Source organism: Vibrio eleionomae, from assembly GCF_009874545.1.
GTDB lineage: Bacteria > Pseudomonadota > Gammaproteobacteria > Enterobacterales > Vibrionaceae > Vibrio > Vibrio nitrifigilis.
Genome location: NZ_WEKT01000013.1, coordinates 57,672 through 106,123 on the forward strand (window position 1 = coordinate 57,672; position 48,452 = coordinate 106,123).

At 43.0% G+C, this 48,452-nt stretch carries 48 protein-coding genes and 1 tRNA gene (1 of these 49 only partly in view); 30 read left to right on the forward strand and 19 right to left on the reverse strand.

What is annotated here, in order from left to right; all coding sequences use genetic code 11:
* Positions 1-281, reverse strand: the 5' portion of a protein-coding gene (gene lpdD / locus F9817_RS09580) for a prenylated flavin chaperone LpdD (protein ID WP_161154867.1). It extends 82 nt beyond the left edge of the window; 281 of the gene's 363 nt are visible here — the first part of the coding sequence; its start codon is at positions 279-281; the stop codon falls past the left edge of the window.
* Positions 278-850, reverse strand: coding sequence for a UbiX family flavin prenyltransferase (locus F9817_RS09585; protein ID WP_161154869.1), 573 nt, complete (start codon positions 848-850; stop codon positions 278-280). Before F9817_RS09585 ends, lpdD begins: the two co-directional genes overlap by 4 nt.
* A gap of 99 nt (positions 851-949) precedes the next feature.
* Between F9817_RS09585 and F9817_RS09590 the strand changes: the two genes are divergently transcribed.
* Positions 950-1,879 (forward strand): LysR family transcriptional regulator, encoded by a 930-nt coding sequence (locus F9817_RS09590; protein ID WP_161154871.1) that lies wholly within the window; start codon positions 950-952, stop codon positions 1,877-1,879.
* A 39-nt stretch (positions 1,880-1,918) separates the two neighbouring features.
* On the opposite strand, the gene F9817_RS09595 is transcribed toward F9817_RS09590, so the two are convergent.
* Positions 1,919-3,697, reverse strand: coding sequence for a tannase/feruloyl esterase family alpha/beta hydrolase (locus F9817_RS09595; RefSeq protein WP_161154873.1), 1,779 nt, complete (start codon positions 3,695-3,697; stop codon positions 1,919-1,921).
* 105 nt (positions 3,698-3,802) lie between these two features.
* Here F9817_RS09595 and F9817_RS09600 point away from each other — a divergent pair, with 105 nt between their 5' ends.
* The gene (locus F9817_RS09600) at positions 3,803-4,606 is read left to right on the forward strand and encodes a MerR family transcriptional regulator (RefSeq protein WP_161154875.1); all 804 of its coding nucleotides are present in this window, start codon (positions 3,803-3,805) and stop codon (positions 4,604-4,606) included.
* Between the two features lie 153 nt (positions 4,607-4,759).
* Positions 4,760-5,617, forward strand: a complete 858-nt coding sequence (locus tag F9817_RS09605) for a recombinase family protein (protein ID WP_161154877.1) — start codon at positions 4,760-4,762, stop codon at positions 5,615-5,617.
* A 102-nt stretch (positions 5,618-5,719) separates the two neighbouring features.
* Here the strand turns inward: F9817_RS09605 and cobO are convergent, their stop codons facing one another.
* Entirely contained in the window at positions 5,720-6,325 is a 606-nt protein-coding gene (cobO, locus tag F9817_RS09610) for a cob(I)yrinic acid a,c-diamide adenosyltransferase (RefSeq protein ID WP_161154879.1), read from the reverse strand.
* A 378-nt stretch (positions 6,326-6,703) separates the two neighbouring features.
* On the opposite strand from cobO, the gene F9817_RS09615 reads away from it, so the two are divergent.
* Positions 6,704-7,849 carry a pectate lyase family protein gene (locus F9817_RS09615; RefSeq protein ID WP_161154881.1) on the forward strand — a complete coding sequence of 382 codons (1,146 nt, stop codon included), beginning with the start codon at positions 6,704-6,706 and terminating at the stop codon, positions 7,847-7,849.
* 116 nt (positions 7,850-7,965) lie between these two features.
* A complete protein-coding gene (locus tag F9817_RS09620) occupies positions 7,966-8,439 on the forward strand; it encodes a low molecular weight protein-tyrosine-phosphatase (RefSeq protein WP_161154883.1) in 474 nt (157 codons plus the stop codon).
* A gap of 637 nt (positions 8,440-9,076) precedes the next feature.
* Here F9817_RS09620 and F9817_RS09625 read toward each other — a convergent pair.
* Positions 9,077-10,351: an outer membrane protein transport protein gene (locus tag F9817_RS09625; RefSeq protein ID WP_161154885.1), complete on the reverse strand. Its 1,275-nt coding sequence runs from the start codon at positions 10,349-10,351 to the stop codon at positions 9,077-9,079.
* A gap of 884 nt (positions 10,352-11,235) precedes the next feature.
* Here F9817_RS09625 and fadI point away from each other — a divergent pair.
* The 3 genes from fadI (at position 11,236) to F9817_RS09640 (ending at position 15,525) form a co-directional block, all read left to right on the forward strand.
* The gene (fadI, locus tag F9817_RS09630; protein WP_161154887.1) at positions 11,236-12,543 is read left to right on the forward strand and encodes an acetyl-CoA C-acyltransferase FadI; all 1,308 of its coding nucleotides are present in this window, start codon (positions 11,236-11,238) and stop codon (positions 12,541-12,543) included.
* Positions 12,543-14,660, forward strand: a complete 2,118-nt coding sequence (gene fadJ / locus F9817_RS09635; protein ID WP_161154889.1) for a fatty acid oxidation complex subunit alpha FadJ — start codon at positions 12,543-12,545, stop codon at positions 14,658-14,660. The genes fadI and fadJ overlap by 1 nt, the downstream gene beginning before the upstream one ends.
* 316 nt (positions 14,661-14,976) lie before the next feature.
* Positions 14,977-15,525 (forward strand): NAD(P)H nitroreductase, encoded by a 549-nt coding sequence (locus F9817_RS09640; RefSeq protein ID WP_161154891.1) that lies wholly within the window; start codon positions 14,977-14,979, stop codon positions 15,523-15,525.
* 54 nt (positions 15,526-15,579) lie between these two features.
* Here the strand turns inward: F9817_RS09640 and F9817_RS09645 are convergent, their stop codons facing one another.
* Positions 15,580-16,455, reverse strand: coding sequence for a LysR family transcriptional regulator (locus F9817_RS09645; RefSeq protein WP_161154893.1), 876 nt, complete (start codon positions 16,453-16,455; stop codon positions 15,580-15,582).
* 241 nt (positions 16,456-16,696) lie between these two features.
* Between F9817_RS09645 and F9817_RS09650 the strand changes: the two genes are divergently transcribed.
* The 6 genes from F9817_RS09650 to recR all read left to right on the forward strand — a co-directional run bounded on the left by F9817_RS09650 (position 16,697) and on the right by recR (position 22,134).
* A complete protein-coding gene (locus F9817_RS09650; RefSeq protein WP_161154895.1) occupies positions 16,697-17,818 on the forward strand; it encodes a response regulator in 1,122 nt (373 codons plus the stop codon).
* Positions 17,819-17,907: 89 nt separating this feature from the next.
* Entirely contained in the window at positions 17,908-18,315 is a 408-nt protein-coding gene (locus F9817_RS09655; RefSeq protein WP_161154897.1) for a YbaN family protein, read from the forward strand.
* Positions 18,316-18,458: 143 nt separating this feature from the next.
* Entirely contained in the window at positions 18,459-19,004 is a 546-nt protein-coding gene (gene apt, locus F9817_RS09660) for an adenine phosphoribosyltransferase (RefSeq protein ID WP_161154899.1), read from the forward strand.
* A gap of 21 nt (positions 19,005-19,025) precedes the next feature.
* Positions 19,026-21,104, forward strand: coding sequence for a DNA polymerase III subunit gamma/tau (gene dnaX, locus F9817_RS09665; protein WP_161154901.1), 2,079 nt, complete (start codon positions 19,026-19,028; stop codon positions 21,102-21,104).
* 75 nt (positions 21,105-21,179) lie between these two features.
* Positions 21,180-21,512: a YbaB/EbfC family nucleoid-associated protein gene (locus tag F9817_RS09670; RefSeq protein ID WP_161154903.1), complete on the forward strand. Its 333-nt coding sequence runs from the start codon at positions 21,180-21,182 to the stop codon at positions 21,510-21,512.
* 19 nt (positions 21,513-21,531) lie between these two features.
* The gene (gene recR / locus F9817_RS09675; RefSeq protein ID WP_161154905.1) at positions 21,532-22,134 is read left to right on the forward strand and encodes a recombination mediator RecR; all 603 of its coding nucleotides are present in this window, start codon (positions 21,532-21,534) and stop codon (positions 22,132-22,134) included.
* A gap of 44 nt (positions 22,135-22,178) precedes the next feature.
* On the opposite strand, the gene F9817_RS09680 is transcribed toward recR, so the two are convergent.
* Entirely contained in the window at positions 22,179-22,427 is a 249-nt protein-coding gene (locus F9817_RS09680; RefSeq protein WP_161154907.1) for a YkgJ family cysteine cluster protein, read from the reverse strand.
* Between the two features lie 212 nt (positions 22,428-22,639).
* Here F9817_RS09680 and F9817_RS09685 point away from each other — a divergent pair, with 212 nt between their 5' ends.
* Positions 22,640-23,077 (forward strand): YcgN family cysteine cluster protein, encoded by a 438-nt coding sequence (locus tag F9817_RS09685; RefSeq protein WP_161154909.1) that lies wholly within the window; start codon positions 22,640-22,642, stop codon positions 23,075-23,077.
* Positions 23,078-23,172: 95 nt separating this feature from the next.
* Here the strand turns inward: F9817_RS09685 and F9817_RS09690 are convergent, their stop codons facing one another.
* From F9817_RS09690 to gap, 4 genes are all read right to left on the reverse strand, one after another.
* Positions 23,173-23,562 carry a hypothetical protein gene (locus F9817_RS09690; RefSeq protein WP_161154911.1) on the reverse strand — a complete coding sequence of 130 codons (390 nt, stop codon included), beginning with the start codon at positions 23,560-23,562 and terminating at the stop codon, positions 23,173-23,175.
* A gap of 293 nt (positions 23,563-23,855) precedes the next feature.
* Positions 23,856-24,677: a 23S rRNA (guanine(745)-N(1))-methyltransferase gene (gene rlmA, locus F9817_RS09695; protein ID WP_161154913.1), complete on the reverse strand. Its 822-nt coding sequence runs from the start codon at positions 24,675-24,677 to the stop codon at positions 23,856-23,858.
* Between the two features lie 102 nt (positions 24,678-24,779).
* Positions 24,780-25,664: a D-hexose-6-phosphate mutarotase gene (locus tag F9817_RS09700; RefSeq protein WP_161154915.1), complete on the reverse strand. Its 885-nt coding sequence runs from the start codon at positions 25,662-25,664 to the stop codon at positions 24,780-24,782.
* A 338-nt stretch (positions 25,665-26,002) separates the two neighbouring features.
* Positions 26,003-26,998 carry a type I glyceraldehyde-3-phosphate dehydrogenase gene (gap, locus tag F9817_RS09705; protein ID WP_161154917.1) on the reverse strand — a complete coding sequence of 332 codons (996 nt, stop codon included), beginning with the start codon at positions 26,996-26,998 and terminating at the stop codon, positions 26,003-26,005.
* A gap of 334 nt (positions 26,999-27,332) precedes the next feature.
* Here gap and msrB point away from each other — a divergent pair, with 334 nt between their 5' ends.
* Positions 27,333-27,740, forward strand: a complete 408-nt coding sequence (msrB, locus tag F9817_RS09710; protein WP_161154919.1) for a peptide-methionine (R)-S-oxide reductase MsrB — start codon at positions 27,333-27,335, stop codon at positions 27,738-27,740.
* Positions 27,741-27,832: 92 nt separating this feature from the next.
* Here the strand turns inward: msrB and F9817_RS09715 are convergent, their stop codons facing one another.
* On the reverse strand, positions 27,833-28,678 hold the full coding sequence (locus tag F9817_RS09715) for a DUF2989 domain-containing protein (RefSeq protein ID WP_161154921.1): 846 nt from the start codon (positions 28,676-28,678) through the stop codon (positions 27,833-27,835).
* Positions 28,679-28,801: 123 nt separating this feature from the next.
* Here F9817_RS09715 and F9817_RS09720 point away from each other — a divergent pair, with 123 nt between their 5' ends.
* Positions 28,802-29,083 carry a YeaC family protein gene (locus F9817_RS09720; RefSeq protein ID WP_161154923.1) on the forward strand — a complete coding sequence of 94 codons (282 nt, stop codon included), beginning with the start codon at positions 28,802-28,804 and terminating at the stop codon, positions 29,081-29,083.
* A gap of 91 nt (positions 29,084-29,174) precedes the next feature.
* Here F9817_RS09720 and ansA read toward each other — a convergent pair whose 3' ends face one another.
* The 3 genes from ansA to purU form a co-directional block, all read right to left on the reverse strand.
* Positions 29,175-30,188: an asparaginase gene (ansA, locus tag F9817_RS09725; RefSeq protein ID WP_161154925.1), complete on the reverse strand. Its 1,014-nt coding sequence runs from the start codon at positions 30,186-30,188 to the stop codon at positions 29,175-29,177.
* A 159-nt stretch (positions 30,189-30,347) separates the two neighbouring features.
* Positions 30,348-32,201: a signal peptide peptidase SppA gene (gene sppA, locus F9817_RS09730; protein WP_161154927.1), complete on the reverse strand. Its 1,854-nt coding sequence runs from the start codon at positions 32,199-32,201 to the stop codon at positions 30,348-30,350.
* 193 nt (positions 32,202-32,394) lie between these two features.
* Positions 32,395-33,216: a formyltetrahydrofolate deformylase gene (gene purU / locus F9817_RS09735; RefSeq protein WP_161154929.1), complete on the reverse strand. Its 822-nt coding sequence runs from the start codon at positions 33,214-33,216 to the stop codon at positions 32,395-32,397.
* A gap of 231 nt (positions 33,217-33,447) precedes the next feature.
* Between purU and F9817_RS09740 the strand changes: the two genes are divergently transcribed.
* The 9 genes from F9817_RS09740 to F9817_RS09780 all read left to right on the forward strand — a co-directional run bounded on the left by F9817_RS09740 (position 33,448) and on the right by F9817_RS09780 (position 43,325).
* A complete protein-coding gene (locus F9817_RS09740; protein ID WP_161154931.1) occupies positions 33,448-33,657 on the forward strand; it encodes a hypothetical protein in 210 nt (69 codons plus the stop codon).
* A 139-nt stretch (positions 33,658-33,796) separates the two neighbouring features.
* Positions 33,797-35,725 (forward strand): DNA repair helicase YoaA, encoded by a 1,929-nt coding sequence (gene yoaA / locus F9817_RS09745; RefSeq protein ID WP_161154933.1) that lies wholly within the window; start codon positions 33,797-33,799, stop codon positions 35,723-35,725.
* Positions 35,726-35,733: 8 nt separating this feature from the next.
* Entirely contained in the window at positions 35,734-36,435 is a 702-nt protein-coding gene (gene tsaB / locus F9817_RS09750) for a tRNA (adenosine(37)-N6)-threonylcarbamoyltransferase complex dimerization subunit type 1 TsaB (RefSeq protein WP_161154935.1), read from the forward strand.
* Positions 36,436-36,485: 50 nt separating this feature from the next.
* The gene (locus F9817_RS09755) at positions 36,486-36,785 is read left to right on the forward strand and encodes a chromosome partitioning protein ParA (protein ID WP_161154937.1); all 300 of its coding nucleotides are present in this window, start codon (positions 36,486-36,488) and stop codon (positions 36,783-36,785) included.
* Between the two features lie 29 nt (positions 36,786-36,814).
* Positions 36,815-37,372: a Slp family lipoprotein gene (locus tag F9817_RS09760; RefSeq protein ID WP_161154939.1), complete on the forward strand. Its 558-nt coding sequence runs from the start codon at positions 36,815-36,817 to the stop codon at positions 37,370-37,372.
* Entirely contained in the window at positions 37,372-38,283 is a 912-nt protein-coding gene (locus F9817_RS09765) for an alpha/beta fold hydrolase (RefSeq protein WP_161154941.1), read from the forward strand. Before F9817_RS09760 ends, F9817_RS09765 begins: the two co-directional genes overlap by 1 nt.
* A 144-nt stretch (positions 38,284-38,427) precedes the next feature.
* Positions 38,428-40,116: a long-chain-fatty-acid--CoA ligase FadD gene (gene fadD / locus F9817_RS09770; RefSeq protein ID WP_161154943.1), complete on the forward strand. Its 1,689-nt coding sequence runs from the start codon at positions 38,428-38,430 to the stop codon at positions 40,114-40,116.
* 155 nt (positions 40,117-40,271) lie between these two features.
* The gene (rnd, locus tag F9817_RS09775) at positions 40,272-41,396 is read left to right on the forward strand and encodes a ribonuclease D (protein ID WP_161154945.1); all 1,125 of its coding nucleotides are present in this window, start codon (positions 40,272-40,274) and stop codon (positions 41,394-41,396) included.
* An 81-nt stretch (positions 41,397-41,477) separates the two neighbouring features.
* Entirely contained in the window at positions 41,478-43,325 is a 1,848-nt protein-coding gene (locus F9817_RS09780; protein WP_161154947.1) for a M3 family metallopeptidase, read from the forward strand.
* 62 nt (positions 43,326-43,387) lie between these two features.
* Here F9817_RS09780 and minE read toward each other — a convergent pair whose 3' ends face one another.
* Genes minE through minC form a run of 3 tightly spaced genes read right to left on the reverse strand, consistent with a single transcriptional unit; the run spans position 43,388 to position 45,154 of the window.
* Entirely contained in the window at positions 43,388-43,651 is a 264-nt protein-coding gene (gene minE, locus F9817_RS09785; RefSeq protein WP_161154949.1) for a cell division topological specificity factor MinE, read from the reverse strand.
* A 6-nt stretch (positions 43,652-43,657) separates the two neighbouring features.
* Positions 43,658-44,470: a septum site-determining protein MinD gene (gene minD / locus F9817_RS09790; RefSeq protein ID WP_161154951.1), complete on the reverse strand. Its 813-nt coding sequence runs from the start codon at positions 44,468-44,470 to the stop codon at positions 43,658-43,660.
* A gap of 21 nt (positions 44,471-44,491) precedes the next feature.
* Positions 44,492-45,154 (reverse strand): septum site-determining protein MinC, encoded by a 663-nt coding sequence (gene minC, locus F9817_RS09795; protein ID WP_161154953.1) that lies wholly within the window; start codon positions 45,152-45,154, stop codon positions 44,492-44,494.
* A gap of 201 nt (positions 45,155-45,355) precedes the next feature.
* Between minC and F9817_RS09800 the strand changes: the two genes are divergently transcribed.
* Complete coding sequence (locus F9817_RS09800) at positions 45,356-45,658, forward strand: YcgL domain-containing protein (protein ID WP_161154955.1); 303 nt, start codon at positions 45,356-45,358, stop codon at positions 45,656-45,658.
* A gap of 24 nt (positions 45,659-45,682) precedes the next feature.
* Positions 45,683-46,654 carry a lytic murein transglycosylase gene (locus tag F9817_RS09805; protein ID WP_161154957.1) on the forward strand — a complete coding sequence of 324 codons (972 nt, stop codon included), beginning with the start codon at positions 45,683-45,685 and terminating at the stop codon, positions 46,652-46,654.
* Between the two features lie 75 nt (positions 46,655-46,729).
* Here F9817_RS09805 and folD read toward each other — a convergent pair whose 3' ends face one another.
* Positions 46,730-47,590, reverse strand: a complete 861-nt coding sequence (gene folD / locus F9817_RS09810) for a bifunctional methylenetetrahydrofolate dehydrogenase/methenyltetrahydrofolate cyclohydrolase FolD (RefSeq protein WP_161154959.1) — start codon at positions 47,588-47,590, stop codon at positions 46,730-46,732.
* A 202-nt stretch (positions 47,591-47,792) separates the two neighbouring features.
* Between folD and F9817_RS09815 the strand changes: the two genes are divergently transcribed.
* Both F9817_RS09815 and F9817_RS09820 read left to right on the forward strand, forming a co-directional pair.
* Positions 47,793-47,869, forward strand: a tRNA-Arg gene (locus F9817_RS09815).
* A 294-nt stretch (positions 47,870-48,163) separates the two neighbouring features.
* The gene (locus tag F9817_RS09820; RefSeq protein WP_161154961.1) at positions 48,164-48,346 is read left to right on the forward strand and encodes a DUF2986 domain-containing protein; all 183 of its coding nucleotides are present in this window, start codon (positions 48,164-48,166) and stop codon (positions 48,344-48,346) included.
* Positions 48,347-48,452: the final 106 nt, after the last annotated feature.

Genomic DNA, 48,452 nt, shown 5'->3' on the forward strand with positions numbered 1-48,452 from the left:
TGAATACCACACGTCACACACACGACTGCGTTAAGGCGTGAGGCCAACCGCAGCGCGATAGAATGCGCAAGTAAATCTTCTTTATGTCCCATCACTGTGAGAACAGAGACAGAAGCACTTGTTTGAGTTGAATCTTGTAAGCTCGGTCTTGGTTGTCCCATCGCCACCGCACCAATATGAGGGCATTCACCCCCATAAATCACCACACAATAATCAGGGCCAGCCTCGATAAGTTGTAAAGTGACGGTAATGTCAGTCAGCGTTTCAGTGAGGGTGATCATTTGTCTTCACACCAGCGTTTGTAGTGAGTCGCTTCAATATCGAACTCATGTAAAATCTTGCCGACGATATGGGTTTCCATATCTTCAATCGTTTCAGGATGGTTATAGTAAGTGAGCATTGGTGGCATGATGATTGCGCCATATTCGGTCGCAGTCAGCATATTCTTGAGGTGCAATCGGCTGAGAGGCGTCTCGCGAGTCACGAGCACTAATTTACGGCGCTCTTTGATATTCACATCAGCCGCACGAAGCAATAAGTTATCAGAATAACCGTGAGCGATTCCTGCGAGGGTTTTCATGCTACATGGCACAACAATCATACCGTCGACACGGAAGGTACCGCTAGCAATGCTCGCACCGATATTCTCATTGTCGTGTAGGACATCGGCTAGGCAGTGTAGCTCGAGAAGGTCATAGTCGGTTTCCATTTCAATGGTTCGCTCAGTACCACCAGATACTACGAGGTGTGTTTCTATTTCAGAATGATTTCTTAATTCTTTCAGTAAGTTGAACGCAAGTGGGACACCACTGGCTCCACTCACTCCAACAACGATTCTGCGTGTAGTCATGTATTTCCCCTTTAATTACTAAGGTTTCTAGTATAGAGATTGTTGTGATCATGGCTATAACGTAATATGAATATCAAATATCACGTTTTGGAATGTTAAATGAAGTCAGTCAAACCACTTAATAACATCAATATGAATTTGTTAGTGCCATTAAATGCATTGTTAGAATATCGCAGCGTGACAGCCGCAGCTGACCATCTCGGTATTGCTCAGCCAACCATGAGTAAGCACTTGGCTCAACTTCGTAAGATATTGAATGATAAACTGTTGGTGCGTGTAGGAAGTCATATGCAGTTAACCCCAACTGCGCACAATATCCAAGCGACCTTGAGTGGCGTTCTTTCTGGATTAAACGATATATTTGCTGCCAGTTATGACCCTTTGAAAGACAAGCGTGAGTTTATTATTGCTTGTCCTGATTATGTTAGCGTGTACATCATGCCAGACGTTATCAAACCCTATTTACACGATGAATCGCAGCTCTCTTTTCACATTATCAACTGGGATGTTCAGGCACGTAGTTTACTGCTGGAAGGATTGATCGATTTCGTGATCACCATTGATGAAGATTTTGCACCGAACTTTATCCGTAAGGTCATTGATAAAGACGATTGGGTTATGGTGATGAGTGAAAAACACCCGCTAGCGAATAAAGAAACCATCACTATGGAAGAGTTTTTGGCTCAGCCTCACGCTCAAACCATTACTGGAGGGGGGAGTTCTAAACAGATCGATCGGTATTTAAAAAATCATCAGCTTAAGCGTAACGTTCGATTGATTACCCAAGGGTACATTCAGATGTATGTAGCCATTCGTGATAGTGAATTAATTTCAGTTGTCCCTAAACATCAGGCGGCCAATATGGCAAAAGATTTTGGACTGACATACCGCTCACTCCCTTTCGATGTTGCACAGTCACAGCATTCCGTGTACTGGCATGAAAAATTTAATAACGACAGCTCTCACCAATGGTTTCGCGATCATATTATTAATGAAATCGTCAATCACCCGTGTCATCGAGTGGATTAAAAAGGATAGGGCCAATAGCCCTATCCAGACACATAATGTTTACTCAATGATTTCTTTTCGGGTTGTACATTGCAGCTGATTATTGACCGGTTGACAGTTTAACTGTTTGTTAGTGTCATAATATTCTGCACCTGCCCAAGAATAAGTAGCCGGTCCTTCAGTCCCCATCGCTTTATGGAAATTGACGGCTTGATTTACATCGCCACTCCCGTTATATACCGCGACATAAGGGAATGGGTAAACTGGGCGAGTACGTAGCACTTTGCCCTGTTTAGCATGTCCAGGTTTGCCTTTACGTTGCGCTTTTTTCTTTGCGAGTTTTTCAGGCGCGCCTGCACCATCCCATTTCGGTTTTGATGTTTGAGTGGTTAAGATGCCATCAGGCTTCTGACCTTGTTCTACCCATTTAGTTAGTGGCGTCAACAAATCAAACGAACTTGGACCATCCCCACCAAAGCAGTGGTGCATACCAGGAATCAAATAGAAGTTCATAAACTCGCTTTGTTCTTTTGCTCCCATGTAATTCTTCACAGCTTCGTAGTAAGCAATACTATTGATCGGTGAAATGTGCTGATCAGACCAACCATGCCATAAGATTAATTTACCGCCATAGGCTTTGAACGCTTTTAAATCAGGATCCACGGCGCTATACATGCCGTATAGAGGACGCAATTTATCAAAGGTTGCGAGATTAAATTTTAAATCGCTTAAACTGAAGTGCTGCGGATTGTGTTCAAATAGCACTTTTTGTAACGCACTTTCAGCAATCATGGTGCTGAAAATTTGGCTAGAATTTTTGCGCGGAACAAATACCCCTGGCCATGCTAACTCAGAGCCAGGAAGTGGGGCTCCTAAGGTAAGTGCTATTCCTGTTTTGGGATCATGAGGGCCCGCATAGATGCGCTTCAATGCTGTGATTTGATCCTGAGTTAGACACTGTTCGGTCTGGCCCTTTTTACACGACAGAACTTGAGGATTAAAGTGACATTGGCGTGGGTCGCTCAACAAGCCATCTTTAAGGCCGTCTAATGCGTCGCATTGATCAAGCACTGCTTGATGGATAAGAGGCACGTCATCGGCAGTAATTAGCGGTTGACCATCTTTACCTGTATTCACAGTGGCTAACCAACCGTGATGCATGGAGTTTTGTACCGAAAAGTTCATTGCAGGTGCTCCCGCAATAATCCCGTTAAAATCTTTAGGGAAGCGTTGGGCTTCCATCAAGGCTTCTCGCCCGCCATCTGAACACCCGTTAAAATAGGAGTACCGGGCATTTTGGCCGTAATAGTGACGGATTAATGTCTTGGCGGCCAACGACGTGATGTGCACTGAACGATAGGCAAAATCAATTCGTTTTTGAGCGTTATCGCCAAAATCACTACTTGGACCATCATGTCCCATATCTGTCGCGGCTAACACCATATTTGAACCGAGTACCAGTGGGCATTGGTCTGCTGCACCGACACGTAAGTCGACACGGCCACATAAGCCACCACAACCTAACTGCATATAGCGTTGGCTCCAGCCTTGCTTAGGAAGTTGTACTGTAAAACTGATGGTCGGAGCCAGTGTCCCTTTCACCTGACAGACCACGTGTCCTTGTTGATCTTTGGTCTCTTTTGCACTGAGCACTTGACTGCCTTTGCCCCCTAAAGCGACCAGGTCAACTTGGCTCAGTGAAGCGCAATCGGCGACAGGAGACACTTCCGTTAAGGTGTCCGTTGTGGTGGCGTGATTTTGTGTCGCCTTGTGCTGGTGACTGCACCCCACTAACACCATGAGCGCAATAGCAGCGCTGAGCAATATTTTTATTTTCATTAATCACCTCAATCGATTATTGAACATATCTAATAGTGAAAAGTGTAAAGGTTAGAGTTACTCTAAGGTAAAGAGCTATTTTGCAAATTAGTGAGGTTGTCACACTTGGGTATCAGACTGTTTTCTATTCAAGAATTTTCTCGAATAACGGATATTTCACCTCATACACTGCGTTTCTTTGACAAAATTAATTTGTTAACGCCTTTGCGCCAGCCCAATGGGTATCGGCAATATACAGTGAAACAAATTGCTCAGGCTGAAGTGATTACACTGTTACAAAAGGCAAAAATGTCAAATACGACGATTGCCTCGTTACTACAAGGCGGCATGACCAAAGATATGATCGCACAATTCAAAGAGAGTCATCTCGCTTTGAGAGAGGAAATGCGTCAGTTGGAAATAGCGCATAATCAGCTTGGCGAGGCTATCCATCGCCTCGAAGAGATGGCCTTTGTCAAAGATAATCTTAATCAGCCATTTTGTGTATATCGGGATGCCACGACGCTTGGTTATGTAGAGAGTGGAACGGAACCAACTCATATAGTGGATTTGTTTGCCACAATTCACCGCATTATTGGTGAACCTTCATGGGCGTATTTAAAAACTCACGGTGTGATCACCGCCAGTAGTGCCGTTAATGGCAACGCCTACCCATTATTAGCGATGTATGTTGATGATGCTCGCTTGATGAAGCACCGTACCATGATGATGCCTGCTGGGCGGTATTGGTCGGTATACAGTGCGGGAAGCATGGAGAACAACCCGGCGGTAGGGGAATTAATTCAATTAGTGCATCAGTCTGGTCATTCGATCCCAGAAACAATTTACATCCAGCAAGTGAGTGGGCCGATGATGGAACAGAATAAACAAAAATTCATTGTGCAAATTTTGCTTCATATCGGTAAATAATTCATATAAATCATATTAATAGTGGATTTATAACCCCATTCTCTTTTTTTGATTTTGCTTAGTCACTGCATTTTTGGTTCATTAGGTTGACTGGTCCATAAATAGGTTCTAATATGAACCACATGATAAAATGAACCAAAAAAGGAAGAAACTATGAGTCATTGTTATGGTTACATTCGTGTATCACCAAAAATTAAAGATATTGATTCTCGTATCGAAGCATTGAAAACCCAGTATCAAGACATTGAATTATTTGTAGAGACTGGCATAAAAGGGGGCGTTCCTCTCAGTGAGCGACCTAAGTTCCAAGAGCTTGATGCCAAATTAGAAAACGGTGATGAGCTTGTTGTTTGGTGGATTGATGAATTAGGTAAAGAGTTTTCACATTGCCTAAACAATATCAAGACGCTGATTGATAAAGGCATTACGATCAAATCGAATGTGGAATCACTAGAATTTAAGCTAAACGATAACATCAGTGATGCGTTGATTAAAATGCTAAAAGGTTATGCTGAATCTGAAAAACATCGCCGCTTGTTTGCTGCAGAACTCGGTCGTCGCGCTCTAAAACAAGAGCCGGGTCACTGGAAGGAAAAGTTCCGTGGTCGCCAGAAAAACGAAGGTCAGCATCAAGAAATCGCTCAAGCCTTGTTTGAAGGTAAAACGTTGCAAGCCGTCGCTGATGAAACTGGTGCAAGTTTATCTACAGTTAAACGTGTTAAAGCGAAAATTAAGCAGCAAGATGAATTAGGCACTTTGCGCGGTCGTGGGCATGGTGGCAGAGGTCATGGTGGTAAAGGCCACGGTGGTAGAGGTCATGGTAGTCGAGGTGATGGTAGTCGAGGTGATGGTAGTCGAGGTGATGGTAGTCGAGGTGATGGTAGTCGCGATCACGGTAAAGGCATGGGACACGAAAAAGGTCGAGGCCACAAAATGTACGGTGAAGGGAAAGGTCGCCGTCGTGGTCAGGGCAAGATTGTTCCAGAAACTGAGAGTACAGAAAGCGAATAAGTCTTACATAGCCTTGAATAGGCATCGCTGAAAATGAAAGTGTCGGTTCTGCGGAGGGTGAAGAATTGACACTTACCTTTTAGAGAGTAAGTGTCTAATTAATTACCAATCGACGCCTTGCAAGGCTTTTACACCGGACTCAAAAGCATGCTTGATATTTTTCACTTCGGAAACAGTATCGGCAATCTCTATCAATTGGCGGTGTGCGGCTCGGCCTGTAATGATGACCGATTGCATTGCTGGGCGATGGGTTAACGCTTCAATGACTTCATCTAAATCGATATAACCGTAATTCACCATGTAAGTGAGTTCATCAAATAGTACGACATCGAGCGTCTCATCTTTTAGCATACGCTGACACTCTTGCCATACCACCTGAGCCGCTGCGGTATCCGTTTCTTTATTTTGAGTTTCCCAAGTAAAACCAGTGGCCATGACTTGGAACTCAACCCCTAGTTTTTCTAGTAGGTTACGCTCACCATTATCCCATGTTCCTTTGATAAACTGTGCAACAGCACATCGTTTACCGTGCCCTAACGCACGAGCGACGGTACCGAATCCTGAAGTCGATTTCCCTTTTCCATTACCCGTGATAATCAGCAGTAATCCTTTGACTTCTTGAGCTGAGGCGATTTTTGCATCTACTTTATCTTTTACTTTTTGTTGTCGAGCTTTGTGGCGCTCTTGTTTTGTCTTGTCCTCAGACATAATCCATCCTCATCGTTCGTATTTAAGAATAATAACCCAATATGGTCACTACAAAAAACCATGAAGAACCAAAGGGCAACTGCTCAGTATTTATGAACAGATCATTGTTCATAATTAACCGTTTACTGTTCTGTAAGTTGATGAATTGTATTCTTTTTTTGTTATCGTATTTGATAGGTTTATAGCAAGATCTGTGTGATATTTAGCCGTGCTATGGAATTAGTTGGAACCCAATTCATTCTTTTTAAATAACAATTTTATTTTCTTGTAAGAAAGTATTACTCAACTAAATACACATAAACTAAGTGCTCATTTGTGTGTATGGGTGTGACTAAGGGAAACCTTAACACGAATTGTGTGATACACGGGAGACGTTCAATGAATGTCCAAGCGTTAAAAAAGAGCGCTGTTGCGTTGTGTTTTCTTTCCAGTTTATCTTTGGGAGTAGCGCAAGCAGCGGATACAGGTGGCTATGCCACTACAACGGGTGGTGATAGCTATACGTCTACAACAGTAACGACACTAGCAGAACTTAAAGCCGCGATTGCTAATGGTTCTCACCACATTATAGTTAAAGGTACGATTTATGGCGGTAGTTCTCTAACTACCCTTACCTTTGCCACAACTGACTGGAACAACACCACGATTGAAGGCGCTTCAGGTGGTAATGCTGCTCTAGAAAACATCCAACTGAAGTTTGATGGGGAGCAACTGAGTACCGGTACCAATATTGAAAATATCAAAATTTCCAACCTTTCTTTCTACGGCAATATCTCTGATTTACAAAATCTACCAACACAGATTTATGGTACTGATGACAACGTTGGGATTAACTACGAAGGCGTTTCATTGCGCCGTATTACCAACGCCTACATTACGCATTGTAACTTCTTTGATACCAGTGATGATTTAATGAGTGTGACGCTTTCATCTGACGATGTCACTATTTCCTATAATCATTTCTATTTTACGGACGATTGGGCAAATATGAGTCCTGACCCTCTCTGGAATTGGGTGGGATCGTATACGGATTTAGCTGGTGAGCGTCTGGCGATGGTTATCGGTGCAAATTATTCTGACTCTTATGTAGCAACTGGATATTTACATGTGACGGTCCATCATAACTGGTTTGGACCTAATATGCGTGGACGTCCTTTGTATCGTGGATGGGTTCATCAATATAGTAATTTATTTGATAACCATCCGGCGTTAACTGGCACGGTCACGGCTGAAGATGGTAATGAGTACACGCAGAAACAATACGAGGCCGATCAGATTGTAAGTGGTGGCGTGCTGTATTCTGAATCGAATTATTTCTATTACACCAATAATACTAATACGATCTCAGAGGACTCCAGCGGTTATGACTATAAGTTCTACGAGAAGAACAATACGTACAGTAACACGACGGGTACCTCAAGTACTGGGGACAGTTTCTCTTCCTTCCCTGGTGATTACAGTTATACGGTGACGTCTGCGAGCAATGTACCGAGTGTGGTTGAAGCGAGTGCCGGGCCACAATAATAGAACGTAATCAAGAACACTTTTCCTTTATTGGTAGAGACTGCTATTTTGATTACGCTGCATAAGCAGTCACTTTCGGTAATGGGAAAGTGTTTACGTGTGATGAGGAGTCGTTAATGGTAGATAAACCCGTGTCTATTTTAGTTGTTTGTATGGGGAACATTTGTCGTTCGCCAACTGCTGAAGCTGTGTTTAGAGTCAAAGCGGAGCAATTAGGTATAAAGGTAGATATTGATTCTGCAGGAACGATTGCCTATCACCAAGGCGAGTCCCCAGATCCACGGGCACAAGCAGCAGGTCAAGCTAGAGGTTATTCGTTTAAAGGCATCCGGTCGCGGCAAATACAGAAGCAAGATTTCGTCGATTTTGACTATATTTTTGCTGCTGATGAACAAAATAAGCGTGACTTATTGCATGATTGCCCAAAGGAATTTCAACACAAGATTTCATTATTATTGAGTCACATAGCGTCAGATTATCATGAAATTCCCGATCCCTATTATGGGGGAGATAAAGGGTTCGATTTAGTGTTAGATTTATTGGAACTATCGGCCGAAGCAATTTTAAGAAAGGTGTGCGAATGTCACTAGCTATGAATAGATATGTAAAATTTAGGTAAAAATCTATTTGATTTTTGTGTCGATCCAGACAACACTAGTACAATATGAAAAAATGTTAATATAACACTTACTAATTAATATACTACTAAAGTGGTGTGGTATTTCCATTGAACGTGTGTAACTATCTGATTGTAAAACAACTAAGTTGTAAATAGATGATACTAATCACGCTTTTGGGGATGCAGGGTAATGATATCCGTTATTAAATAATGTGTTTTATGTGAGCTGCTAAAGCGATCTCTTATGAGTAATTAGCGTAAGCTAGTGAGTAAGGTGATAGGGTGTTAGCCATTAGGTTGCGGCTAAACACAATAAGTATTTTGATCACCTGAGGTTTTTTCTCGGGTAGGTAAGAAAGAATATTGCTCAGGTCGTGCAAGCGAACAGTGAACAGCGTAGGCGAAGACAAAATTTTAAGGCCTTTTGATTTTCGTGATCTCACGGTGTTTTCTGCCATTGGGGAGGTGGCTGAGCAATCCCTCATCGTTGGAGTGTCATCCTGTGTCGCTCCAATCATCTCAACTTTTTCTTGTCATTTAATGAGAGAGTTTTCTTTTAGTACAGAGTAAAAAGGCCGCTTAGCGACCTTTTTACTAACTGGAAGAGCTTAGAAAGTACGGCTGTATTGCAATCCCATCAAAACAGCATCAGCACGAGTTGTTGCTGTTAGGGTTGTACCTGCAGACGTTTCTTTAACATCGACATCTTTACCTAGTAGGTAAGTGACCCCGAAGTCAACATTTGACTGATCGTCAATCGTGTAGGTTAGGCCAGTTGAGAACCATTGGCGATCTGAATCTGGTACTGAAATCGAAGTAACGGAATCTTGAGCGCTGGTATCGTACATATAGCCTGCACGTAGAGTCCAAGTCTTATTCACGTAGAAAGTACCACCAATCGCATAGTGCCAGCCATCTTGCCAGTCATACTGTTTTTCGTATGTTTCGCCAGCTGATGTCATAGCAACAATAGGTGAACGGCTTGAATCTAGGTTATCAAAGTCGATATTGTCAAATGAACTCCAACCGATCCATTGAACGCTGTAGTGCACGGCAAAACGAGTGTCTTTAATACGGTGGTAGCCAGAGAATTCTGCGATGTCTGGTAGTGGTAGAGTGATCTCTTGGCCATAATCGTCTTTCGCTTTGAATTCAGGGCTGTAGTGGTAAGCAAAGCCAAAACGGTTATTTTCATCCATTTCGTACACTGTACCAAGGTTAAAACCGACAGCCCAACCATCCGCTTTGTCTACGTTTACTAGCGCAGTACCGGCAGTAAGAGACGTACCTAATTTGTAGTTTGTTGCTGCTGCAAGTGTCGCACTTGCTTTGCGCTTCATCGTGCCTTGACCATAGATAATGTCTAAGCCTGCACCAAAGCTCCATTCTTTGCTTAAACGGTATGAGCCAGCAAGGCAAAAGTTAAAGCTTTTAAGGTCAGTCAAACCACCGTATTCAGAGGCGGTGTAATCACTAGAGAATTCTGTTTTTGTACCGAAGTTTGAATAAGCATCGATACCCCAAGCAAATTTATCATTCACTGGTACGATCAAATGAATGTTAGGGGCTACGGAGGTGCCACCAACGTCGTCCGTATCATCAATCGATGTCGTCCCATTATAGGTGGCATCTTTAACATCGATCATGGTCGTGATCGTTTCAAAACCCAAAGAAAAAGAGGTTTTGTCAAATAGCGCCATTGTTGCAGGGTTACGAGCCATTGATGCAGCGTTATCTGCAATGACCGCGTCACCAGCAAAAGCACGGCCAAGGCCTGTTGCTGATTGGGCATTAAGTTGGAACCCGGCAGCAGCAGCTTGCTGAGTCGCTAGACATATGGTCGAAGCAATCAGTGTTTTGGTAAACAGACGCGTCTTTTTCATGTGTATTTCCTATAAAACTCCGCCTCTTTTGGGCGTTATTTCGAGCAATTGCTCAAGAAGGTGCAGATACTAGTCGTTAGTGTAAAGGATACATATCCGACCATTGGCTAATTTGGCGATAAATTTGCCAAACTGACGGCTAAATGAGGTAAATAGGCTATGAAACTGAATGAAATAGAGTTTATGCTCTAATGGGGTTTCCCCAGTTTTTGACGTGCTGCTTGCGGTTTAAAATAGGAGTATATGCACCACGCTAACGAGAAAAGAGAGATTTTCTGGTAAAACGTCATTTTGAGGTGAAAAAATAGATTTTTAATATAAATATCCCCAAATGCCCTCAAGATGCAGAAGTCAGAGTTTTATCACGGTAGGAATGGTCATTCCCTTTACGCGCGGTAGCCTTGCTGGTAGTGAGTTGTAAAGAAAAATATGCACAGAGATTGTTTTGAATCAAGTTTCAATTTCATGCTGCTTATAAATCACCTTAAAATTGATCTAATTCAAATTTTGTTGTGTTGAAGCCGTTATAGTTGTTCATGTCATCTAGTTAGCCGTAAGGCTAGCGTGTTGAGCAAGATGACACTTCCTTTTGAAGGCTGACTTTACTTTCTCCTAATCAGGAAACTGATTATTTTCAATTGGCGTAAGTTAATTGCTTTATAATTCCGACCACACAAAGCATTGTGTGGTTTTTTTTTGCCTATTTTATGCTTGGCGGTCGCTTATTTGTCGAGCCTAGTTATATCTCACGTTTATTCTAGCCCGTATTTGCCAACCCTAACATTCTGATTACACTTTAAATCATAGAAATTGTGTATTGGTTTAGGAAGCGGCAGTAGGGTTTAAGCTGCATTTCGAAGTAATTTAACTACCTAGGAATGGATATGGCGCGTCAAAATGTTTCTACACGTTCTGGTTGTCGGGTTGCGATTGTAGCAGGACTACGAACGCCTTTTGCCCGACAAGGTACTGAATTTAAAAACCTAACTGCAATCGATCTCGGGCAAATGGTGGTAAGTGAATTAGTCCATCGATACGATCTTAACCCCATTCCTATTGATCAGGTCGTTTTCGGTCAAGTCGTACAGATGCCTCAGGCCCCAAATATTGCCAGAGAAATAGTGCTAGCATCACAATTGCCTGTTGCTACCGATGCGTTTAGTGTAAGCCGAGCGTGTGCAACGAGTTTTCAAGCCATCATTAACATTGCTGAAAGTATTATGGTAGGCAGTATTGAATCAGGCATAGCCGGTGGCGCTGATTCTTGTTCAAATTTGCCGATAGGCGTCACGCAAAACTGTGCTGCAACGTTACTCGCGATGTCAAAGCAAAAGACGTGGTTGGGTAAAGCTAAATTGTTGCGCCAATTGTCATTGAAAGATTTTCTTCCTGTTCCCCCTCCTATTGCAGAATATTCGACCGGCCTCTCAATGGGAGAGACCGCTGAGCAGATGGCGAAGACCTATCATATTAGCCGCCAAGAGCAAGATGAATTGGCGCATCGTTCACATCAACATGCCGAACAGGCTTGGCAAGAAAAACGCCTTGATCAGGAAGTGATGACGGCTTTTCCTCCTCCGTACCAACAAGTACTAGCGAAAGACAATACCATTCGAGCTCACTCTACATTGGAAGAACTCGCTTTGTTAAAGCCCGTTTTTGATCGCCGTTATGGGAGTGTGACCGCGGGTAATAGCACACCACTGACTGATGGGGCAGCTGCAATAGTGTTAATGGCTGAAGATAAAGCGCGAAGCCTAGAGTTACCTGTATTGGGCTATATTCGCTCTTACGCGTGGTCAGGGCTTGGTGTTGAAAAAGATATGTTATTAGGCCCTGCCTATGCGGTGCCGAATGCATTAGACAAAGCAGGGATTCAACTCAAGGATCTCACGCTGTTCGATATGCACGAAGCATTCGCTGCACAAGTGCTTGCTAACTTAAAACTATTTGCCAGTGAGCATTTTGCAACTCACCAACTGAGGCGTTCGAAGGCCATTGGTGAGGTAGATATGGATAAATTTAACGTTCTCGGAGGATCCATTGCATATGGACACCCATTTGCTGCGACAGGAGCACGTTTAATTACTCAAACGCTGAATGAACTACAGCGTCGTGGTGGAGGATTGGCCCTTACAACAGCATGTGCTGCTGGTGGACTTGGTGTTGCGATGGTATTGGAGAGTGAATAATGGCATCTGAAAATCGAGGCTTTAGTTTATCAATCGATAACCATTCAGTTGCGTGGTTACAAATCGATTTACCTAATGAAGCGGTCAATACCTTGCGTGCTGAGTCTGTGACTCGGATTAATGAAATACTTACTGAGTTACAAAATCAGCAACAACGCATCAAAGGATTAATCATTTACTCGGCAAAGCCGGATAACTTTATTGCCGGGGCTGATATTAACATGATCGACCGATGTCAATCTGTTGATGAGGCGCGTCAATTAGCTCACACCGGACAAGATGTCTTTAATCAGTTACAGAGCCTGACTTTTCCCGTCGTTGCGGCTATTCATGGTTCGTGTTTAGGAGGAGGATTAGAGTTAGCGTTGGCATGTGATTATCGTGTTGTTAGTGATGATGACAAAACACGGTTAGGCTTTCCTGAAGTTATGCTTGGACTACTACCTGGCGCAGGTGGAACCCAACGATTGCCAAGGTTGGTTGGTTTGATTCCCGCATTAGATCTCATACTGACTGGGCGTTTGTTGAGAGCTGGAAAGGCGAAAAAACTGGGGTTAGTCGACGATGTAGTCCCGCAAGATATTTTGTTAGAAGTCGCGCAAAGATGGCTAGAAAAAAAGCGGCCGAAGAAACCTCTGTCTTCCATGTTTGAACGTATGCTAACTCACTCTAATTTTTTACGGCGACTTGTGTTTGATAAAGCGGCGGCAAAAGCCTTTGAAAAAAGTCGCGGCAACTATCCAGCGATTGACGCGATTTTTCAGGTCATGCGGGTCGGTATGCAGCAAGGAATGAAAAAAGGTTTGCACGAAGAAGCGAAGCAATTTGCTGATTTGGTTATGACCAAGCAGTCGCGCGCTCTTAGGCATCTGTATTTTGCCAATAATATTCTCAAGAAACACTATCCGAGTGATGGCTTAGTTCCGATTGAAAAAGTGCAAGTTGTTGGTGGTGGTTTAATGGGGTCTGGGATTGCCTACGTGACTGCCACCAAAGCACAAGTGATGACTCGCATTCAAGACGTGAGTGAACAAGGCGTGCTATCGGCGTTACAATACAGTTATACTCGGCTTCAAGATAAACGTACTAAACGTCATTTAACATCGCGGCAAGTAAAACAATCCTTGAGCCGTCTCTCTGGCGATCTCTCTAACGCGACTCTACCTCAGGCTGATTTAGTCGTAGAAGCTGTGTTTGAAGATTTAGCGCTTAAGCAGCATATTGTCAGCCAGTTCGATCAATTCGCGCCTCAACAAGCCATTTTTGCTACCAATACGTCCTCATTACCAATTAGCCAAATCGCTGAAAATTCATCTCGTAGTGAGAATGTGATTGGCTTACATTATTTTAGTCCAGTAGAAAAGATGCCGTTGGTTGAAGTCATACCGCATAAACATACTTCTTCTGAAACGGTTGCCAAAACCGTAAGTTTTGCTCGTCGCCAGGGGAAAACTCCGATTGTTGTCAAAGACAGTGCTGGATTTTTTGTAAATAGGATATTAGCGCCATATTTAAATGAAGCTGCGCAGTTAATGCTTGATAACCAACCGATAGAAGAGATAGATGCGGCATTGACCAACTTTGGATTTCCGGTTGGGCCGTTATGTTTGCTTGATGAAGTCGGTTTAGACATTGGTGCAAAAGTTAGCCCGATACTCGTACAAGAATTAGGGGATCGATTTAAAGGGCCAGATATTTTTTCGGTGATGCTTAATGACGGCAGAGTAGGGAAGAAGGTCAGAAAAGGGTTTTATCATTACCCAGTAGACAAACCTAAAGAGGTCGATCGTCAGGTCTATCGGTTGTTTGGTTTGTCGCCAGAAAGTTATTTAACGCCTAAAACAGTGGCTATGCGCTGTTTATTACCAATGCTCAATGAGGCTGTTCGATGTCTAGATGAGGGAGTGATAGCTGCGCCCGAAGATGGTGATATAGGTGCAGTTTATGGAGTCGGTTTTCCGCCATTCTTAGGTGGTCCATTCCATTACATGGATGGATTAGGGTTAGTTTGTATTTCTGAGTTAATGACTCGTTATGCTGATACTTATGGACCCAGGTTTTTTCCTTGTGAAGGCATTATCCAACGAGCAGAACAAGCGAAAGCATTTTATGACTAAATAATTACGCATCAAGGTGCTTATATGAGGTTGTTGCTCTTATCTTGAGAGCCAAGAAAAAGGCAACTTATGCCGTAATAGCATAAAAAGTTAGTTTTTTATTTTGAATGAGAATGTGAAATGTAAGTTTATAACTCGCTTTTAATGTTGCTAAATTGCTAAGCTATTGCGTTGAAAATTTAGCATAGCTAACAAGATATAGGTCACAGTTATCAGTGTATTTATAATTTAGAGTGATAACTCTATCAATGTAATAAGCTGTCTTTATCTGTACTTATTGAATTCTCCCCAATTCGCGCGTTGATAAGGAATCTGTATGGACGCATTAGATTTATTACTCTCACGTCGTTCTATGGCGAAGCTTACGTCACCAGCTCCTGAAGGTAAGATTCTCGAAAATATAATCCAAGCAGGCTTGAGAGCTCCTGATCATGGCAACCTAACGCCATGGCGTTTTGTTATTGCTCAGGGTAGTGGTCTACAAAAACTATCAGATATATTGGTGAAAGCGGCTGTTGCAGAGCAAAGTGATGAGTCGGTCGTTACTAAATTAAAAAATGCCCCATTTCGGGCTCCGATGGTTATTACTGTTATCGCTAAGGTCACGCCCCATGAGAAAGTGCCAGCTCTTGAACAGCACCTGTCGGCAGGATGTGCGGTTCAAGCAATGCAAATGGCTGCAGTGGCTCAGGGGTTTCAGGGGATTTGGCGTTCTGGTAATTGGATGTTCCATCCTGACGTTCATCATGCATTTAAGCTAGAAGGTGAGGATGAAATTGTCGGGTTTTTGTATTTAGGTACGCCTACCGGAAGCGCTATGGCTCCACCTAAAAGAGCATTGGGTGATTTTGTAGAATTTTTATAATTGAGTGACGGAGAGGGCCTTGGTATGTAAGGCCCTTTCGTTCTCTATTAGTATTTAGTGAATGTGGTAACTAATCACAAAGTCAATGAATAAGCGGACTTTTTCCGGTAGATGGTCTTTGTGGTTATATAACATATAAATATCACGAGGATTCGCGGACCAGTCGTTCAGTACGCGAACTAATTTGCCTGCTTGGATGTATTCATCCAGCATGACATCAGGCATTAATGTAATGCCTAACCCTTGTGTGCAAGCATGACGCACAACGTCAATAGTATTGGCCTGAAAACGGCCTTTATCTAAATTGACAACGGATTCGCCTTTATTGTTAGTTAATTGCCATTTAATCAGTGGGTAACCTTTCAATAAAGAATGTTGGGTGAGTTCTTCGGCGTGATTCGGTGTCGGGTTTTTTGCTAAATAGTCTGGACTTGCTACTAATATGTCTTTCACTTCACTAATTTTACGGGCAATCAAGCTTGAGTCCCGTTGAGGACCTACTCGGAAGATAACATCCCATTCAGTGGGGTCGAGGCGGTCTGCGTGATTACTTGTCGTCAATTCAATATTGATTTCTGGATATTCCTGCATGAAATCAATAAACATTGGCATCATTAATCGTTTAGTAAGGTTGGAAGGAGCAGAGATTTTTATTTTCCCTGACGCCCCACGGCACTCATCGGTGATTTCTTCTGCCATTGAGGCTAGCCGTTCTAGTAATGGAGAACATTCACCAAAGAAGCGTTCTCCTGCTTCGGTCAGTGATAGCTTGCGGGCATGGCGATTCAAAAGTCTAAGATTCAACGAATCTTCAAGCGCTTGAATGCGTCGGGTGATGGTTGCTACGGGGATCATAGTCTTACGTGAAGTTGCGGTGTAGCTGCCATTTTCGACAACCAGTCGAAAGAGGTTTAGGTCATCTAATTTCATAGTTCCTGACACATTATTTTATGAGTTGGAGTAATTTATACGCATATCGGATGTCAAAGTTTGAGACATATCAACGACTAGTATGATATGTCATATTCCATACATATAGTATGCAACTATGTGTAAAACCGGAATATTTGTATAAATGTTATTTCAAGACTACCTTAATAGGTAACGTATGAAACTATCCTATAACAATAAAAAAATTTGTGAACAGGAAGAGCATAGTGAGGTAGATGCTATGTACAAAACTAATGTTCAAAATGATGATGGAGCTGAGGGGCAGGTGAACCTGAACCAACAATCTAAAGTCATTATGCTTGTTGACGACGATCCGATCTTTCGTCGTATTACAGGCGCGTTTTTAGCGGCTCAAGGATATGAAGTCGTTGAGGCTGAGGATGGACTCGATGGATTACGTAAATTACAGGAGGCGCAGCCGGATCTCATTTTATGCGATCTCTCTATGCCCGTGCTAAACGGTATTGAGTTTGTTGAAGAAGTGAGCATGGAATATCCGTCCATGCCTCTCATTGTGGTATCGGCGACTCAAGATATGTCGGAAGTCGCGAAAGCGCTGCGTTTTGGCATTAAAGATTTTCTGCCTAAACCTATCAATGACCACCAACACTTGAGTTGCTCCATCGAAAGTACTTTAGAAGCGACAGAAAATGCTATGGCCAGCCATCGCGATTTTTCTAGTCAGTGGTTTCGTGTTGATGGTGAAGGTGAGTTACCTGAAGAGCGAGAGTTGCATTGGCACCTTGATTACTTACACAAGAATCCAAATGCAGCGAAAGAGTTACTTCATGCACTGTTACCTGACAATGATACGGCGCAAGGTGCCTGGCACTGCAGTTATCGCTTGCTGCAATCAACAGAAACGATGCCATTAGTGTTTGATTATGTATGGCTGTTAAACGGTCAAATGGCCTTTTACATTGTTGATTCCTCAAGTAACGATGAAAGCGGGGTAGGGACAACCTTACTTGTACGGGCCTTGTTCCATGATTACTTACGTAATTTACGACGTAATAGCGTTGATTTAAAAGACATGGCGGCCATATTAGAACGTGGAATTAAATGTTCAGAATGTGCTGGGCCGGTGACTGCCTTGTTTGGACTTGCTGATTTTAACGATGGCTCGCTATCGATCTTACCTGCAGGATTAGACAGCCAATGGTCAAATGAAGTTAAAAAGCATCATATTGCTGGTAATGTGTGTTTGGGTAACAATTGCTTGAAAAACTTTGTCACTAATGACTTGTCGATTACCAAAGGCTGCAAAGTGGCGATACATAACACCGGAGCTAGCAGTTTTACCTTCGATATTTATACTAACCAAGATCTATACGAAATATAACGTGTTATAACGATCGCGCTTATTAGGGGGAAAGACCAATAAGCGCGACCCATTTCTGTGTTCTCTACCTTCAGTCCCATGTTAAATATATGTCTCTGATTCGAAAATCTCTCACGCGTTTTGCGTGTCTTCTCTTAGGATGGATTGCACTCTTATTAGGTATTGTTGGCATTGTATTACCTGTTTTGCCAACCACTCCTTTTATTTTATTGGCTAGCTTCTGTTTTATAAGGTCTAGTCCACGTTACCATTCATGGCTACATCAACATCCTTGGTTTGGGCCGATATTAACCAATTGGGAGAAAAATCGATCTGTATCAAAAATAACCAAACGGCGCGGTTTGGTTGTTATTGTTCTAAGTTTCTGTTTTTCAATTTATATTGTTCGGTATTTATGGCTTAAAGTGCTATTATTTGTCGTTTTTGTCGTTCTTATAAGCTGGTTTATTAAGCTACCAGTGAACGAGCTAGTTGATAACAGGCGTGAAAATCACTAGCATTATGAAGAAGTGTGCCCACTCTTCGAGTGGGCGTTTGTTTTTTCAGCGCTTAGAAATTATTGTATTTCGGGCGAAGAACCATAAACAGCAATGCTGTGATTATTCACGGGAGCATTGTCTCAATCGAAGTTAATTTTATTATGACAACCGAAACTCTTTCACTTATTAAATCAAGCATTAAAAGCATTCCTGACTACCCAAAACCAGGCATTCTGTTTCGTGACGTAACCAGTTTGCTAGAAGATGCAAAAGCTTATCAAGCGACCATTCAACTTTTGGTAGATAAGTATAAAGCTCACGGTTTTACCAAGGTGGTAGGTACGGAAGCTCGTGGTTTCCTTTTTGGTGCCCCATTAGCGCTTGAATTAGGTGTGGGTTTTGTACCTGTACGTAAACCAGGCAAACTACCTCGTAAAACTATCGCACAAACCTATGATTTGGAATATGGTACAGATACCTTAGAAATTCATGTTGATGCGATTCAGCCTGGCGATAAAGTGCTTGTTGTTGATGACCTTCTGGCGACTGGTGGCACAATTGAAGCGACCACTAAACTGATTCGTCAATTAGGCGGCGAAGTGGAGCATGCTGCATTTGTCATCAACCTACCAGAGATCGGTGGTGACAAGCGCCTGGAAGGTTTAGGCTTGAACGTTTACAGTATCTGTGAATTTGACGGTCACTAAACACCCAAAACGGAAGTATTCATGAGTTATCTTGCTCTCGCGCGTAAATGGCGGCCTACTCAGTTTAAAGAAGTAGTTGGTCAAGCCCATGTTTTAACTGCATTAGAGAACGCTCTTGCACAAAATCGTCTTCATCATGCTTATCTGTTCAGCGGTACTCGCGGGGTAGGTAAAACATCTATCGCTCGTTTATTAGCGAAAGGGTTGAATTGTGAGACTGGCATTACAGCCACACCTTGTGGTGAATGTGCAACTTGTCGTGAAATCGATCAAGGTCGCTTTGTCGATCTACTCGAAATCGACGCAGCTTCTCGCACTAAAGTAGAAGATACGCGTGAGTTGCTGGATAATGTACAGTACAAGCCTGCTCGGGGCCGATTCAAAGTTTATTTGATCGATGAAGTACACATGCTCTCGCGCCATAGTTTCAATGCGTTACTTAAAACGCTTGAAGAGCCGCCAGAGTATGTGAAATTTCTTTTAGCAACAACGGATCCACAAAAACTTCCTGTGACGATTTTGTCTCGTTGTTTGCAGTTCCACCTGAAACCTATCAGTGTGGACGATATCCAGCATCAGCTTGCTCATATCATGCAGCAAGAGCAAATAAGTAGTGAAGCCAAGGCGCTGAATATGCTGGCTCATGCTGCCGATGGCAGTATGCGTGATGCGCTTAGTTTAACTGACCAAGCGATTGCGTTGGGGAACGGTAATATTCAAGCCGATATTGTTTCTCACATGCTTGGTACGTTAGATACAGACCAAGCACTGCACCTGTTGCAAGCCATTAGCTCTCAATCGCCTCAAATCGTTTTAGACAGTATTCAGTCACTGGCTGAAATGGGTGTTGAGTGGGATGGTCTATTGCAACAATTAGCAACGCAGTTGCATCGTGTTGCAATGTATCAAACTCTACCCGCTACACTCGATAAAGAACTCCCTGATGCCGATAAAATAATGCATCTAGCTCAGGTGTTAGCGCCACAAGATGTTCAACTTTATTACCAAATGGCACTGAAGGGACGGCAAGATCTACCGCTATCGCCTACCGGACGCGTGGGTATTGAGATGATTGTCTTGAGAATGATGGCCTTTAAACCCTCTCAAGTTGCTGTCGCGCAGTCTTTGACCACTCAACCAGCGGTAAGTCAGCCTGCGCTAGCTAACGATGTGATGCCACCTCAGCGAAACAAAGCACCAGCATCTGAACCGTTGCGTGCGCAACATAGCCCGATGAATACGGTGGCGAATCATGCGCCAGACGCTACGCCGCTAAGTCCATCCGTGCCAGAGGCTGCACCGCAAAATGACTTACAAGTTGTACCTCAACAACCATCCGCATCTACGCCAGAGCCGACACCGAGTGTATCTCACTCACCGGTAGGTGGTTTACGTCATCAATTACGTTCACAGCGTAAAGGGTTAAATCAACCGAAAGAAGGACCTGGCGTAAAAAAGGCCCAAGCGGTATCTGAAAAGCCTGTTTCTGTACTAGAACGGGTAGCCCAACGAGGTCATCAGAATGGCCACCAGATGCCGCACAATGCTCATGCTAATGAAGCTACTATTGAACCTGAAGTGGTTGATGAAAGTAACTATCAATGGCGTCCATCTCAACCACAGCAGCAAGTTCAACCAAAAAAAGAACTGACACCAACACAGTTAAAACGTGCATTGGAGCATGAGAAAACGCCAGCGATGGCAGAGCGTCTGATCGCAGAAGCTTCGCAGCAAGATGAATGGGCGGCGCTCATTCAGCGTCTTGATACGGCAAAGTTGGTGGAGCAAATCGCATTAAACTCTACATTTCATAAAAACGGTTCACTCATAGAGTTGGTGTTGCGACCGACTCATGCGCACCTCAACACAGACAAAGCTCAGAGTGAACTTCTCGAAGCGATTAATGCCCAATTAGGTGAAGATTGTCAACTGACGGTTACGATTGGAGAGTCTGGCGAAACACCTCTAGAATTACGTGAAAGGTTGTATCAAAGCAAACTTTCACAAGCGATGGAAAGCCTTGCTTGCGATCCTAATGTACAATTTATTGAGCGCCGCTTTAATGCGGAGTTAGATAAAGATAGTGTAAGACCGATTTAATTGTGTGGGGTTGAATCTACAGCAATACGACCCCACAATATGTGAAACAATTCAAGACGAACCAGAGAGAATAAGATGTTTGGTGGAAAAGGTGGAATGGGCAACCTAATGAAGCAAGCCCAGCAAATGCAAGAGCGTATGCAACAGCTTCAAGAAGAAATTGCAAACATGGAAGTCACCGGTGAATCTGGTGCTGGTCTTGTTAAAGTTACCATCACTGGTAGTCACAACACTCGTCGTGTTGAAATTGACGAGAGCTTGATGGAAGACGATAAAGAAATGCTAGAAGACTTGATCGCAGCTGCATTTAACGATGCTGCTCGTCGTGTCGAAGAAACTCAAAAAGAGAAAATGGCGTCTGTCACTGGCGGTATGCAATTACCACCAGGCATGAAAATGCCGTTCTAAATCTTAGAGAAGGTTAATAATGCGAACCAGTCCTATGCTGGAGCATTTGATGGAGGCCTTACGTTGTCTGCCTGGGGTTGGCCCCAAATCAGCGCAACGTATGGCCTTTCATTTGTTACAGCGCGACAGAAAAGGCGGCTTACAACTGGCGGATGCTTTGAGTAAAGCAATGACAGAAATTGGCCATTGTAAGGAGTGCCGTACTTTCACCGAAGAAGACGTATGTAACATCTGTAATAATCCGAAGCGATGTGAAAATGGTCTGCTTTGTGTGGTTGAAAGCCCCGCAGATATTGCTGCTTTGGAAGCCACTGGTCAATATTCAGGACGTTATTTTGTCTTAATGGGGCATCTCTCACCACTCGATGGTATTGGTCCTAGTGATATTGGCTTAGATGTGTTGGATTTTCGTCTACAACGAGGGGATGTAACAGAAGTGATTCTGGCCACTAACCCAACTGTTGAAGGGGAGGCCACGGCACATTACATCGGTGAACTATGTCGAGAGCATGGTGTAAGCGCGAGTCGCATTGCCCATGGTGTTCCTATGGGTGGTGAACTAGAACTTGTCGATGGTACAACTTTGTCTCATTCGCTGTTAGGTCGTCAAAAACTCTCTTAATAAAAGGCCGCATTTCAATGCGGCCTTCCTGTCTTCATCTGTGGTTAGGTTATTGCTTCTAACTCAGTAATTATAGTAATTGCCTGATGTGACGTGTCACCACAAATGTCTGAACTGGCTTTGAATTGATGGCACACCTTAGGGCGCTCAGGCTTACCGAATAAACGACATAAATTTTCTTCGTTAAGCTGGATACAACGCACGCCAGCGGGCTTACCCTTTGGCATCCCTGGAATGGGAGAAGAAATACTGGGTGCTATACAGCATGCACCACATCCAAGACGACATTCCATCATGCACCTATAATGAATATGACTACAACTAATACGCCGTTAAACCAATCTTTAGCAGCGCAGACAATTTTAAAGAGCGCGCATCCTATCAGAGTTTTAAAAGGGAATCGACAGAAACCTGTCTGGTCATTTCTTGCCTGATAGTTGCACTTTCACGACAACACAGGTATAAATGCCCCCCATTTATTAATATCTAGTAAAGAGACTAACGTATGACCACACCATTCTGGCAGACCAAATCATTAGCACAGATGACAGAGGATGAGTGGGAATCATTATGCGACGGTTGTGGCAAATGCTGCCTACATAAATTGCTTGATGATGATACGGAAGAGGTCTATTACACCAACGTTGCATGCAGTCTTTTAAATGATAAAACGTGCAGTTGTAAAGATTATCCAAATCGTTTTGCGTCAGGGGAAGAATGCTTAAAATTGACGCGAGATAAAATCAGTGAATTTAACTGGCTACCTGATACATGCGCCTATCGATTACTTGCTGATGAGCAGCCATTACCACAATGGCACCCACTGATCACAGGTTCAAAAGCGCAAATGCACGCTTGTGGTGAAAGTGTACGTAATAAAGTGGTTTATGAGATAGATGTGATTGATTGGGAAGACCACATCATTAACCACCCTCATAAATAATGCTTGTTTAGCAACGAAAAAAAGGCACTGAGAAGTGCCTTTTTCGACTGAGCTTAAAAGAAAAAAGAGAGAAGTTAGGTTTCGTTCAGCCGTTATTACACGACAGCAAGCAGAATACCACCAATGGTTGCTGCTGCTTTGAGGTAGGTCCCCGCTGAATATGAGCCGTCTTTCTCCGCTTCTTCGCCTTTTTTATCAGGGTTTTCCAACCCCAATGCTCCGTATGTAAAGGATTCAACCTTGTCACCTAAGCTCTTTTCTTTAGCGGGAGTTAGCGTGCCTGTCTTATCAATCTGATTTAAGGTTTTTAGTAACACTTTTCCTTCTTCAGAGAGGGAAACCTTGTCACTGCCTTCCTTGCGTTCGACAAGTGGGGCGGGGCTAAAGCTGCTATCCGATTTCGAGCTAGAATGTGCCGCTGTGTTTTGAGATTTCACCGGTTGGGTGGAATGCAGATGTGCTGATCCTGATCCTACTGGGTTCATTCTTCTCTCCTAAGTCAATCCTCAAAGTAGTTATCGACCATTACAAGAAAAACTTGCGTAGTTTTAACATTGTTTGAGCACTTTCTTAAACAGCAAGCTTTATGCCTACTTTAGGTAAAAATAAGGTTAATTATTAATATTGTTAGCTAAAGTTATATTTAGTGTGATAATTATCGGATTTTTGCCGACTATGAGTGAGTAAAAACAATGACTCACAACAATTTTCAAGCACAGAACAGCGCTTTTTACCTTATTAAATTGTGATTTAAATCACGATAATTGCCACGTGTTGGTTAATGAGGTTTACGATAGATTCGTAACATAAAATCAGCTTCACAAGAGAATACACCGGTTGCTTCAAGCTGTGCGCGGAATTCATCGCTAGCATGCCATTCAAGCGGGGTCATTTGTAATAAATCGCGTGCTTCACTACCGGGTAAGCTCATGTCGTAATGTATTTTTTCGCTGTGCTCTAGAACAAAACCAGTTAATAGTTCAGGGGTTTCATCATGTAAGCGAACAGATTGATAAATTTTTTCTTTTAACTGATATAGATGGCGTGCTGCTGGTGTCACTGTAACTATGATGCCTCCGGGCTTAACACAGCGTAATAACTCTTCCGGTTTACAAGGAGCATAAATACGTATTACTGCATCCAACGACTCAGAAGCAAAGGGCAGGCGGTGACTTGATGCCACGGTAAATTGGCAATTGAGGTAACGTTTTGCCGCGTAGCGAACGGCAACCTTTGAAATATCTAGGCCATGAACTTCCATGTTGTGTTCATTAGCCAGTAAAGTATCGGCAATATGTGAGGTGTAATAGCCTTCGCCGCATCCGATATCTAATAGGGCGCTCGCTGGTTGATATATGAATTGTTCAACCAATTCGGCAACACGCGCGCGCATTGGATGGTAATGACCACCATTAAGAAAACGACGGCGAGCTTGGGTCATCTCTTTATTGTCACCAGGATCTTTAGAGCGTTTGTGGTGAGCTGGCATTAAGTTCACATACCCTTCTTTGGCAATATCAAACTGATGATGATTCTCACAGGTGTAGGCGTGATTCTGTTTCGTGAGTGGTTGCTGGCAGAGGGGACACAAATAGGCCATGGGGATCTCGGTTGTTCAAATAAAGGCGGTAGTTTAATACCAAAGAGGGGAATGATCTATGGATAATCATTCCCCTTTCTCTATTCGGTCGATTAAACGAAGTTACGCTTCAACTAAGCGGATAGTCGTTGCCAATGTATGGCTTTCATTGGGTGCTAGTGTATGTCCAGCAGAGATGCATGGTGCGTAGATGGTCGATTCAACACATAGCATCGTAGCGTAACCATCATCGGTCATATCTGCCATGTGTCCATCTGCCCAAGGGTTCCATAACACTGCGGTATTGTGGCCATGATTTTCAATGGTGATCTGGCGAGAGAGCTCTGGGTCGTGAATGGTGATGATCGGTTCAGGTTGTGTGTATACCCGATCAATAGGGCCTGTTAAGGCTAAAACATCTGGGCCTTCACACTCTTTGCTGTCTTGTAATTTATCAATGTAACGTTCGCCCATACCGGTCGTTTCTACTTGATGAATGTCGCCAACATTCAAGTAGGAATGTAATGCTCCTGAGAACAGCCAAGGTTTCTCATCGGTATTGGTAACCTCAAGAGAGACATTTAACTCGTCACCGATTTCCACGTATAGGCGAGTCGAGAATTGGTAAGGCCATAATTTTTGAGTCTCTTCGCTATCTTCTAAGCCGAGACAGATCACGACACCTTGGTCGTTTTCACGGTGTTCGATGAGTGTCCATTCGCTAATGCGGGCAAAACCATGGGAAGGAGAACCAATTGGCCCAAACCAAGGCCAGCAAATAGGAATGCCACCGCGTATAGAGGCTGTACCATTAAACTTTGCTTTGCTACTCATCCAAATGACGTCGGCATGGCCGGCAGGTCGAAAAGAGAGAATATGAGCACCGTGCAATGAAATACCAGCGCTGGCTTTAGGGTGGGTAACACGTAGAATTTTAATATCGTCTTTTTCGACTACATCAATGTGGTCAGAGAGAGTAGAGACGACTGGAAGGGTAAGTAAATCCATTGTTCAGTTCCTTATTTGCACTTTTGCAGTGTCTGGTTTTATCTGGAGCGACGCATACCAAAATAACATAGCCAGCATAAGCCGTCTCATGTGCTATTTTGTTTCCTCAAATTTATTACTCAGTTTGTGAATCCTACATCGTTACGTTGCTGGGTAACATGAGTGTATCAACTCAATATACGAACGATGGTTAACTTAGCGGTTACTCACGAATAAGTGCATAAATAAGACGAGATAAGGGGTGGTTCATATTTTATGAGAGCTGATCCAGAGGGCTGATCAACAAAAAAGGGCAGCGTAATCGCTGCCCTTTGCAAGTTTTAAGCTAACAGCTTACATTATTTAGAAATGTGAGCGATTAGGTCTAGAACTTTGTTTGAGTAACCGATTTCGTTGTCGTACCAAGATACAACTTTAACGAATTTGTCAGTTAGAGCGATTGCAGCGCTTGCATCGAAGATAGAAGTGCGAGTGTCGCCGTTGAAGTCAGTTGAAACAACTGCGTCTTCAGTGTAACCAAGAACGCCAGCTAGTTCACCTTCAGCAGCATCTTTCATTGCAGCTTTGATTTCATCGATAGATGCAGCTTTAGAAAGGTTAACAGTTAGGTCAACTACAGAAACGTTAGCAGTTGGTACGCGGAAAGCCATACCAGTTAGTTTGCCGTTTAGTTCAGGTAGTACTTTACCTACAGCTTTAGCAGCACCAGTTGAAGATGGGATGATGTTTTGAGCCGCACCACGACCACCGCGCCAGTCTTTGTGAGAAGGACCGTCAACAGTTTTTTGAGTAGCAGTAGTTGCGTGAACTGTAGTCATAAGACCAGATTCGATACCGAATTTGTCGTTAAGAACTTTAGCTACAGGTGCTAGACAGTTAGTAGTACAAGAAGCGTTAGAAACGATGTCTTGACCAGCGTAAGTTTCGAAGTTTACGCCGTTAACGAACATTGGAGTTGCGTCTTTAGAAGGACCAGTCATTACTACTTTTTTCGCACCAGCTTCGATGTGTTTACGAGCTGTTTCGTCAGTTAGGAATAGACCAGTTGCTTCAGCAACAACGTCAACACCGATTTCATTCCATTTAAGGTCTGCTGGGTTGCGTTCTGAAGTTACGCGAACAGTTTTACCGTTTACAACTAGGTTACCATCTTTTACTTCAACTTCGCCGTTGAAACGACCGTGAGTTGAATCGTATTTCAACATGTAAGCCATGTATTCTACGTCGATAAGATCGTTGATACCTACAACTTCGATGTCATCACGAGTTTGTGCTGCACGAAATACGAAACGACCGATACGGCCAAAACCGTTAATACCTACTTTGATAGTCATTATAGTTGCTCCACAACTTAATTTCTGATTAAAGATAACTGGTAGTAAAATTACAGAATCCAGTTAGGGTCTGCAACAGATAATCCTTCTTAACTTGTTTAAAGTCAAAAAAAAGTGCTCGTTTTTTTAGATTGAGTCATGAGTGATTATTTTTTGCACGCTAGATGGATTCTTTTTACTAATAAGAACAATATTAAATCATGAACAGATAGGTATTTTGTCAATAAAACCCTAACTGTCATATAGATACAAAGTATGTGCTACAAAGCATTTACCTGACAAGCTCGATGAGAGAGAATTACCACATTAATTAGCCGAATAAAGAGAGCTTAACGTGAATAATAAAGGAAAAAGTGATTTAAAATCAGAAGAATACTGGCGAGATAAACTGACCGATGAACAGTTTCGAGTCTGTCGAGAACACGGTACGGAGATGCCTTTCTCTGGCACGTTGTTACATAACAAAGAAACTGGGATTTACCACTGTACTTGCTGTCAGGCTCCTTTATTTATCTCTGACAATAAGTATGACTCTGGTTGCGGTTGGCCTAGTTTTGACGCGCCGATAAATGAAGGTGCAATACGGTATATTGAAGATCGCAGTCACGGAATGATACGTACTGAGATCCGTTGTGCACAGTGTGAAAGCCACTTAGGGCACGTTTTTCCTGATGGGCCACAAACAACCGGTGAACGCTACTGTGTGAATTCTGTGTCGTTAATTTTCAACAAAAAAGAATAATTTGTACAAAATTTAGTAATTAAACGTTGTTCAATTAAAGACCAAACAAAAAGAACCTCCATAAGGAGGTTCTAGGTTGGGTAAGAAAGTGACTATGGATTTATACTAATTTTTAGTTGTTTCAAAGCATTAGGGATTAAGTCTTTAGAATAGTTACCCTGTTTAAGAGCATCGACCACATTATCTGCAATGTTATTTAATTCATCATATTGTTCATCGCTGTAACCAAATAACAATTTCATATCTTCGCTGTCCGCAACAGGAACACCGTAGTGCTTACTGACCATTGCCCAGATATAAGCGTAATGACGCTGGTTAAGCAGTTGGTAGTTACTTGCCAAGGCTTTAAAAATATCCAGATTAACGTCGTCGTTTTTGGCCAATTCTAGGGCGTGATTCAATAATCGAATGGTTTTTCGATTGTCTCTAGAGGTATAAAAAGTAGCGAGAGCGTATTGCATTTCTGGAGTTTCAAGAGCAGGCTTTCCTTCCATTTGAAGAAATTCTCTTTGCGCTTGTTTATCACCGATCTGACTCCAAAGAAAGTAAAGAGCCGTTGGAGAATGACTATTACGAATCGTTTCAACTAATTGTTCTTCGTCTTCACTGGCATTTTGCACGGCAGCGAAACGCAGTTGCTTTAACTCTGCCTGATCAATAGCTCGAATTTGAGCTGCTAAAGACATGCATTTTTTGTATGCTGCGAGGTAGTGATACTCGCTGATGAGATTAGAGACCGTTTCATTTTTTAACACTTGATAACGGTGCCAAATTAAATCGGTCCGGGCTACTCGGCATTGTCCATCATCCATGTTGAGTCGTTCGCAGCGTAGATTTGGATTGTCCTTGCACAATTGCTCGGTATTGCTTTTATTTTCAAAACAGCCGCTCAAGCTAACAGTTAGAAGCATAAGCAGCATAAATTTTATGCTATTCATAAGGTTCGCTTGTGATCAATAACACTTAACTATTTAGTCTTTCTTGACGGAATATGCCAGAAAGATATCGTGTTGATGTTCAGACTTGAGCCCCCAAGCTTAATACTAAAAGTGGAGAACATCATGGATAGAGAACAATTAGTTAATTCCATTACACCAGAAGCTTACGAACGTCTATTGTACGCAGTAGAAACGGGTAAATGGCCTGAAGGAACGTCGTTATCAAAAGAGCAGCGCGATTCTTGTATGCAAGCTGTGATGCTTTATCAAGCCAAGCATAATAACAATCCCGATCATATGACCGTTGGCACTGATGGTGAAATAACGTTCAAGTCTAAGACTGAACTTAAACAACGTTTCCAATCAAATCAGAGTGATATCTTAAGAATAAACCCTAATAAGTAAGCGGTATATGTTATAGCGCAATAGAACATAAAAAAGCCCCGATATTTTCTATCGAGGCTTAATAAACGTGATCTTCTGAGCAAATTCTAGGTTATAAACTCATCTCACCGCGTAGAACTTGCTGCATTTTTTCTTTGATCTGCTCGTAACTTAGGTTCTGGCTAAGTAGGTAGTGCAATTTTGCTAAAGCCGCTTCAGGGGTCATATCGAAGCCACTGATAACACCAGCATCATGCAGAGCGCACCCTGTTGCATATCCCCCCATATTGACTTTACCTGCCAAACATTGCGTAAGGTTAACAACGATAACGCCGCGCTCTGAAGCATCATGCAAATGGGCTAACAACTCTGGATTTTGTGGCGCATTACCTACACCAAATGTTAACAAAATCATTGCATTAACGGGTTGAAGTAGTGTGTTGCGAATAACTTCATGAGAAATGCCAGGGTACATGGTAATCACACCAATAGGTTGAGGTGTAATGTCGTGTACGCGAAATTCTCCCTGAGGCTTTTCATCAACTTTGACGAAATTACTCACTTGAATGTTAATACCTGCTTCCAGCAGCGGAGGTAGGTTGGGTGACGTAAAAGCATTAAATCCATCAGCATGAGATTTAGTGCTGCGGTTACCGCGCATTAATTGATTATTGAAAAATAACGTTACTTCATTAATCGGGTAGTTAGCAGCAATGTGCAGAGCGTTAAGCAAGTTAGCTTGACCATCTGAACGTAATTCTGCCAAAGGGATTTGTGATCCTGTGACGATAACGGGCTTACCAAGGTTTTCCAGCACAAATGATAGGGCTGAAGCGGTATAAGCCATGGTATCAGTACCATGTAAAATGACGAAACCATCGTACTTATCGTAGTTATCACGAATGTCATTGGCGATATATTGCCAATCTGACGGTGTCATATCAGACGAATCCATCAGTGGATCGTATTCATGAATGGTGAACTCAGGCATTTCCTCGCGGTGGAATTCTGGCATGCTTGCCAGTTGTTTTTCCATAAATCCTGCAACGGGTATGTAACCATGATCAGACTTGGTCATACCGATTGTGCCACCAGTATAGGCGATATAGATATGTTTTCTGGCCATTGCTAGAAATCACTCATTAAGGGAACAGACTCGCGATTATAGCGAAAATGACAAGAATAAAAACAGGCGCATTCGTTTGCGCCTGTATTTTAGTGATCTCCGATTTAGTGGTTTTCAACGCTAAGAATCCACGTTGATATGAGTAGTCAGAGACATTACCTACTCAACTTGGCAATTTAAGCAAAATGCATAAACACCTCTAGGATCATTAAAGCTATTCAGTAAACTAGCACTTTCTGTCAATTGCTTTGCAGCCGGTTGTAACGCTGCTGGGACCATACTGCTGAGGTTTAATCCCAAACTGGTATGAGCTTCACTCAGTACATCTTGAAGTAGCTGTTGTGCGGGCGTCAATGGCTCTGCAATCCAATCTAAATCATAAGATTGGAGATTCGCTAATTTGGCAGCCACAGTCACAGCATCATCAAAGTCACCAAGTTGATCCACTAGACCAATCTTAAGGGCGTCTTGACCAGTCCAAACACGACCTTGCGCAATGTCATCGACCTGATCGAGCGTCATGTGGCGATTTTTACCGACTAATGAAATGAAACGTTGGTATCCGTGCTCAATTCCCATTTGAAGCGCTTGTTTCGCGCCATCACTTAACCCAGTGGTTACCCCTAAACCAGAAAATGGTGTTGTACCAACGCCGTCGGTAGAAACGCCTAGTTTAGAAAGGCCTTTTTCAAAGGTTGTGATCACGCTAAAAATACCAATAGAACCTGTCAGAGTTGTCGGCTGAGCGATGATTTTATCGGCGCTCATAGAAATCCAATAACCCCCTGAAGCGGCCAAGCTGGACATCGACACAACGACAGGTTTGCCTGCGGCTTTAAGCGCATCAATTTCTTCACGAATGACTTCAGACGCGAACGCACTACCACCTGGGCTATCTACTCGTAGAACCACGGCTTTTACTTGGTCATCATTGCGCGCATCACGTAACTGAGCGGCTAACGTATCCCCACCCACGCGGCCACGAGGTTGTGTTCCATCCATGATGGCACCGCTAGCAACAATGACAGCAATATCGTTTTTCGAATGGTGTGGTTTGCTTGGTACCTGACTTTGATAATCGTAGTAACTGATGGCGTTATAACTGTCGATACCATCACTACCGAATTTACGTGTGAGTTCCGCACGGATTTTAGGGCGAGTAGCTAGCTCATCAACCAGTCCTGCATTTAACGAAAGCTGAGCAAGGTTGCCATTGGCTTTTTTAAACATTGCGAGGAACTGTGGCATATCTGGAGTGAGTGTCTTAACTTCGATATGACGATTGGTTGCAACATCATCAATGTACGCCCCCCACAATTGTCCTAACCAGCGAGAAGAAGCTTCTTTTGCAGCTTTTGACATGTCATCGCGCATAAAAGGTTCTACGGCTGATTTATAGGTTCCGACGCGGAAAATATGTGTGTTCACGTCAAGTTTATCTAGCAGCTTTTTAAAGTACATTGAATAAGCACTGTAGCCTTTCAGCATTACGCCGCCATCTGGAGACAGAAATATCTTATCTGCGTAGCTTGCTAGGTAATATTGGCTTTGATTGTAGTAATCACCTACGGCGAATACTGGCTTGCCAGAGGCTTTAAATTCGTTAATTGCTTTGGCGATATAACGCAATTTTGTCAGGTTCGTCTCAGGTAAGTTCTTAAGTGAAAGAACCAAACCCGTGACGTTGGGATCGGTTTTAGCGTAGCGAATAGTATCGACCAGTTTGAATAAAACATTCTCTTTAGGTAAATCTTCACCTAATACAGACCCTGTAATGGAATCTACCGGATTCGAGTAAGTGCTCTGTTCCACAATAGGTCCCGATAGGTTCAGCACTAAGGCTGAAGGCGTTGTTGCTTCTTTGGGAGTGGAATCGATACTTTGCGTGTAAGCGAAATAGAGCACTGCAATAAAAGCCAAAAAGATAACGTTGAGCAGAGCAATTCGAATAAAGGTGATGGTTTTCCATATGCCTTTAAAGATTAGCCCGATGATATGAACGATTTTTTTCATTGTTTCTCCATCACTAAGTCTTTATCGCGTGACGAGCAATTAATTGGATTTGAATAAGTTAGGGTTATCATCCTACTGGATCCGTTATAGCCAAACAACTAAGGATCACCGAAGTCGACTTACCTGTCTCCAGTAATTGAGTGCCTTGGCTATAAAGAATAGAGGGTTTAACGTTGAATGGATCAAAAATCGGTCAGAATGGAGTGAAAAGCAGGGGGGGGGGGGAGAGCACCTTACCTAAAGCTTTACTCAGGACATTCTTCTCTACATCACGTCCTGCTTGCGCCATATCTTGGGCGCTAAAGGTATGATCGACCGGAATCACATCTTGTTTAATGATAGGGCCTTCATCTAAATTACTGGTAACAAAGTGAGCGGTTGCACCAATGATTTTAACCCCGCGCTCATAAGCCTGTAAGTACGGTTTTGCGCCAATAAATGCAGGTAAGAAACTGTGATGAATATTGATAATACGATGCGGATATTGATTAACAAATTCAGGGGTAAGAATGCGCATGTACTTGGCTAACACCAAATAGTCGGGTTCGTACTGGTTAACCACTTCTAACATTTTCTGATCGTGTTGAGCACGCGTTAGACCTTCGTGAGAAACGAAGTGGTAAGGAATATCAAAACGTTCGGTTAAGGTTTGCAGTTTATCGTAGTTACCGACTACCGCAGCGATCTCAACGTCGAGGCTACCATCATAGTTTTTCATTAGAATGTCACCTAAACAGTGAGATTCTTTAGTCACTAAGATAACGATACGTTTGCGACCAGAGTTAATTAGGCGATGCTCTGCACCTGTTGGCAGGGCTTGATCCAGATCGGCAATAAATGTGTGATCATTAAAGTAACCTTCAAGTTCTGTACGCATAAAGAACTGGCCGGTTGTGTTATCCACAAATTCGCTATTGTGAATAATATTTAACTGATGCTTGTAACAGATATTCGTTATTTTAGAAATAAGACCTGGTTCATCAGTACAATGCGTGAGGAGAGTTTTCTTTTCCATCAATTACAACTTCCGTGAAAGAATTTTTTATAGTCAAAAAATAAATCGAACGGCCAAAACGGCAGAGGCACGCTCGATAATAGCCACTATAATTAATCCATAATCATTACAGATTCAACCAATATCAAAAATCAGTTCGGTAATAGCTGGGTGACTTTAACCATAAATGAAGGGTGAAAGCCGCTTATATGAAGGCGAAATAACATTTTCTTGTCTCCAAAGGTGACTGTTATGGACAAAGATTTATTGGCACACAAACTCTATGTTGAGCGTGTGACCGCTTTGATGGGGGATAATCTGATTGATTATCAAATTTTGGATCAAATGTGGGAGGCAAAAGCGTCACCAAGTGATGCCGCCAAAGCCATGCTGATGCAACAACAAGGTGATTCCAACTTTGAATGCCCAGCTTGGTTGAATCGTTATTTAACGAGAAAATAACGATTTTTCTACTTTCAATCGCCTTGGTTTAATATCAGTAGCAAAGTGAACTGTGTCGACGCGCTTGTCATTACAAGTCGCGTCGATGACTGAAACCTGCCATAATTCCCGCCACAGATGATTCCAAACCTGACGTATAATGATCGAAAAAACCTTTTCTGAGCAAGGCGCTTTGGGGCAAGCTATTCCGGGCTTTCAACCTCGCCAAGCACAAGTAGATATGGCGCAAGCCGTGTATAACGCCATCAAAACAGATGGTCAGTTAGTGGTTGAGGCTGGAACAGGCACAGGAAAAACCTTCGCCTATCTAGTACCAGCACTACTTAGTGGAAAAAAAATCATCATTAGTACTGGATCAAAAAATCTTCAAGAGCAGCTATTTCACCGAGACTTACCATTGATGAGCGGGGCGTTGGGCTTTCTGGGGAAGGTCGCGTTATTGAAAGGGCGTGCTAACTATCTATGTTTAGACCGCCTTAGCCGACAGATGGTAGAAAGTCATACTAACGAAGCCGATCCCACACTGTTAACCCAGCTAGTTAAAGTTCGTTCTTGGTCATCAGAGACCAAAACAGGTGATCTGGGCGAATGTGAAGCGCTTCCTGAAGACAGTATTATTATTCCGACCATTACATCAACAAACGATAATTGTTTGGGTAAAGAATGCCCGAGTTATCAAGATTGTTTTGTGTCTAAAGCGCGACGCAAAGCAATGGATGCGGATGTTGTTGTCGTGAACCACCACCTATTTTTAGCCGATTTGGCGATAAAAGAGACAGGGTTTGGTGAGCTGATTCCTGAAGCCGATGTCTTTATCTTTGATGAAGCCCATCAGCTACCAGATATAGCCAGCCAATATTTTGGTCAATCGTTGTCTAGCCGACAAATCCAAGATTTGGCCAAAGACATTGAAATTGGTTATCGCACTGAAGCGAAAGATATGCGTCAGTTGCAGAAAATCGCTGCAAAGCTTCATCAAAGTGCGATGGATTTACGCATCGTACTAGGGGATTCCGGTTACCGAGGTAACTGGCGAGAGGCCATGGCATCGCCATCAATTCAACGTGAAGTCGAACGTCTTCAAGAGGGGATCGATTTTGCGATTGAGGTATTGAAGCTTGCTTTGGGGCGCAGTCAGTTATTAGATACGGCATTTGAACGGGCTAACTTAATTAAAGGGCGTTTAGATCGAGTATGCGATGTTTCCATCACCGGATATTCATACTGGTTTGACACCACGCCACGCCATTTTAGTTTGCATATTACGCCACTTACTGTGGCTGATAAGTTTCATGAACAAATGGAAATGCATCCTGGCGCTTGGATTTTTACTTCCGCTACGTTAGCTGTGAATGACGATTTTGGTCACTTTACCCAGCGATTAGGCTTAAAGCCGCAAGCTCAATTTTCGTTGCCAAGCCCTTTCGATTATCAGCATCAAGCCAAATTGTGTGTTCCTCGCTATTTACCTGAACCGAATAGCCCAGGATTAGCCGATAAACTCGTGCGTATGCTAGCGCCTGTGATTGAAGAGAATGGCGGTCGCTGCTTTTTTCTCTGCACGTCACATAGCATGATGCGGGAATTAGGAGAAAAGTTTCGCGAGCGTTTGGACTTACCTGTTCTTTTACAAGGTGAAACCAGTAAACAGAAAACGTTGGCAGAGTTTATGGAATTAGGCAATGCGTTGCTGGTGGCAACAGGTGCATTCTGGGAAGGGATTGATGTTAGAGGTGACGCCTTAAGCTGTGTTATCATTGACAAGCTTCCATTCACGGCTCCGGATGATCCTTTGCTAAAAGCACGCATTGAAGATTGCCGATTACGTGGCGGTGACCCTTTTGCTCAGGTGCAATTACCTGAAGCGGTTATCACGCTTAAGCAAGGGGTTGGCCGACTCATTCGTGATAAAAATGACCGGGGAGCATTGATCATTTGTGATAACCGTCTGGTCACGCGCGATTATGGTGGGATATTTCTCGCCAGTTTACCGCCAATCCCAAGAACTCGGGATTTACAACTCGTGAAAGATTTTCTTCACCATTTATCTGAAACAGCAATAAATTAGAGAAATTAATGAGCGCAAAAATTCTTGCCATCGATACCGCAACTGAGATGTGTTCTGTTGCGTTAATGGTGGGTGACACACTATATAGTCGCAATGAAATTGCCCCACGAGATCACACGAAGAAAATTCTTCCTATGGTCGATGAGGTGTTAAAAGAAGCGGGGATTTCCCTGCAAGACCTGGACGCTCTAGCATACGGGCAAGGCCCAGGTAGTTTTACCGGCGTACGTATAGGCATCGGGATTGCTCAAGGGTTAGCGTTAGGTGCAGATCTGCCCATGATCGGCATATCCACATTAGCTGCCATAGCGCAAAATGCCTATCGTCAAACGGGAGCAACTCATGTTGCCACCGCGATTGATGCCCGTATGAGTGAAGTTTATTGGGCACAATATCAACGTCAACAAGATGGTAGCTGGATCACAATTGGAGAGGAATGTGTCGTTCCACCGAGTGACTTAGTGGCACATTTAGGTCAGGATGAGTTCACTTGGGCTCAAGTAGGAACCGGCTGGCAAGCTTATGCACAGGATTTTGCTGAATTAGCGTTGAATCGTATTGAAACGCCCGTGTTATATCCTGAATCGCAGGATATCGCTTTTCTTGCTAAATTTGAGTTAGAAAAAGGCAACACGGTTGCTGTTGAAGATTCTAGTCCGGTGTACTTGCGCGATACTGTGACATGGAAAAAGCTACCAGGGCGTGAATAATCTCACAGAGATGAGGTGAATCATGCCTCATCTCATTGTTGAGGAATTGTATGGTATCAATTAACGGTTTACCCCCATCCATATCCGGTCCTAATCGAACGACGAAAAGTCGTAAAGGGCGCAAGGTTGATAATAGTGAAGGCGCTGATCATGCTCAGCCCTCAAAGGTAGCCAATGCCGTTTCGCAATCGATTCGACATGTCAAAGAAGCCGATATTCGCGGTGCTCAGCTCCATTATGATTTGCCAGAGGGGCGAGCGCGTTACGCGATGCAAGAGTATTTAGATGTTATGAATCAGGCTAAACGGGAGGAGTTGGCGCAAATGCTGGGCGTTGATCTCTATATTTAATCACCAGCAAATTCGATGAAAGGTGGCCGATGAAAATAATAAAACTGCAATGGCTGATAGCCTTACTACCTTTTCTATTTTTAACTGGCTGTGTCTCGATGCCGCCTGAATTGGCAGGTCATCAAGAGGCAGTTATTACTGATTACCACGCATGGACGAGTCATTTAACAACGAACAGTGAAGTTCGCCTTGGCGGAGTAATCGCGGGAGTTTCCAATCTTGCCAATAAAACACGTTTGGAAATCGTTAATCTCCCCATAGATAAAACAGGACGTCCGAATTTATCTGTTGAACCTAAAGGTCGATTTATTGCTTATGTCGATGGCTTCTTGGATCCGGTTAGCTATTCCAAAGGTCGATTAATTACCGTTATTGGTCAAACCATGACGGCAGAAAAAGGACATATTGGCGACTACAAGCAGACCTTTCCAGTAATGCGCGTAACTGGTGAACACTTATGGAAAGTGGAAGAGCGCGTGATTATGGACGATCTTGGCCCTAACTTTTATCGATGCCGGGGATTTTACTGTCGACACTTCGAAGATTCTTATTATAGTGAAGGTCGCGTCATCAAAACGGTAAAATAATGTTAGATGAAACAATAAGTTCAGAAAGTGTTTCTGCCGAAGAGAGCTTATTCTCTGAAACCACCTATGATCTTGCTGATGGTGAATTGAGCGCCGTTGAAATTGGCGATGCCCAAAGTGCAGAAACCACGATAGTGTTTCTCCATGGATGGTTAGATAACGCAGCAAGTTTCTATTCTGTGATGGAAGCGTTTCATGCGCTTGCGCCACAATACCACCTGTGTGCCATTGATCTTCCGGGTCATGGCATGTCATCAAATAAATTGGGTAGTAACTTCTATCTATTTCACGATTATATCGATGATATTTATCAGTTGATGCCTAATTTTTCGCCGAACAAACGTATTTTGGTAGGACATTCACTTGGTGCATTAATCTCTGCTTGTTATAGTGCCGCCTTTCCTGAACAAGTCTCAGGATTAGTTCAGATTGAAGGATATGCCCCTTTGTCTGAAGCGCCAGAAGAATGTGTGACAAGATTGCGAGAAGGTGTCATTAGTCGTCATCAATATCGCAGTGTTCCAGCCCGTGGCTATGACTGTGTAAAAACGGCTGTTCGCCATCGCGCCCAAGTCAATAAAATTGCGCCAGCTTTGATATCGCCAGTGATTGAACGAGGTATCAAACAAGTCGGTGATTTATGGTATTGGCGCAGTGACGGTAAGCTGAAGTGCGATGCGTTGTATCGTTTAAGCCCAATGCATGCCAAACAAATTATGGAGCAGGTCACTTGTCCACAACGGGTTATTATTGGTGATGAAGGTTTTCCGTATTTACCACAACAATGCAGAGAGTTGACGGAAAATCCACCGGAAGTCTTTACCATTGAAGGTGGACACCATTGCCATTTAGAACAACCTGAACAGGTAGCGGAACTTATTCTAGGCTTGGTTAATCAAACACAACAGTAGTAGTGGTTTGAGTTCAAGTTATCCAAATGACGTCCAGAGTTGATCGGACGTTGTTTGGACATGCTACTCAGACCCATTGAACTGACTGGAAGATATTGCTGTTCATTCAGCATTACGGTGAGTTCAATAATGAGGAGTATGACAGTGGATAAACCTTGGCTTTCACGTTACCCAGATGATGTACCTGAAACCATCGATCCCGATCAGTATCAGTCATTAGTTGAGCTGTTTGAACGTTCTGTTCGACAATTTTCTGACCAAGCTGCCTTTATTAATATGGGCACTGTCATGACATTTCGTAAGTTAGAAGAACGCAGTCGAGCGTTCGCCGCTTACTTACAAAATGAGCTTAAGTTAAAAAAGGGTGACCGAGTCGCCTTAATGATGCCCAATTTATTGCAGTATCCCGTGGCGCTATTTGGTATTTTGCGAGCAGGGCTAGTTGTGGTAAATGTCAACCCGCTATATACCCCTCGTGAGTTAGAGCATCAACTTAGGGACGCGGATATTGAAACCATCGTTATTGTTTCAAACTTTGCTAGCACACTTGAATCTATCGTTAAAAACACCCCAGTCAAACACGTCATTCTAACCAGCCTTGGGCAGATGTTACCTCGCGCCAGAGGAACCATGGTTGATTTCGTGGTGAAATACGTCAAACGGTTGGTGCCTAAATATCATCTTCCTGGCGCGATTTCGATGCGCCAAGCAATCCGTAAAGGTCGTCGCCTACAATATGTAAAGCCATATCTAGAAGGTGAGGATGTCGCATTTTTGCAGTATACCGGTGGAACGACAGGTGTCGCAAAAGGCGCCGTTCTAACTCACCGAAATATGGTGGCGAACGTGCTGCAGGCTAAAGGTGCTTATGGGCCGGTATTAAGAGAAGGTCGAGAGCTGGTGGTTACGGCTTTACCGCTTTACCATGTTTTTGCTTTATCTGTGAACTGCTTACTTTTTATTGAGATGGGTGGTGCAAACTTACTAATTACTAATCCGCGGGATATCCCTGGATTTGTAAAAGAGTTAGAAAAGCATGATGTTACGGCGATAACTGGGGTAAATACTCTGTTTAATGCTTTGGTCTCTAACGAAGATTTTCATACCCTAGATTTTGGTCATCTCAAATTGTCTGTGGGTGGCGGTATGGCTGTGCAGCGCGCCGTTGCCGAAAAATGGAAGAAAATCACGGGGACACATTTACTCGAAGGGTACGGACTCACGGAGTGTTCACCTCTTGTTGCGGGCAACCCTTATGATTTGACGGATTATTCCGGAGCCATTGGGTTACCCGTGCCTTCAACAGAAGCTCGGATTGTGGATGAAGAGGGTAATGTGCTGGGATCTGACGGCGTCGGTGAATTGCAGGTCCGAGGTCCACAGGTGATGAAAGGATACTGGGCGCGACCAGATGCAACACGCGAAGTAATGACAGAAGATGGTTGGCTTTCCACTGGCGATATTGTTCGGTTTGATGAGCTGGGGATGCTCTATATCGTCGATCGAAAAAAGGACATGATATTAGTGTCTGGCTTTAATGTTTATCCTAATGAGATTGAAGATGTTGTTGCGCTGCATGACAAAGTTCTGGAAGTGGCCGCTATTGGTCAGACCCATGAAGTGTCTGGTGAGGTGGTGAAATTATTCGTGGTTGCGCGTGATCCTAGTGTCACAAAAGATGAGCTTATTGCACATTGTCGCCAATATTTGACTGGCTATAAAATCCCGAAAGTGATCGAATTTCGCGATGAGTTACCAAAGAGTAATGTTGGTAAAATTTTACGTCGAGTTCTACGTGAAGAAAATGAAGCGAATATGAAAAATAAATCGTAGAGGCTCTCTTTGACTTAGTTGTGCTGTAAATCCGTTATTTAGGTGCGGTGTGACACGTCAATGAAGTGAAATAATGTTACAATGCCGACAGTCAACGTCGGCATTTTTATTGGTCGTTAATTTGCCGCTAATCTAAAGTAAAAAGTGAGCCTTGTGTGAAATATCAGATTATTACTACTTTTAGCGAACTGGAACAGGTGTGCCAAGCTGCACGTCAAACAGATGTGGTTATGCTGGATACAGAGTTTGTCCGCACTCGCACCTTTTACCCGCAGCTAGGTCTGATTCAGCTTTATGATGGACAGCAAGTCTCTCTGGTCGATCCACTTGCACTAGAAGACATGACCCCTTTCGTACAGTTATTGAAAGATGTCAGTGTCGTCAAGGTATTGCATGCTTGTGGTGAAGATATTGAAGTGTTCTATAACGAGTTTGATTGTGTACCTACACCTATGGTTGATAGCCAAATTATGGCGGCGTTTATTGGTTATGGGTTATCCACTGGTTTTGCCGCATTGGTGAAAGAAATTGTTGATATTGAACTCGATAAAAGTGAATCACGTACCGATTGGTTAGCACGCCCGTTGACGGAGAAGCAGTTAGAATATGCGGCAGCAGATGTTTTCTATCTACTGCCTATCTATGAGCAATTGCAAGCGAAAGTCTCGGCAGCGGGGTGGTGGCAAGCCGCTCAGCAAGAGTCTCAATTACAATGTGAAAAGCGGACATTACAAATTGATCCAGACCAAGCCTACCTCAATATCAAAGGTGTATGGCAACTCACACCACAGGAATTAGCCTTATTGAAACCACTAGCGACTTGGCGATATCAAGAAGCGGTGAAACGTAATCTAGCGTTGAATTTTGTGATTCGTGAAAATGAGCTTTTATCGATTGCTAGAGCGATGCCTCTGAGTGCAAAAGAGATGGAAATGGCGGGCGTGGACAGACACGCAATTCGTCGCCATAGCAGTAAAATTATTGCGATGGTAAAAGCCGCTCAGCTTGTCGACGAAGAAGATTATCCAGAAGTCATCGTACCGTTGATGGATTATCCAGGTTACAAGCAACTATTTAAGCAGTTAAAAGACTTAGTGAAAGTCGCTGCGGAAAAACAAGGTCTAGCCACTGAGTTTATTGCGTCAAAAAAACAGTTAAACCAGTTTCTTACTTGGGTATGGAAAAAAGACCGCGATCCTGTCGAGTTACCCGATGTGATGCAAGGATGGCGACTTGACGTTATCGGTAATAAACTCAATGAAAAGTTAGCAAATAATTAAAATATAGCCGCCTATCAGGCGGTTATTGTTATTTTAAAGCGAGGAGACTCGCTGTTTTATGGAAAAAGAAGAAGGATTGTCATGTCAGCGACCGAATTTCTAAACGATCTTAATCAGCGTTACCTTCATATCCACCGTGTAAAAGAAGACTTCTTCTGGGAAACTTACATGGGGATCAGTGATGATCATGAAGGTTCAGCTAAAGCTCAGACTGAGTGGACTAAATTCATCAGTTCAGCCGCTCAAATTACCGCAGTAAAAGAGCAGCTAGAAGCGGCAAAATCCATTACGGACGAACAAGAGAAGCAGCAAACCATTACGGGTCTTACTGGCTGGCTAGAAATGTTTCAGGCCCATGCGATTGAATCTTCAGAAGCACAAGCGCTTAAAGATGAACTGATTCAGTTTGAAGCCGATCTGTTCGAGAAGAAAAAAAACTACGTGATGACATACCAAGATGAAAACGGTGAATCGGTAGAAGCCTCGTTAGTGACTCTTGGCTCAACGGTTCGTACCAGTGATCATGAGTCAGTACGTCAAAGTGCTCATCAGGCTTTGCTTGGCCTAGAGCAGTGGGCATTAAATAACGGCTTTATCGAATTGATAAAATTGCGTAACCGTTTTGCTCGTCACTTAGGTTTCGCGAACTTCTTTGATTATTCGGTGAAGAAAGGCGAAAAAATGTCGAGTGATGAGTTATTTACCATCCTTGATGATTTTGAGCAGCGCACTCGTGATGCCCATCTAAATAGCTTAAAACAGTTGGCTGATGAGAAGGGTGAGCAGTCACTGCGTGGGCATAACTTTATCTTCTCTTTCGCTGGCGATGTAATGCGAGAGTTGGATCCTTATGTCCCTTTTTCTAAATCATTGCGTCGTTGGGTCGAGTCATTTGGTCGTTTGAATATCGATTATTCTGGTGCAGAATTAACACTTGATCTCTTAGATCGTAAAGGAAAATATCCGAATGGCTTTTGCCATGGGCCTATTCCATCGTTTTATGATCAAAACAAGTGGGTCGCGGCGAAAGTCAACTTCACAAGTAACGCCAAACCAGACCAAATTGGCAGTGGTTACGATGGTATTAACACCTTGTTCCATGAAGGTGGCCACGCGGCGCATTTTGCCAATGTAAAAATGAACGCGCCATGTTTCTCGCAAGAGTTTGCACCAACGTCCATGGCATACGCAGAGACACAATCGATGTTCTGCGATAGCTTGTTAACTGATGCCGATTGGCTTAAAACCTATGCGCTTGATAAAGAAGGAAAGGCGGTTCCTGATAGCGTGATTCAAGCGATGATTAATAGCCGCCAACCCTTTAAAGCCTACGAAGAGCGCAGTATTTTAGTGGTGCCTTATTTCGAACGCGCTCTGTATCAACTCTCTGATGATGAATTAACACCAGAGCGTGCGACAGAACTTGCTCGTGAATGTGAACAAAAGATTCTTGGTTTAGCGTGTAGTCCACGACCACTTATGGCAATTCCTCACTTATTGTCTGACGAGTCAGCATGCGCTTATCACGGTTATCTGTTGGCTCATATGGCTGTATATCAAACGCGCGCTTACTTCCTGGATAAATTTGGCTACCTGACTGATAATCCAAATATCGGGCCTCTTTTGGCGCAACATTACTGGAATAAAGGTAACTCTCAATCGCACAATGAGACGATTATATCTCTGACTGGCGAAGGGTTTAATGCCAAATATTTAGCGGATATCTGCAATTTATCGCCAGAACAAGCTTGGCAACAACAGCAAGAAAAAATTGCTCAGTTAGCGGAGCGAGAACAGGTTAAGCCTGAGTCTCTCAATGCCACGATTCGTGTGGTTGATGGGGCGAAAGAGCTGGCGAGTAATACGGAATCTGACCAAGTATTGTGTGAGCAGTTTGAACAGTACATTGCTGACAATTACGGCTGTTAATACTTTAGGTAAAAAAAGCCGTTACTTAGGTAACGGCTTTAATTTCAGGAATGACAATTTAACTATTTTTCTTCTTCTGGAAGTTTTACGTTCAGTTCCAAAACAGAAATATCATCATCTTTTTGTTCAAAGCTAAGCTCAACCATTTCTGGATCGATAGCAACATATTTGGCTATCACCTTCAAAATGTCTTCTTTTAATTGAGGTAGATAATTTGGTGCTGGGTCACTACCGCTGCGACGTTCAGCCACAATAATTTGTAAACGCTCTTTTGCTAAGCTGGCTGTTGTCTTTTTCGGTGGACGGAAAAACTCTAGTAATGACATGCCTTGTTAGCCTCCAAACAGTCGTTTAAAAATTCCTTTCTTAGGCTCAGTCAGAAAACGGAATTCGATTTCCTGTCCGAGTAATCGTTCTACAGTATCATCGTAAGCTTGGCCTGCATCTGACTGTTCGTCAAAAATAACCGGGATCCCTTTGTTCGATGCATTCAGTACGGCCTGACTTTCTGGAATCACACCGAGTAATGGAACATGCAAAATATCTTCTACATCGTTCACACTTAACATTTCACCTTGAGATACTCGAGACGGATTATAGCGAGTTAGTAATAGGTGTTGTTTAACTGGCTCTTTGCCTTCTTCTGCGCGTAATGATTTGGAATCAAGAATACCAAGAATACGGTCTGAATCGCGCACAGATGATACTTCAGGGTTTGTCGTTACGATGGCTTCATCAGCAAAGTAAAGCGCCATTAATGCGCCTTGTTCGATACCTGCAGGAGAGTCACAAATAACGAAATCAAAACCCATCTCATCCATCTCACCGAGTACGCGTTTTACGCCATCTTTAGTGAGTGCCTCTTTATCACGTGTTTGAGACGCTGGAAGAATAAATAAGTTCTCGTTACGCTTATCTTTGATAAGAGCTTGATTTAACGTGGCTTCACCGTTGATAACATTAACAAAGTCATACACAACGCGGCGCTCACAGCCCATGATCAAATCAAGGTTTCGTAGGCCAATATCAAAATCGACCACTGCAGTTTTCTTGCCTTTAAGGGCTAATCCCGACGCAATCGCTGCGCTAGAGGTGGTTTTACCAACACCGCCTTTTCCTGACGTGACGACAATAATGCGTGCCATTTTTTCTTTCCTTTAAACTTTTTATAGAGTCAGTAATTCAAAGTGAAGTGATTCATCATTCATACTAAGCATCACTTTTTTTTGCCAGTACTCACTTTCAATTTGGTCACTAAGCCAGTAGTTCCCTGCAATAGAGACTAGCTCAGCTTGTAAATCTTGACAGATAATTTTTGCATCACGTTGCCCGCTCGCTCCGGCGATAGCGCGCCCACGTAGCGTTCCGTAAATATGAATTGACCCATCCGCAATCACCTCAGCTCCAGGGCTAACATGATTGAGAATGACCAAATCACAATCTTTAGCGTAAACTTGTTGACCAGAGCGAATCGGTGTATGGATCACTTTCGTTGGCTCTAGTACAGCTGGTGCATTAGCGGGTGAATTATTGGTGGTCATCACTGCAAACCCAGCTTCTTTCGCTAAGTTTTGGCTGCGCTTGTCTTGGCAGCCGGTGATTCCAACCGGAATCAAACCTGCTTCGGTAATTCCGTCCTTTAGCTTGGTAAATTCAATATCACCGTCGACTTTGGCAATATTGATCACTACAGGCGCGCCTGCAAAAAAGGCGGGAGCTTGTTCCACCTTCTGTTTTAAAAATTCTACGCTATTCGCGACTTGATTGTCAGAAAGGTGTAATACTGACAAAGTAAAACTACTACCTTTTAGGTCAGGTATATTAGACATCGTTACTTTGACCTCGATAAACTCATGGCTGATTAAGAATTGGCATTGCCTGAGACTAGGGGTGTCATGTTATATTTCATGATTGACCACAGCAAGTTATCTTACAACCTTTTGTGTAATTTGCTGTTAATTTTATCGAAACTTGACGGTTTCTAAACAAAACCGCGATTAACGCGGCGAATTTACAATTAAAGGCTTGTCATGCTTTGCTCTATCTATAAAAGTTCTAAAAAAGAAGGCACCTATCTTTACGTGCCAAAACGTGACGATTTTTCACAGGTACCTGACACTCTATTGCAGATGTTCGGTAAACCTATTTTCGTTATGTTAGTGAATCTGGAAAACCGTCAATTAGCGTTGGTCGATGTGGACAAAGTAAAAGCATCGATGGATGAGCAAGGCTTCTTCTTGCAGCTTCCACCACCTCCAGAAAATTTACTCGAAAAATATAAGCAAGATCGAGATCGCGCTAAATCATCTCAATCAGACGACGAACCATCATAATCCTCAATGCTCAAGGAGGAGATCTTGAGAAAGTTACTTTCGATTCTTTTAGGTATGTCACTCGCTTCACCTGTATTAGCTGAAAATGTTAGTTTTGATAAATACATTGAGGGGCTTAAGCAAGAAGCTCGTCAAGAGGGCATATCTGAGCAAGTGTTAAACAGTGCGTTTAAAAATGTGCAGTATCGTCCTAGAGCTGTCGTGGCTGATCGCAATCAACCAGAAAAAAAGCTCACCTTAGACGAGTATATTCCACGCGCTGTCCCGCAGTGGAAGGTGCAAAAAGCGAAAGCGTTGTATAAACAGTATTATGACCAATTGCATGATATCGGGGCTAAGTATGGTGTTCAGCCACGCTTTATTGTCGCCCTTTGGGGAATTGAAAGTAATTTTGGTTCTTTAACCGGCGGTTATCATGTCATTGATGCGCTTGCTACTATGGCTTACGACGGTCGCCGTGAAAAATTCTTCCGGAATGAGACGATGGCCGCGCTTAAAATTCTCCAGCAAGGACACATTAGTGCTGCGAATATGAAAGGCTCATGGGCTGGGGCTATGGGACAGTGTCAATTTATGCCTAGTTCATTCTTGTCATTTGCGGCCGATGGTAACGGCGACGGCAAAAAAGATATTTGGAGCTCAAAAGAAGATGTCTTTGCTTCTACGGCAAACTATCTGAGTAAATCAGGTTGGAATAGCCATCGAACTTGGGGGCGACAAGTTAAATTGCCGAAAGGGTTTGATGTGAGTTTAGCTGGTCGTCAGGCTAGCCATGGAAAATATCTTGCTGAATGGAGCAAATTGGGGGTGACACGTTATGATGGCCGTCATTTACCAAAACTCAAAGATGATATTAAGGCGTGGTTAATCGTTCCTGATGATGAAAAAGGGCGAGTGTACTTGGTATACAACAACTACAACGTACTGATGAAATGGAACCGATCCTATTATTTTGCTCTTGCTGTGTCTCACCTCGCTGATGCTATAGTGTTTTAATCGGCTTTAATATATTTGATGATAAAAAAACGGCGACTCAATTGGTCGCCGTTTTTATTGGAAGCTCTGTTTTGTTTATGCACGTTTCTCGTTGAGTTCACATGCAATAAGGGTGTTTTCAATCAAGCTTGCTACCGTCATTGGACCTACACCGCCAGGAACTGGCGTGATAAAGCTCGCTTTTTCCGCTGCGACGTCATAATCCACATCGCCGACTAATTTACCAGTATCTAAACGATTAATACCGACATCGATCACCACCGCTCCGTCTTTCACCCATTCGCCTGGAATAAAGTGAGGTTTGCCGACTGCGACCACGAGAAGGTCAGCTTGGCGCACATGATGTTCTAGATCTTTAGTAAAACGGTGACAGGTTGTTGTCGTTGCACCCGCTAACAATAATTCCAGTGTCATTGGGCGACCTACAATATTTGAAGCGCCAACGATCACGGCGTGTTTACCACGCGCATCAATATTGTATCGTTCTAATAGAGTCATAATGCCTTTAGGCGTACATGAACGTAACGTTGGAATGCGCTGTGCTAAACGGCCCACATTATAAGGGTGGAAACCATCAACATCTTTTTCCGGGATGATTCGTTCTAGCACGTGAGTACTGTCGATGCCAGCAGGAAGAGGCAGTTGAACCAAGATACCATCGATTTCTGGGTCTTGATTTAACTGATCAACAAGTGCAAGCAACTCTTCTTCGTTCGTGGTCTCTGGCATGTCATAAGATTTTGAAATAAAGCCAACTTCTTCACATGCGCGGCGTTTACTGCCAACATAAACTTGAGAGGCTGGATCTTGACCTACTAACACAACTGCGAGGCCCGGAGCTCGTAGTCCTTTTTTGATACGTGCAGACACACGTTCAGCAACTTCTGAACGAACAGTTTGAGATATGAGCTTTCCATCAATATTTTGGGCAGTCATGACTTTCCTTAACACTTATAACGTGAAAATTTTTGCGCGCATTGTCGCAGATAATTCGTTGAACATCTATAAGCAAACGTTTGCTTTGGGCTGTTTTTATACGGAATCTAATAAATTGGTAAAATTTTAGTCATTTGAAACAATTTGTTAGATAAACTCGTTGATTTACACACTTTAACTCGTATAATCCTTTCCCTGTAGCGCGCCCTTAGCTCAGCTGGATAGAGCACCTGCCTTCTAAGCAGGTGGTCACAGGTTCGAATCCTGTAGGGCGTACCACATTTCAAGCGCTAGCAACTTGTTGCTGGCGCTTTTTCATTTCTATCTTCCTGATCATTCCGTTATTGATATCGCCCCACATACAAAGTTGAATACCTCTAACAACGGTTTAGCCCTGTAGACCAGGCACCACAAGAACAGGAGATGTACTAGGATAAATAAGCCATCTTTTTATGCAACTAGTTATTTATGTTATCAGAGTGCATTTGTCTGGTTTTTATGCTGAATGATAATTAGCTGCTTCGGCGTATAAATTCTGGTAAGGTACAGCGCCTTTTTTGTGAGCTAGCAACTATGAACCGTAAGAAAAAAATTAATCAGATTCTGAAAAAGAAGATAAAGAAGCAAAATTCAAAACTACATCGCTCTAATAAGCCGCGTTACATTTCTAAAGCGGAGCGTGCTGCTATGGAACAGCAAGATGCCCCAGCACTGGATGCCGAAACGCAGCCATCGCAAGTATCAGAAGCTGAATAAAATGACTGAGTTTGTACCAATATTAGCTATGCTTTTTCTGTGATATTGGTACAATAAAAACCGAATCAAAATTCAAATACTCTTTATGTTTTAAATACTTATGTAT

Excerpts from the sequence above, each read along its gene's own strand:
- folD (WP_161154959.1), bottom strand. The coding sequence starts at position 47,590 with ATGACTGCCCAAAATATTGATGGAAAGCTCATATCTCAAACTGTTCGT.
- F9817_RS09625 (WP_161154885.1), bottom strand. The coding sequence starts at position 10,351 with ATGAAAAAGACGCGTCTGTTTACCAAAACACTGATTGCTTCGACCATA.
- F9817_RS09680 (WP_161154907.1), bottom strand. The coding sequence starts at position 22,427 with ATGGAATGTCGTCTTGGATGTGGTGCATGCTGTATAGCACCCAGTATT.
- apt (WP_161154899.1), top strand. The coding sequence starts at position 18,459 with ATGACAACCGAAACTCTTTCACTTATTAAATCAAGCATTAAAAGCATT.
- F9817_RS09690 (WP_161154911.1), bottom strand. The coding sequence starts at position 23,562 with ATGAACCCAGTAGGATCAGGATCAGCACATCTGCATTCCACCCAACCG.
- gap (WP_161154917.1), bottom strand. The coding sequence starts at position 26,998 with ATGACTATCAAAGTAGGTATTAACGGTTTTGGCCGTATCGGTCGTTTC.
- F9817_RS09615 (WP_161154881.1), top strand. The coding sequence starts at position 6,704 with ATGAATGTCCAAGCGTTAAAAAAGAGCGCTGTTGCGTTGTGTTTTCTT.
- F9817_RS09700 (WP_161154915.1), bottom strand. The coding sequence starts at position 25,664 with ATGGATTTACTTACCCTTCCAGTCGTCTCTACTCTCTCTGACCACATT.
- minE (WP_161154949.1), bottom strand. The coding sequence starts at position 43,651 with ATGTCATTACTAGAGTTTTTCCGTCCACCGAAAAAGACAACAGCCAGC.
- yoaA (WP_161154933.1), top strand. The coding sequence starts at position 33,797 with ATGATCGAAAAAACCTTTTCTGAGCAAGGCGCTTTGGGGCAAGCTATT.
- F9817_RS09655 (WP_161154897.1), top strand. The coding sequence starts at position 17,908 with ATGTCTCTGATTCGAAAATCTCTCACGCGTTTTGCGTGTCTTCTCTTA.
- F9817_RS09820 (WP_161154961.1), top strand. The coding sequence starts at position 48,164 with ATGAACCGTAAGAAAAAAATTAATCAGATTCTGAAAAAGAAGATAAAG.
- tsaB (WP_161154935.1), top strand. The coding sequence starts at position 35,734 with ATGAGCGCAAAAATTCTTGCCATCGATACCGCAACTGAGATGTGTTCT.
- fadJ (WP_161154889.1), top strand. The coding sequence starts at position 12,543 with ATGGCATCTGAAAATCGAGGCTTTAGTTTATCAATCGATAACCATTCA.
- minD (WP_161154951.1), bottom strand. The coding sequence starts at position 44,470 with ATGGCACGCATTATTGTCGTCACGTCAGGAAAAGGCGGTGTTGGTAAA.
- F9817_RS09800 (WP_161154955.1), top strand. The coding sequence starts at position 45,356 with ATGCTTTGCTCTATCTATAAAAGTTCTAAAAAAGAAGGCACCTATCTT.
- sppA (WP_161154927.1), bottom strand. The coding sequence starts at position 32,201 with ATGAAAAAAATCGTTCATATCATCGGGCTAATCTTTAAAGGCATATGG.
- rlmA (WP_161154913.1), bottom strand. The coding sequence starts at position 24,677 with ATGGCCTATTTGTGTCCCCTCTGCCAGCAACCACTCACGAAACAGAAT.
- F9817_RS09685 (WP_161154909.1), top strand. The coding sequence starts at position 22,640 with ATGACCACACCATTCTGGCAGACCAAATCATTAGCACAGATGACAGAG.
- F9817_RS09670 (WP_161154903.1), top strand. The coding sequence starts at position 21,180 with ATGTTTGGTGGAAAAGGTGGAATGGGCAACCTAATGAAGCAAGCCCAG.
- F9817_RS09715 (WP_161154921.1), bottom strand. The coding sequence starts at position 28,678 with ATGAATAGCATAAAATTTATGCTGCTTATGCTTCTAACTGTTAGCTTG.
- F9817_RS09765 (WP_161154941.1), top strand. The coding sequence starts at position 37,372 with ATGTTAGATGAAACAATAAGTTCAGAAAGTGTTTCTGCCGAAGAGAGC.
- ansA (WP_161154925.1), bottom strand. The coding sequence starts at position 30,188 with ATGGCCAGAAAACATATCTATATCGCCTATACTGGTGGCACAATCGGT.
- F9817_RS09590 (WP_161154871.1), top strand. The coding sequence starts at position 950 with ATGAAGTCAGTCAAACCACTTAATAACATCAATATGAATTTGTTAGTG.
- purU (WP_161154929.1), bottom strand. The coding sequence starts at position 33,216 with ATGGAAAAGAAAACTCTCCTCACGCATTGTACTGATGAACCAGGTCTT.
- F9817_RS09650 (WP_161154895.1), top strand. The coding sequence starts at position 16,697 with ATGTACAAAACTAATGTTCAAAATGATGATGGAGCTGAGGGGCAGGTG.
- F9817_RS09605 (WP_161154877.1), top strand. The coding sequence starts at position 4,760 with ATGAGTCATTGTTATGGTTACATTCGTGTATCACCAAAAATTAAAGAT.
- F9817_RS09720 (WP_161154923.1), top strand. The coding sequence starts at position 28,802 with ATGGATAGAGAACAATTAGTTAATTCCATTACACCAGAAGCTTACGAA.
- F9817_RS09595 (WP_161154873.1), bottom strand. The coding sequence starts at position 3,697 with ATGAAAATAAAAATATTGCTCAGCGCTGCTATTGCGCTCATGGTGTTA.
- cobO (WP_161154879.1), bottom strand. The coding sequence starts at position 6,325 with ATGTCTGAGGACAAGACAAAACAAGAGCGCCACAAAGCTCGACAACAA.
- dnaX (WP_161154901.1), top strand. The coding sequence starts at position 19,026 with ATGAGTTATCTTGCTCTCGCGCGTAAATGGCGGCCTACTCAGTTTAAA.
- F9817_RS09760 (WP_161154939.1), top strand. The coding sequence starts at position 36,815 with ATGAAAATAATAAAACTGCAATGGCTGATAGCCTTACTACCTTTTCTA.
- F9817_RS09645 (WP_161154893.1), bottom strand. The coding sequence starts at position 16,455 with ATGAAATTAGATGACCTAAACCTCTTTCGACTGGTTGTCGAAAATGGC.
- F9817_RS09755 (WP_161154937.1), top strand. The coding sequence starts at position 36,486 with ATGGTATCAATTAACGGTTTACCCCCATCCATATCCGGTCCTAATCGA.
- minC (WP_161154953.1), bottom strand. The coding sequence starts at position 45,154 with ATGTCTAATATACCTGACCTAAAAGGTAGTAGTTTTACTTTGTCAGTA.
- recR (WP_161154905.1), top strand. The coding sequence starts at position 21,532 with ATGCGAACCAGTCCTATGCTGGAGCATTTGATGGAGGCCTTACGTTGT.
- F9817_RS09740 (WP_161154931.1), top strand. The coding sequence starts at position 33,448 with ATGGACAAAGATTTATTGGCACACAAACTCTATGTTGAGCGTGTGACC.
- fadI (WP_161154887.1), top strand. The coding sequence starts at position 11,236 with ATGGCGCGTCAAAATGTTTCTACACGTTCTGGTTGTCGGGTTGCGATT.
- F9817_RS09640 (WP_161154891.1), top strand. The coding sequence starts at position 14,977 with ATGGACGCATTAGATTTATTACTCTCACGTCGTTCTATGGCGAAGCTT.
- F9817_RS09585 (WP_161154869.1), bottom strand. The coding sequence starts at position 850 with ATGACTACACGCAGAATCGTTGTTGGAGTGAGTGGAGCCAGTGGTGTC.
- F9817_RS09620 (WP_161154883.1), top strand. The coding sequence starts at position 7,966 with ATGGTAGATAAACCCGTGTCTATTTTAGTTGTTTGTATGGGGAACATT.
- F9817_RS09780 (WP_161154947.1), top strand. The coding sequence starts at position 41,478 with ATGTCAGCGACCGAATTTCTAAACGATCTTAATCAGCGTTACCTTCAT.